Here is a 57,671-nt window from a genome sequence, read left to right as displayed (position 1 = left end):
AATTGGAAAAGGCTTTTGAGATAAAAGATCCAGGCTTGGCAAAGATGTTTGTCAGTCTGGTGGCTACTGATCCAAAACCAAAGAAACCAGTAAAAGAAGGTTGCTTGACATATCAATCTTTTTTACGAGAGCTCAATATGAGAAAGCGCAAAGTGGATCGCGACCATTTTCGCCAAGAAAATCTAAAAATATTAGAAGCCGAATCAGAATATTTTCCGGAGCGTCTAAAAGTCGATAAACTACTGATGCAACTCTGGCAAGAGAACAGTAGTTATAGTCGTATGTGTTTGTTTGAAATTATTGCCAAGGTACCTTTAGTATGGGGGCCGTGGCGCGCATTAAAACAAATCTTTAAAGAAGCAGAGTCAAAAAACGACACGGAAATATTTGGAGCACTGTGCGCGCGTTTTGATTGCGAATTTGCTTCTTTTTCCGGGCGCAGTGAAGTAAGTAAAGCGACTCTTCGCTACCTTGTAAGACGTGGCTGGCGCTATTTGCGTCAAACGGGACAGAGTTTGTCGTCATGCTACTTAGATTATGTTGCAGACGTGTTAAAGTTTTATCCACAGAGCACGAATTGGCGTGGTACATGGATTGCCAATCACATTTTTTTCCACAATAGTGGCAAGTACACGCGACGCAAATTCCATTCTTATTTCAAGCAAAATTTTCTTGGAGACCGCGCTTTTGCTGATTTATGGCGACGTTCGCCACGACCACTTTTTAATCTTCTAGAGGAAGCAAAATCTGACTATGTTTGTAAGCTGGTGATTTCGGCATTAAAGAAGGATTTTGTGACAGATCTGCGCGAAATAGAAGCTATTTGGATTATTCGACTTCTACAAGCAAAGCGCGAAATATTAGACGAGTTTGCGGTGTGGTTGCTTACGACAATTCCTAAATTTGAACAAAGCGCTTTTCGCGAGTTACATCTACACAAGCCGGTTTTGGATTTACTCCATTCCTCTTCGCTTGCAGCGAACCAATATGCATGTAAGTATGCTAGGACTTATGCACGTGATTTGCCTATTGATGATCTATTGTTGTTGGCCGACCACGACAATAAGGACGTTAACAAATTGGTGATCGACTTACTAAAAGACCGTCATCCGCGTAATGACATTGGTCTGGAGGCGTGGGGACGCATGCTCGAATTTGAAGCATGCAATGCGTTTGCTTCTAAAATGCTTCGCGAACATTTTGGAGCGAAAGAATTGACCACCGAGTGGTTTAAGGAACGCCTACTTGATGATAGTTACTATTCGTTGCAGTTTGTGGAAAAGAATTTATTAGAAGTTCACTCTTTGAAATCGCTTGGAGTTGACTTTTTTTGCGACATGTTTTTGGAAGAAAAATTGGGCTATGACGCTGTAGATTTTTGTCTGAAAATGCTTGGGAAATTTGACAAGAAGCACATTGATATTGAGTTTATAAAAGTACAGTTGTTAAATCCAGCAAGTAGGTTTGATATTTTACAGTGGTTAATAGAAGAAAAGGTCAAACCAGAATCTTTGGGAGTGGAGTATCTGAAAGCGTTGTCTTATCACGTGGAGTGGGAAAAATCTCCATGGGTGCAAAACCTCAAGGATAGTGAGCTGCAATGGCGTAAAGAGTTAGAGTTTGATGAAGGCCTTGTTTATAGTGCACAAGAATGGCTGAGTGATGTGCGCAAATTTTCCGCAAGCGATATTGGTTTTGAGTGGTTGTTTGAACTCGTGCAGCGAAAAGAGCAAAACTATCATGACTTTGCAAGTGAGTACTTAAGCAAAGCATTTGTTCCTGCTGACTTTGCGGCGAAAAAAGTCGAGAAAAAAGCTCCGAAAAAGACGAGTAAAAAGACTCAGACGAATCTCAAAGAACAAACATTCTTGTTTACAGGTAAACTCAAAACAATGACGCGTGGCGAGGCCACGAAAAAAGTTACCGGAGCAAATGGTAAAAACGCCTCAGGCGTGAGTGCCAAGTTAGACTATTTAGTAATAGGCGATGAGGGGTCATCTCTCTATGGCGAAGGACGCAAAGGAAGCAAGCAGGTAAAGGCCGAAAAACTTATTGAGGGCGGAGCCGAGACCAAAATTATTTCAGAAACCGCTTTTTTGCAGATGTTAGCGGGTAAAACAAGTGAACATTCTTCTGCGGACTCCTCTGCTGGCTGCGAGGTAATTTGGCAATATTTATTCTCCGGTAAAGATGAGGATTCTCCACTGGCGCGTTTCGCAAAATCATATATCGAAAGACATCATCCACATATTTCGCTAAAGTTAACAGACCGTCCCGTCGATCCTGGTGCGGAGATACCTGAGAGTTTCTTGACGTTTGAACGTTTGCAACAACTTGTGACCCATGAACGACAAAGTTTACGTTCGCTTGGTTTAGATCTCTTATATTGGGAATTAGCGCGATTACAGCCCGATATATACGAAATCGTAAAAATATGTGAGCAATCTGATGCAGATGTTACCGCGTTTTTCACCCGCGCTCTCACGGCAGAAGATACAAAAGAGCATCGAACATATCGTTTAGACCCGACAATACTCAAGGCCGATGCCGTTTATCAACTTTGTGAATCTCCACAAGAACAAGCGCGTGCTCTTGGTATGCGGCTTATTCATCTTAATCCACATCTGGCAATACCTGAAGAGCTTTTTCGTCTCACGGAAAGTACAGATCGCCGTGTATTGTCGTTTGTTGTCGAAATTATGTGGAAATTGTATTACGAAAAAGGAACTACGGTTACTTATGCACCAAGTACAGACAAGGAAGTTTCTATAAAACAAAGAACACTACGCGACAAATCGCAAAATTTGCCTGCGGCGGAGGATATGCTCAATGATTTCCTTAGACGTATGTTATTTCGCATCTCACCAGCTAAATTTGCCAAAGACGCCCCTGCGGATGACAATGTTAGTTATACCTCTTTTCGTAAAGTGAAGTTACGCATCATTGAAGTGATGAGAGACATTGCGTTAAAAAATAAAGAATTTGCACGACTTATTGTGCCGCTTTTTGAAGAGTTTGCTGCTTCTCATGGGCAAAGTGAAAAGTCCGCGTGCCTCGTTGCTCTTGCACGCATCGGTCATGTTTTTGATGAATTCCAAGTTTTAGTTAAAGGATAACAATGTCAAATAAAGTACAACGATACTATAAATACCGTGGGCTGGTAACATCTCTTTGCTATTACAATGAAAAACTGTTCTTTGTCACAAAGCATGATGAGGGACAATCGACAGCAGTGTATGTTATTGATCCCGACAGTGGTTCCTTCGATGCATATGACCTGCCATGTAGTGCCACCGATGCGATGATTCATGGTGACGATATGTTTGTTACTGGTACGGATGGTTATCTCCATCGATGGAGTACAAAAACACTTAAATCGAAGTCTTTGGAAACTCATTTTCCCACGGCTAGTAAAATAGTATATCTAAACAAAAAAGAATTTGCGGTACTGTGTGAGAAAACTATTTTTATTGTCAGTACCAAAAAAGCCGCCATTCTTTCGCAAATAAATTTAGAACAAAAAAGTAGCCATCTTGTGGCAAGCCCTGACGGCAAGTGGTTGGTTGTGGGAAACTCTGTCGGAGAGTTGACTGTTTTTACACGAGAAGATAGCACGGATTTTGAGTTTAGTAGTATAAAGAAAATACACAATGGGGCCATTAGCGCGCTGGTATTTGATCCCGACGAATTGCGTGTCATTTCTTCAGGAAATGACTACAAATTATTTATGACACATGTACGCGGTGAATTGGAGCCCGAAGACAAAAGTGAGTCGTCGGCAAAGGCCGCGTTAAACAATATTGTGGTGCGCGACGGTAAATGTTACGGCTCAGATACCCAGGGAAATATAAAAGTTTGGGAAAAAGGAAAAAAACGTTTTTCCACCATTCGCTGTGCTAAGTCGACTGCATTGGCCTTTTGCAACTGGAAAGACAAACCGCATTTTGTTGTGGCGAAAAAGAATGGCGATCTCGCTTTTCTACCGTTAGAAGAGAAAAAACATTTGGGTAACACAACTCTTGCCATTTCCGATGCCTACAATTGGGCGCAAAACGAAATAGAAAAAGAGCCGCGTCAGTGCGAGAGTGTACTAAAAGAACTCGCCGCTTTTAATGACAAAAAAGCAATTGATATACTACACAATGTCGTATCCGCGGGTGGAGATGTGCGTATTTGTGTACGTGCTACAGAGCTATTGGCCTCCACGAAGCATCTACGAGCATTTCGTTTGTTGGAAGAGTTGCTCGAATCTGATAGCGAAAAGGTACGCATTGCGGCATTTTCTGGTTTGGAGCAACATTACCCACAAAACATACTTTCCACGGTAAATATCACATTAGATACAGGATTTGATGATATTGGTGTATTGGCGATTGATGCTCTGAAAACCATTGCCGAAAAAGATGAAGAAGCCATGGAGGTTTTGGTCGAAGCCTTGGATTACCACTCCGATGCTGTGCGCCATCGTGCTCTTGACAGCCTTGGAGATATTTATGGCGAAGATTCTGCTGAAGCAGAAATCACTGCCTTTGAAAGTAGTAAAGAAGATATACGTCGTTTGGCTTTAATTCGCTTACTACAAAAAAAGTTACTTTCGCAACTCAATGTTCAGTCGATTTTACGTTCTTCTCTAGAAGATAAATCGGATACGGTACGTTTTACGGGTTTTGTGATCTGTTTGCTACAAGATCCGGTACTTGTTGAGGTTTTACGCAGTAAAAGCAGCGACTTGCACCGCCAAATTTACGAAATTGAAAATTGGGGGGCAGACTCTAAGAAAAAGAAGGTGCCTACCGCAAAAAAAACCACCAAAAAGCTCAAGGAAGACAATCTACGCGTATTGTTTCAGGCAATGGCGTGTAACCACATTGAGACGTCTTTAAAAGGAGCGTACTATCTTGCACTCTTAGGCGACACGCGTGCTTTGGGCACATTGTTACAATTGAGTCGTGCCTCTTCTTCTGACATTAGAGCTCAAGTTTGTGTGGCTTTCCGTGAGTTGCAAGATCCGCACGCAACCCAGCGTTTGAACATGATGTTGCAAGATAGCGATTTGCAAGTGCGCGATGTGGCTTTTTCCGCTTTGGAAAAAATTTATCATAAAGATCCGTTGGTTGTAGTGGAATCCGGTTTTGCCGCTGCTGATCCACAAATTGTACACGATCGCTCTTTGCATCTTTTAGTTGCGCATCTCAAGAAGACAAAAAATAAAAATGAAAAACAAAAATGTTTGTTGCTATTACAACAAGCTTTGAACAATGAGACCATCAGCAATGAAACCTTTAAGGTTATTCTAGCTCTAGATTTTTTAACGCTAGAAGAACGTTTACAGCTTATCTTGAAAAGTATTCATACTACCATTCGTGAAAAAGTACTTATTGAGTTAAAAGCACAGCTCAAGCACGATTGGGCATGGAATTTACTTCTCGATATGCAACAAGATCCTGATGCGGATATTCGCCGCCAAGCTTTTGAAATGGCCAAAAAGGAAAAGCGCGATGTTCTGAATGTTTTAGAAAAAGGAATTGGTTGTCCGTACGCGGACATTCGCGAGTTAGCCACCAAAACATTAACGCGTAAAATGATCAAAGAAGCCTGCCGTTTACTGTTGACAGTTTTGGCGGATGAAAAGGAAAATATTCGCAAGCTGGCGATTGATGCTTTTGTCGCAAATGGCGCAGAAGAACAGTTGTTAATAGCCCTTGAAAACAAACATACCAACGTGCGTAATTGTGCAGCACAAGCTCTTGCATGGCTGGGAAACGATAAAGCTCTTTCGCAACTACAGCAGCTTCTGCAGCAACCAAAGCCGAAAAAAGATGTGAACGATGAGTGGCAACGACAGATTATTACGGCTATTGACGGAGTGGCGAGTTTATTTTCTTCGTCCTCACTAGATTTAGTGGCACCCTTTTTGGAAAGTGAAGACAAGGTCATTCGTCAAAAGTGTGCGCAGGCATTGTTTTGGCTTACTTCGCAAAAATCACATGCTATTTTGCAAGAAAATTTAAATCATGCCGATGACAAAATACGGCGCGAAATTGCTTTTGCCCTAGCTTATTACCAGGACCATAGTGGTCTTGCCATCGTACAACAGTTTTCCACAGATGAAGATTACTTAGTCGCCTCCTTCGCGCTAAGACACAAAAGCGAAGAAATGCTTCTTTCACCAATGATCAATAAATCCAGCCATACGTTGCAAAATCTTGCATTGAGAACATTGATGTTGTATATGACAAAGCACCGCAATCCTAATTTGTGTATCTCTCTGTTTTCTTCTGTATATCCCCATATACGCTTAACGGCGATATCCGCGTTGGAAAATCTCGCAGATGACAAACAGTTCAATCAATTTGTCTTGGACTTTATTAACAAGCGTCAGGATGGCAAAACTTGGGCGGTGAAAGAACAACAGTTGCAGACAATCGCCAAAGTTCTCGTGAGCAATGATCCGCATTTAACTGTATGGGTAATGAAACATCTACTTGCGCGTCTTGATGATGAGAAGAGAACGCAGTTTGAGCAGAATTGGTCCTTATTTGAAAAACGCTTTGCCGATCGAGTGAAGAAACTAAAAGATTTGGATACTTGTGACTACGAACTCGATGCGCAACAAGCGCAACATATTATTTTTGGGGCATATGTAGGGCTTTCGCGTATACATCGCAACCAAACAAGGTTCGCGCATTATCGCCAGGTGGCATTGTCTAAGTTGTGCCAAATAGCGGAGAAGGATGACTCCCTGCGTCAGTCTGTTCAATCGGTGATGTTTTTAACACTCAACGATTGTAGCGATTTAGTGCGCAAAGAAGCCTTCGAAGGTTTACAACGTCTCGAAGTATCTACCGAAGATTTGACAACCGAAGTATTTGTTACTGGACACATCGATATATGCAAGTTGGCACTAGAACTACTGATAAGCAAACAGAAAAAGGGTGATGTTTGTAAAGTGCTTGGTGATATTCAAAAGAGTTTTAGTAATGGTTTAGAGATCGAAGTTTCCAATATTCTAGTGGATAAGCAGGGTGGAGTGAAGACGTGGAAGGCAGCACTAACGGCAAAATCTTCTTCTCTGCGCAATATGGCTGTCAACAAATTAGTGGAACTTTACGATGAAGATAAGAAATCTCACAAGGTTTTGCATGAAGCATTAACGTCACCTTTTAAAGAAATACGACACGCGACCGCCTTTGCTCTGGCGAGGAAAAAAGATTCAGAGGCTTTTGCCACTCTGAAGGAGTTACTGGCGAGTAGTGATCGCTATATACAACAACGGGCGATCAAAGCTTTGAGAGAACTGGAGCATCCACAAACAACAGCGGCATTTATTGAGCGCATGGAAAACGACCCCGCAGAAACAGCGTTGGTGAAAGAAATATTGATGGTGATCGGTTCCCTGCGTAATCCGGAAGACATAGACGTTCTACACAAGTTTGTCGAAGACAAAAAAACATTTGTTGCGGGAAGTGGTGCGTGGCTCTCGATTAGTGGCTTTGATCAAAAAATACGCGAAATTGAACACGATGGTGATTGGCTGGAGAAGCAACATCCACGCCATTTGTCCATATTTCAAAAGCTGTTGGAGAAGTGGTATCACCTTGGTCGATATGATAGTATTCGTTATCATCAAAGGTCGTTGTACTGGATTAAAGACAAAACCATTGACGGTGTTCTTGAAGATTGGTGTACTGTTACCGATGTACGCGTGCGTTATATGGTGATCGAATGTTTGGGGTGGCGCTTACGTAAACGCGATTCCGAAACATCTGTTTTGCAAAAGTGTTTACAAAGTCAAGACATTGTGGATCGTTTTCTCGCCGCAGAAGGACTGGCACTAAACGGCGATGATTCAGGACTCAATGTACTAAAGGTTTGTCTTGAAACGCTGCCAGATTTGAATTACCGACGCCGTGCAGTCACGGCCATTGGGGTGTTAGCAAATGACAATGCCTTTGATACGCTATACGATATTGCCTCGAATGAAGAACACGCTCTGTACGAGGAAGCAATTGAAGCTTTGGGACATTTGCGCAAATCGAAAAAAGCCAAAGTCATTTTTGAAAAGTTGCAAGGTATTGTTCAGAAAAGTACAAATATTTCTTTGGTAAACAAGGCTCTTCACGGTCTGCGATGGTTTGACGATCATGACAGTTGGAATTTGATTCGCAGTCGTTACAACCATGAAGATTGGGAAATACGCCTTAAAGTAGCCGAGCTATTGCAATTCCGCGATGACGAAGCCAATGTCGATGTATTGCAAAAAATCATTTGTAATGATGATGATTATGATGTATTGCAACAAGCACGTGATTCGTTACGTAAGATTAGTGATGTCGATAGTTTAGTTCTTGAGGAAACCCTATTGCAATGCAGCATGAATATGCTGGAAGATTCGCAATTGGATAAATTTGTCGCGCAATCTTCTCTTGCAGATATTTTTACCGTGGTGCCCAAGATCAAAGAGGCGAAAATTGCGAGCGCATTAGTTACTCGAGTTTTAGAAAAAGAGGATCTTGTCGCCAAAGAGGCGTTGGGCGCACTGAAAGGTCATGATTATAAAACCACCACTTTAGCAGCGCAAATTGTCGCCCGAACAAAACTGACCAAAGCACAATACAAAGTTGTTGCAGAGGCATTGACGAAGCTTTGGGATAAACTTGCCATAGATCTGGAAAATAAACGCAAAAATAATAGCAAGATTTTGCACATGCAAGACAAATTACAAGCTTGTGGTTATCTTGTGTGGGCTTGTGGGCGTATAAAAGCCGCTAAGGAAGTCATTTGTGCTATTTTACAAACCAAAGATGAGCTTTTGTTTCATATCCACTGTATTTGTCTATGTGCTTTAGAAAATTTTTCTAGCGATGAGCTTGTTGCGACGACGCTAAAAAATACTGCGCAGGAAAACATGAGTTTTGTACGCAACTTTGCTTCATTTACGCTTGCAAGTCAGCAAAAAGTAGATATGGCAGTGGCAACAGAGCTTATCGATCATCGCAATGCAGCGCAACACATATTACAAAGCAGCGGCAAAAAAGCACTGCAATTGACAGATTTTGTTTGCCAATCGCACTACCAGGGAATCTTGTTGCCTTTGTTTGTTGAGCACAAAGAGGTTAGTATACTTCTCGATGTGGCAAAAAATGTAGAAAACTCCGACCAAGCACGCTTAGGAGCCATCGAAGGGTTAGCTATTATCGCTGATGACAAAGCACAAAAAGCATTGGAGAAAATAGCAAAAGTGAAAAAGCAAGACAAAGACATTTGTAAAGCTGCGTGGCGCGCTCTAAGAAGAGCAAAACGTCGCCAAAAGGCATCGTAAAGGGTTAATTTCATGCAAGAAGAAAAAAACAATTCTAGTAAATCTGATCGTTTACAGGTGAACATGAGTTACTACCAAACTAGTGATGTCGTCCGCGATCAGCAGTCTCAAGATTTGCAATTGGCTTGTAACATAAAGAGAACTCCTTTGAGCTTTGAGGGAAAAATCAAAGAAACTCTGTTGGTGCGCGAAGCTCTGAGTGCGTTGTACCAAGTTGTGAGTAGTGATTTTCGCTATGTCCCCAAGGATCGCTCTAGCTATTTAGCTTACCAGCGCATGCGTAGCCAAAATAGCAATGCCACAATGTGGCAAGCGCAACAAGCATATTTTGATTGGTTATTGCGTAATGATCCTTTGGCTTTTTTGATATTAGATCCCATTATTTCCGTACATCCTGATGGATTGCTATTTGAAGTTTTTAGTAAAGATGAAGGTAGTTATGGAAATTTACTGTTGGATTGGTCGTTGTTCGAAAGTAAAGGTAAGCCTAAATACGGAACAACCAATATCGATTTTTCCGAAAATCTATATGAGGCCATTCAAAAGATGCGTAGTTATAATGAGGCCAAAATTTCGTTAGGCGCGCAGGAAGTAAAAGTAGAAGCGAAGAAAGATCAAACGGTTATTGAAAAGAAAATACAAGTTCCTTTGTCGTGGATTCGTGGATTCTTACAGGTGCAATCTGCAGCAACACTTGTCAAAGAAAAAGTGACCATGGATGCGATTGATCTGTATAATGTTTTACGTCAATTACGTTTTAATAAAGATCAGAAGAAAGGTGGACGTGCCATTCGTATTGAATTGGTCCCTGGAGAAAATATTCGTTTGGTCATGGAACCTTGGCAAAAGGTGATCCATTTACGACAAACTTACGAAGGTAAGGTGGCGCAAGTTGTCAAACTTTGGGGACGAAGACGTTTAAAGATGTTGCAACGCATTCTGCCGTTGGCCTCTTCTATTCATCTACATTTAATAGGCAGTGGTTTACCGTGTTTTATGGAATTGCAATCAGAATCCATGCGTTTTACCCTAGGACTTAGTGGTTTTACGGCAAGTGATTGGACAAAGTCCGTGCATTTCGATGCTCTACTACCGCGTCAAAACCAGGATGTAAAGTCGTTAAAAAAAGTCACTGACTTTTTACAAAAAAATATTGTGGCAAGTGCCGCTGACATTGCCAAAAAAACCAAATTGTCGCAGAAAGATACTTTGAAAGCGCTGCAAGTTTTATGTCAACAAGGCAAGGCAATGTATGACTTATACAAATATCGTTTGCGACCTCTGACAGAAGAAGATCTAGAACTAAGTCAGTTAGAGTATCGCAATGACAACGAAAAAGTTGCGCATGACTTTGTCAAACAACAACTCGTTACCATTGAAAAAGAAAATCATATTTTTGGCAAAGGTGTGGAAGTTGTTGGTATGGTCAAAGTGGCACATGAAAAGCGCGAGTATCGTCCGGTGTTGTTTTTAGATGTGAGCGGTCGTGCCGTAAAAGCGGAATGTACTTGTTCTTTTTACCGTAAGAACAAATTGAAGAAAGGACCTTGTAGCCACCTTGTCGCTACTTATATGCAGTACCTAATCGAAGAAGATAATCGCCAGAAAAACCAAGATAAAATAACCGTAGAGACGCGCGTATTTTCAAAGCGCATTAACGATCAACAACAAGTTTTTCAACTTTCGCTGGATCGTAAGCATGTACGTAAGCGTTGGGGATTGGATGGCGGTAAGTTACGTTTGCAAAACCAGGTTTTCAATTCTGTAGAAGAGGCAAGAGAAGTCTACAGACAACAAATCAAAATACTAGAATCGAAAAACTATTTGGATACGACGAGGTAAAAAATGACGGATCTTCTTAAACTATGGCAGGAAATCGAAGCGGCAGGAAATATCGATAACTACATAGAACAACAACTCGTAAAAAATGGCTACTTGGTTGAGCGTCGTGACACAGATGATATGAGCAAAAAAGAATTAGACCGCTACAAAAAGCAACTCAAGCAAGAAGCAAAAGCCAAAAAAGAACTAAAGAAAAAAACATGGTTGGCTTACAAGGCCAGCCATATCGTCCATGTGGGCGAAGGAATTTTCTGGAATGATGGTGCCAATTTCGATCAGTGGGACCATTTGCGCGCCGAGGAGCAAACAAGTGCCAATGAACTACCACCTTTAGATAGTCCTAAAGAGCTTGCGAAAACGATGGGCATTACCATTGAGGAATTGCGTTGGTTTACCTATCATCGCGATGATGCAAAAAAAATACATTATCGGAGGTTTACCATTCCCAAGCGTAGTGGTGGAGAACGTAATATTTGGGCTCCTTTGCCAAAGCTAAAAGAGCTGCAACGTTGGATTTTAAGAGAAATTGCCGAAAAGTTGCCGATTCATGGTGCGAGTCATGGATTTGTCGCAGGTCGCTCTATTTTATCGAATGCCGCTGTACACAATAATTCGCATATTGTGGTGCGCATGGACTTAAAGGACTTTTTTCCCACATTGACTTTTCCTAGGGTAAAAGGAATTTTTCGCCATGCAGGTTACCGCGAACAAATCGCCACACTGTTGGCTCTTATTTGTACCGAAGCGCCACGTGAGGTGATTCAGCATGAGGGAGAACTGCATTATCTGTCTCTTGGACCGCGTTGTTTACCTCAAGGAGCTCCCACAAGCCCGGCACTGAGTAATGTTGCGAGCCTGAAACTGGATCGCCGTTTAAGTGGGTTGGCAAAAAAATTGGGTTGGCGTTACACTCGCTACGCGGATGACTTAACCTTTAGCTTACCAGAGAAATATAAAAAAGGGAACTCTCAGTTAGGCGCATTGCTGAAATCAGTGCCCAATATCGTGAGTGATGAAGGGTTTGAGATTAACAGAAAAAAAACCTGGGTAGCGCGTAAAGGTGGACGACAATGTGTGACTGGTCTAGTGGTGAACGGAAAAGAAATGCCACGCGTACCACGTAAAAAACAACGTGAAATACGATCTGCCATTCACAATTTACAACAAGGCAAAGGTTTAAGAGAAGGCGAAACTATAGAGCAGATCTTAGGATATGTTGCTTTTATCTATATGAGCCAGCCCGACAAAGGAAAAAAATTGCTCGAAAAAATCGGCAATATAAAGTTGCAGTAATAAAAATAAAGTTTTTGTAAAAAAAAATGAAAAAGACATTGACTTACGAAAAATATGCGGTATAATTAGGGCAGTAAATAAAGCAATAATAAAACTTAAAAGTTTAGCTCGGTAGTTTACCAAGAGCGGCGTAGCGCCGTTCGAGAAAATTCTTCACATTGCAGCACAAGGAAGACTGTTTCAGAACGTCGTGATACTAGATATAGTGTCTAGTAAGCGGCTGTCTGATTCAACCGCGCCAATCGTAGTTCCGCGCGCTTACTAGACACTATATCTAGTCGAGTTCAGAGAGTCTTCCATGTCCCTAGATATGAAAGTAGACTTATAAGTTTTTGCAAAGGAAAAGGGCCATCTAAATTTATAGATGGCCCTTTTTCGTTGGTAGGTTGAATTTACTTTAAAAAATCTAGTGCGTTTTTTTCGAGTTCGTAAAGTTTCTTAGCTGTAGTTCCTTGTGGATTATTCAACATGCGTCCCACCCCCTGGCCTCTACCTTTGGGATCTAAGCTTTTTTTCATGATGCCTTGTTTTAAAGCTTGCTTCACTAAATTGACAATCTCATCGCGTTTTTTATCCGATATTTTCTTGGGACGTTTTTTGGTAGTGGTGTTGTGTTTTCGAGAGGTCTTTCTTTTGACAGTGGTTTTTGATGTGTCAAGTAGTGGGATGGCGCTTTCTAATGTCGATTTGTTTTGTTTTTGTGCAACGCATCCTAGGTGACGCAAACGCTCATTGATCAACTCTTCTAAACATAGCAAACGTTGTTGGTAAATTCGTAGCGTATGCGGAAGATTCTCCTCTTCTATCGACTCCAATTTGTGGTTGAAAACTACCTTTACCTTGCCTTTAAAATTTTCAGAATCGATTTTTCCCATCTCAATCCATCGGTAAACAGTAGCGCGAGAAACTTTTTTCATTTTCGCGACTTTTGTAATCGTGATGTACTCCATAGCCTGCTCCATAATAACCTATTCATCTACAGCCAAATTTATCATAACATACCTTGTAAAACAAGCCCCGCCTTTGCACTTTTTTATATTCACTTAATTGGGCATAGGTTGAATTAATAACTCACTTTCCAAAGTTCTCATGATAGGCTAATATATGAATGCTAAATTTTATGATAGGAGTTACATCATGATTGATTGTAAAAAAATAGGACGCAATTTGGCTTTTGTGTTGTACTTGGTTTGTCTTATCTATATTGCGATTCCTGTCGATGTTGTTAGTCTGGCGCAAAAAGGACGCCCCCTTTTACTCGGATTTTTTTCTTTTGAGCGACTAGGAGTGTGTATTTTTTTATTGGTATTGGCGATGGTATACACATACGTTGTCTTTGGCAAACAACCCGCCGGTAAAAAGTTGTTGCAAGTCACTGTAGGAGTATCGAGTTTACTGGTGTCTCTCTTTTTTCTGCACGTATTCTTGGCGTTGTCAAAAAAGCCACACTATATCATCGATGACGGTTTCGTACGCCATTTACCGAATAAAAAATTTTATGATAGATTTATTGACGTTCCCGACGCCAAGGGGATTTTTTCTCTCAAATACGCACAAACAGAATACCATTCTATATCGGTTTCTTTCACCACGGATCAATATGGTTTTCGCAATATTCAGGAACAGTCATCTTATGACATGATTGCTGTGGGAGATTCATTTACCGAAAACGCGTATGTTTCGGATAAAGAGGTGTGGACACATGTTTTGCAAGAGAAAACGCACTTACGTATTTTCAATATGTCAAGGGGTGGTGCTCACCCTGCAAATTATTACTACATGGCAAAAAAATACATTCCTATTATACGCCCAAAGTATCTTCTTTGTACGATATTTGAGGGGAATGATTTCCGCAAACGCTCGCTACGTCGGAAAAAAAAAGGATCTTCTACATTTACGTTGTCGTTAAAAAAATCGCCTTTAAAATCTTTCGCCAAAGAAATGGCGACGCACTATCTGGCAATTACCGACGAAAATTTAAAAAATCAATATCCCTCCATCTCATGGTTACCTCTTGAGGTATCTTATCAACAAAAAAAACACTACTATTGTTTTCGTAAAAAAGACATTAGTCGTTTGTGTTTAAAAAAAGCCGATTTTGCGCAGTCACCTGGGTGGCTTTTCGTACATCAATATTTGCAGAAATTACATGCGCTGTGCAAAGAACATCATGTCGAACTGATCGTTATGCTTGCTCCCTCAAAACCGCGTATTGTGGTGCCGCTTGTTATAAAATCAATGAATATGGAAAATTTGTATAACTTCATATTTGACGAAAAAGACATTTCTTTTTCCTATTTTAAAGAGCACTTGTTAGAATTGTTAAATACACCCGAGAATCAATTACGCGCATTTTGTGAAAAAAGCTCTATACCTTTTATTAATCTCTCTAAAGAATTACAACGAGAAACTGCGCGTGGGAAGAAGTTATACTTCACCTATGATACACACTGGACTCCAGAGGGAAATCGTGTTGTCGCTGGCATTGTTGCACAATATATGCAAGAGAAAGATTGATCTACATTCATTTTGTAGATATCCAAAAAATTTAGGTGAAAAAATGCTATACATGTGGAAAATGACAGCAGAATAAAACCCACTAAAAGAAGCTGTAAGCAAGTAAAAAACAGGATCAAAACAAACGTGCTATGCCTCTCATTCGAGATAAGAGAATAAAGGTTTTCAGCTTCGTTTGAAACCTATAATTCGATGGGACACCAATATCGTAGCACTAAACCTAGCCTAATGAGGGGAAAAAATGAGAATTTGGATGATTAGAGTTAGCTCGGTTCTATTACTTGTATATTGTTTTTTTTCTGGACCGATAGACATGGCCGTTGCGCAATTTTTTTACACAGAGAATGGATTTGCTCGGTACGAATTTGCACTTTTTTGCCGCAACAATTTTCACTATCCTGCACAAGTGCTAATGTTTTCTAGTATTGCCCTATTTGTTTTGAGTTACATATTCAAACAAATAAGTAAATATCGACGTGCAATGATTCTCGTTGTTGCTTGTGTCCTTTTGGCTCCGTATTTATCTAAATATTTGGTGAAAGAAATTTGGGATCGACCCAGGCCTGCAACAGTCAAAGAGTTTGGCGGAGAATATGATTTTCGTCCTTTTTATGTTGTGCCTATTTTTCAAGAAAAGATAGACGGCAGTAGTTTTCCTTCTGGCCATTGTGTTAGGGGTTTTTGCTTCGTGGTGCTGTGCGTGATTGGCTACAGTTATAAAAATTACCTTTTATTATACAGTGGTTTATTTTTGACTATTCTGATGGGAGGGGTGCAAGTATTTGCTGCGGTTTCTTTGGGGAGGCACTTTTTGTCAGATACTTTTGGAGCTTTCGTGCTTACGCTCCTTGTTACTGTTCTAAGTCACTATTTTTTTATTTACGTGGAAAGTAAACTAGTGCGTTTCTGTAGGAAAGAAACATGACAACGGTAATTCCCATTCTCAAAGAAAAGAATGTGTAGTGTTTACAAAGAATGAATCGAGAGAAAATGTATATGCCTCTCTGCCAGAGAGGCATGAAATCAGCTAAAATCCCCAGATGTTGTCAATGATTTGCTCTTCCATTTCTTTACTACTTTTGTCAAGATACTCTTTGGCCTTTTCGGCGAATACATCTTTTTCATCAGGGGTGTCATTTTTTTTATTCATATGTTTCTCCTAAAACCATTTTCTAAATTCTAACCGACAAAACAAGTTTTCGCAAATTATGTGAAGAAAATTATATTTTTGCGTTCAGATAATGTGATACACGACCTACTATTCCTTGTTCGTATAATTACGCAAAATGTTTTTAGGTGTTGGAGAGAAATTTACGTAAGGAGTGTGAGAGTGCAGGAGCTAAAACAAGAAGAACACGAAGGTTTTAACTTTGACTTCTGGACAAGAGTGAGCATGCCAGTGGTTGCTGCAACAGGTTATTTCCTTGGGTCATACATTGGGAACCAAATGTACCCAAAAGATGTTGTGAAAGAGGTGAGCGTTGCGTTCATTGTGTGTTGTGTGCTTTTGGTGATGAATTTTATGGGGTGGAAAATTGCCGAAAAGTGCGCGAAAGGTTGAAAATTTAAAATGGATTCCAGAGCTTCATGAGCATAAGAATGAAGCTCTTGGAATGAGAGTCGAATCTTGTCTAGATATTTTATCTAAGCGGTTGTACAAAGGGAAAATGAAACCACTTACTGGTCGCAATGATTTTTGACTGGTGAGTAATGGCAACATAAAATTTCAGGTTGTATCTTCCCGGAGAAAGATGGAGTTGAGCGTAGGGAAAAAACAGCCTAAAGTCTCCCCAGGTACTCACATCGTACAATGCGTAGTCCATTCCTGCCGCGGCAACATTTCCCGTCGCGTCATTAAAGCGTCCATCAAAATCTCTAAGAGGTCGTCCGTCCGCAGAAAAAAAGTAGGCCACAACACCTATCTGCTGTTTTTTTAAGTAACGCGCCTCAAATTTCGTGTGAATGGTCATTCCATATTGAAAATTATGATATACATTGACATCCGCCCATACATTATGAATAGCAGCAGAGGCTCCTGTTTGGGTATAACGAAAATTTACCCAGTAGCTATTTGTTAGGTTGCTATTTCCATGGAAAATCGAAATGTAAAATTTTAGATTGTGTACACCGGGAGAAAGGTGTAGTTGGCTGTAGGGCAAAAATAACGTAAAGTCGTTCCATAAGTTGTTGTCGCTTGTGCTTGTCTCTTTTTTACTAGCAGCGACATGTCCTGAACGAGCTTTATACAAACCATCGTAGTCTTTTAAAAATCTACCGTCTAAAAGAGCAAAGTATGCGGCAACTTGTATGGACTTTCCTTTTAAATTTTGCGTTTCGATTTTTGTATGTATTTTTATACCATTTTGTGATCCTTCGTAGACATTCTCCTCCGTCCACACCTTGTGAATTTTTGCTTGGGGATTTTTTGGGCGCAGCTTTTTCTTTTGTATTTTTAGCGCCAAAGGTTTCCAAAACTTTTCGGGTATGCTTCCCTTGGCAATTTGTCCCGAAAAAGTACCTAAATTTTCTCCATTTTTTATGTGGAGTAAGGTGGAATATATTTTTATTTGTTCACCATCTACCCAATATCGGACCTGCAAAATCCCGTCCACCACTTTCAGATTCCCGATGGGAGAGACGTTTGCTTCGAAGGCATCTGAGTCAGAATGTAATTGTTCGTCTAAAATTCTTTTTTGATACTCCCCTCGCGGAAATTCTTTAAAAAATTTGCGTTGACTAATCTCTTGAGATAATTCAAACTGCAAAAATTTAGACAATTGCGATGGTTTGTTGGTATCTTGATTTAAGATTTCATCCACCGTAACACAGTACACTTCTTTAGGAAGTCTATTTTGGTAAAAACCAATGAGTGGCGTCATTATTTTGTTTGTTGGAGATGACGGGGGCCGATTTGTATATTCCGCTTGGTGCGATTCGTTTGTACTTGTATACGTGCGGTTATTTTTTGTGACATTGTTCTGGCAAGACAAGATAATGACACAAAAAATAAATAAAAAGAATTCCAAACGCATATCTAATCTCCTTTACCATTGTTAGCTTTGACTTAACCTGGTTAAGAAATATTCCGATCACTGCTAAACTCAATCTTGCTCCCTTGTAAGTATTTTCTGAATAAACAGCAGGATAATCTGTTGTGGGAATAAGTGGGAATATTTCTATCATAGGAAATGCAAAATATATGCCGAAGTATCAGAAAACGATCCCGATCCCGATTCTGTTTCCGATTTCGATCCTGTTCTTTCCGGGCACAAGTTGTAAAATTTATATCGCAACTTATCGCGATATGTTGTAAAACAAACAAAATAATTTTATATTGTTGTGTCTAAGTGTAAGGAGTAAAAGTGAATAAGGACGTAAAGTTTGGTCAAATAGCTCTCAGTAATAAGATGATCGATACGAAAATACTGACACACTGCATGAGTTTGCTACAAAGTAATCCGCAGCGTACTCTAAGTGATATTTTACTTGAGGAAGGTTTTCTCAATAACGAACAAGTGGCACAAATTCAAACACAAATTACGCAAAATAATATTCCACAACAGATCGGTCGTTATAAAATTTTACATGAGATCGGTCGCGGTGGTATGGGGATTATTTATAAAGCAAAAGACCCTCTCGGAGATAGAGATGTTGCTATAAAAGTTCTACTTCGCAGCAGTCATGAAAACAATCTACGCTTTATTCGCGAAGCAAAAGCAACGGCGCGTTTGCAACATCCTAATATTGTTACTCTTCACGATATAGGCCAAGACGGAGACAAATATTTCTTCACAATGGATTTCGTGAACGGCGTACCACTGGACCACTTTGTCAAAACTGACTCTTCCATACCAACGCGCAAAATCGCTGCGCTAATGATCAAAATTTGCAATGCCATTCACTTTGCACACCAGCAAGGAATTATTCATCGCGATATCAAGCCCGCCAATATTATGATGGATGAAAATGAAGAACCAAAAGTAATGGATTTTGGACTAGCAAAACTGCAAGATGCCAGTCAAAAATTATCGGTGACAGGCTCGATGATCGGTACCATTTTCTATATGCCGCCAGAACAAGTGGAGGGTAAAATTGGTTCGATAGATCAACGCAGCGATGTTTATTCTTTGGGAGCTTTATTCTACACTCTTTTAGCGGGGCGTCCTCCTTTTAGTGGCAACACCATTACCCAAGTTTCGCAGCAAATTTTACACAAAGATCCTCTGCCACCTAGCTCTATAAAACAAATCGTACCAAAGCCACTCGATTTTATTTGCGCAAAAGCACTGGCAAAAGATAAAAATATGCGCTACCGAAGTGCGAAAGAACTCGGTGATGATATTGAAAAATTCCTGCGCGGTGAAAAAATCGCACGTGACAAACTACAACGCCAAAGGAAGTTCTACAAGTGGGTGGAAAAACATTTGGTGCTCATTTTGTTGTTTACGATTGTTTGTAGTGTAGGAATTACCATTTTTATTAGTTCATACCGCAATTTACGTTTCAAGTACAAAAACTTGGTTTACAATACGCGGGAGATGACCAATGACGAAAGACTTTTCATCCAGGCTTTTAATTTTTTTATTGATAATAAACGCGACAGCGGTTGGGAATTGATCAAAACAGTATGTGAAAGAAACTTCACCCCACGCTATCATTTGCTAAAAGCCTTATACATTCGCTTAATGACGCGGCACGACGAAGACGAACGCGTAGGCAAAATTCTCAAGGTTTATTTACCTAAGGCAAATGTGAATAACAAATATATGTCTTACATAAAAGGACGACTGTATATGTATGGTGCGATTGAACACCAAGATCGCGCAGCACAAGCCATTAAAAGTTATGAATATGGCGCCGCTCAGAAATTTGCCCCATGTATAGAATCGATAGCAAACATTTATTTGCGAACACCGCGTTTTAAAAAAGAAAAACAAGCGCTAAAAATGTTTCTTGAGGTTTCGGATCAATACCATTGGGCTTCTTATTTTGTCGCACGTATGTACGAAGAAGGTATTGGTACGGAAAAAAACATAAACAAAGCCTTGGTCTACCGGCGACAATCAGCCAAACAAGGAAATTCGGCAAGTATGGTGCTTTTAGGTGATATGTTTTTAGAAAAAAACAATACTGATGAAGCGATCAAGTGGTATCAAAAAGCGATTGATACCGACAAAAACGCCTTTGCAATGTTTGCGTTAGGTAAGATTTATTTAGCGCAAAAAGATAACTTACTACGCGGGCTAAAGTTGTTATGGAAGTCTTGTGAAAGTGACGTTCCCGGAGCACATGTTTATTTAGCAAAAAACTATATGTATGGGAAGTTGTTGGGACGTGATTATCGTATTGCGCGTATGTTACTGGTAAAAGAGAGAAAAAACGGAGAGGCTTACTATTTACTCGGTAAAATATTCGCAAATGGTTGGCGGGTAAAAAAAGACAAAAAGCGCGCGGAAAAACTCTATCAAAAAGCGGTGAGTTTGGGATACGACACCGCCAAAGAAAAGTTAAACAAGTAGAGGGAAGATATTGGCAAATTTTGAAGCCTCTCGCCAATGTTGTCACTTAGATAATAAGCGTTTTATCGCTTCAGGCAATTCGCGAATTGGATTTTGTTGTACGTGCAAATACTCTAATTTTGTCAATTGCGCCATACTATCCGGTAATTCTTGTATTTGATTGTGTTGTAATGCGCAAATGAGCAAATTTGATAAATTTCCTATGGAATTAGGCAGCCGTTGAAGATGGTTGTTGTTTAACTTCAATACGCGTAGTTTTTGTGCCCCTCCTATTTCCTCGGGGAGTTTTCGCAAATGGTTGTCACTTAAATTTAGTCGATCTAAATGGATTAAATTGCCAATACCTGGAGGTAACTCTTGTAGATTATTTCCTGTTAATTCGAATATGGTCAAACTTTGTAGCTGGCCAATTTCATTCGGTAGTCGGTTGAGTTGGTTTTTTTGTAGTTCTAATTCTTTCAGTTTGTGTAGCTGACCAATTTCGTTGGGTAGTTCACAAAGCTTGTTGTTTTGCAGTGCTAATTTTTCCAATTTTTTTAGTTGACCAATCTCTGTCGGTATTCTATGCAGTTGGTTATGAGTTAATCCTAAAACTTTCAATTGTGTCAAATTGCCTATTTCGCTACCGAGCTGTTTTATTTGATTTGTACCTAATTCGAGTTCTTCCAGATAAAGAAGCTGCTGCAGTATGATGGAAATATCTTGTAGTTGATTGCTATACATTTTAAGTGAGCGTAACTTAGGTAGTTCTATTTGTGAGGGAAGTTGCGAAATTTTATTCCAACTCAAGTCATATGTTTCAAGACTTGGCAACTGTAAAGTCGCGGAAGGAATAAGGCGTAGTTCACAGTCTCTTAGATATAGAGTGGTTAATTTTTTAAGTTGTTGCATTTCCTTTGGGAAGTGTGAAATGGGATTTTCACTGAGGTTGAGAATTTCGAGATTATGTAGCTTGCCAATTTCCTCAGGCAGCTCTTTGACTGCATTTTTAGAAAACGATAACTCTTTGAGGTTAGGTAGTTTTTGTAATTCTATGGGAAAATGTGTAAAGTTATTGAACTTTAAATCCAAATATTGTAGACGAGATAACCGTTCTATGTCTGATGGAATACTTCTAAGACGATTACAGCAAATAAACAACACTTCGAGATTTTTGAGTTGTAAAATTTCTAGGGGAAATTCATCTTGGCCGTTACCGCTGAAGCTAAATTTTTTTAGATGGATCATTTGCATTATTTGTGGTGGAAGATTTTCGATTTCGTTAAAACCTAACTCAAGGGTTGTTAATTTTGTTAGTTGGGAGATTTTTTGTGGTAACACTTTTAGGTTATTGCTCCCACAATTTAACTCTTGTAATTCTGTAAGATCAAAAACATAATCGGGAATTTTTTGTAAACTTTGGCCAGATAAATCTAGACGAAAGTTGTTTGAAAAGCTGCAATTCTCAAAGCGGCACCCTTCCAAATCTTCAAAGTTGACGCTCGAACGAAAACTACAGTTGTGAAAGGCAGAGTTGCGAATAGAATATGCATCTTGCTCCAAATAAAATGTGCAGGCATCGTAAAGTGTGTTACTCGAAATTTCTTCTAGGACTTTCGCTTTTATTGTTTGCATTGTCAGCTCACTTCATTGTAACGATGGACTAGTTTTATGTTTTTTTATAAAGTTTGACTCTTGCACGGTGGTTGAGAAACAAGCTTGGTGTACACTTGTCCCTCAAATGACCATCAGCGGTCGGAAAGATCATGTTGTACGATAATTAAATCGTCTACGTCAAAGTCAAGTTTTCTTGCCATTTCCATCAGTCGGTCGAGAAGATCAGGTTCCATCGTTTTTGTCCTGGACAATATCCAAAGATAAGAACGGTTAGGACCGCAAACCATTGCGTAAGAATAATTCTTACGATCTAGCTCCATTACATTATAACCGCCATAAAATGGCCAGAAAAAAGTGACCTTTAAACTCGCTACATTTTTTTCTTCGACAAAGTATGCTCTTCCTTTGGCTTCTTGCCATTTCTGACTTTCAAGGTTGTAACCTTTGTTCATAACATCTATACCACCGTCTTCTCTATTACTATATGTCGCTGTGACGTTACTAAGTCCGCGTTCAAAGCTATGATCTAACCTAGCAATTTCGTACCACTTTCCCAAATATTTATCTGCCTCGAAGTCACGAACAACTTGCACACCTTGGGGAATACTTGCGCAACTTGAGAGTAATGTGCAGAGGATGACGCCTGTAAATAATATGATTTTTTCCATAGTTTTCCTTTTCTTTAGATTTCTCTTATGCAGTAAAAGTATAATAGCATGAAAATATTTTAAGGCCTAATAATAACTAGGAGAACGGTGTTGGTTTTCGTGCTGTTCTGTGGTGAAAAGTAATAAAAGGAAAGAAAAATGACAAGCGATATTTTTATAACGGGTGCTACAGATGGCATTGGAAAATTGACCGCCACTCATCTAGCACAACAGGGTTTTTGTATACATTTACATGGACGAAGTGAGACGAAAATTGCACAAACGATAAAAGATATCAAGTCATCGACAAAAAATACAAATATTTATGGATACCAAGCAGATCTGTCCTCTTTTGCTGATATACGTAAAATGGTGGATGAAATGGCAGAAATTCCCATTGATGTTTTGATCAACAATGCGGGTATGGCCGGAGGAGAAGAGCGTAAAGTAAGCCATGATGGCTTAGAATTGTGTTTTCAAGTCAATTATCTATCGACATTCTTACTCACACATCTTCTTCTGCCTAAAATACAAGAATCACAAGGGCGCATTGTAAATGTCTCCTCTTTAGGGCAATATCATATTGACTTTAATAACTTGATGTTAGAAAAAGAATACGATGGAATTCGCGCATATCGTCAAAGTAAAATCGCAATGATCATGTTTACATTTGACCTAGCCGAAAAGTTAAAAAACACCAATGTCATTGTCACATGTTTGCATCCTGGCTCAATGCTGAACACAAAGATTGCCCAAGAAATGTTTGGAAAATCTCGCGGTTCGGTGAACCAAGGAGTGGAGCCTATCGTTCGTTTGGTAACAACGGATGATAAAAATATACACGGCAAGTTTTTTAACGGGTTACAGGAAAGCGAAGCTCTTCCTCAGGCGTATGACCGAGAAAGTCGCGATAAGCTGTGGGCAATAAGTGAAAAACTTACTGAATTTGCGAAGTAGATTTATCGTTACTGAAAAACAGACTTTAGCCTAATGGAAAGTAGCAAAATATGTCTAAAAATTTTTGGGTTCAAAAGCAAATAACGGTAAGTAACGAGAATATCATGTTGCTGCATATTACAACAAAAAATGTGCGGATTACGGGCACTGACTCTGATGGCTGTATTGTGTTAAAGGATTTAAGCGAATTATCGATTCAAGAGAATAGAAAACCCAAGAATGTAATTTTAAGTCTTGGCAATGTACAGGAAGTTTGCTCGGCATTTATAGGAACACTTATCGACATCATGGATAAATTTTCTCTTTACGGCGGTATTTTACTACTTGTAGATGTTCCAACTGTTGCAAAAGACGTGTTTGCTCGTTGCGGTGTGAGTAGTATACTTTCTACCTTCAGCTATTCTTGTGAACAAAAAGCCATCGAAGACTTACCGCGAGTGCGAGAATTAGACTTTGGATCGTGTTTGTAGATATTGTTTTCCGTTTGGTGGATTTTATGCGGAAGCGGTTTTGACAAACAAACATTTAAGTTTGTTTGCCCGATAATTTCTAGAATCCGTGGAGAATCTTACTAGTGGCCCATATCTATGTTCATCACATTGAGCCGGAAAATAAAAACATATACGAATTTATTTGTTGTTGATTGTGCTTTTAAGTTTATATCCCCAGCATTTGCATCAAAATCCATGATTACTTCACCACTCTTTTTGAAACCAGAAAATTGTTTTTGGTTCTTTTGTGCGTCCTGTGTTTGTACTTGGATATCTAGATCATCTAAAAGAAATATACCTAGTGGGTAATTATGAATTCTCTCGTCTTTAGAACTTTTTAGTACGATATCCATATTGAGTTTACCATTCACTATTCGAGAAGACCTCGTGGTTGTGGTAGATACAAATTTTGTCATCGGGATTTCTTTGGGATAAATCCACAGTAGGTCTTTTATTTGATCACTGTCAAATAAGGAAATTTTGAATGTGGAGAGATTTAACGCTAAGTGTCTAATTTGTGTATCACTTACCATGGAAAGATATAAGAATAGTTCTCGGGTATTCGTGTTTACAATCGCTGCGCCTTCTCTAAAGTCTTCCATACTATTCACAGATAATTTTTGCCATTCGATTTGCTCATTAGCAAACATATCGAATGTATAACTGTTGTGTAATTGCCACAAGTCGGACAGAGCATGTGCGGCATCATTAAATGGATTGTTTTGTGGATTTGTTGCGATTTCAAAGCCCATTGTGAATGTTTTTTCAAAGTCGGTTGTGGCGTTCACAAGGTTCAAGCAACAAACAAGTAAAATCGTAGCTATCTTTTTCATTGTAATTTTCCCTATCTAAAAAATGAGTTTCGTTGATGATGTACACCTATAGGTTTGGAGAAAAAATAATCGTGTATCCGAAAAAAAAATTTTTTTTCACAACTTTCATGTCCATGCAACGGCAAACCTTAGTTCTTCTAATAGATTCAATGAGTTTACTTAAATAAAAATAAATCCGTAGAAAAAACATTTGACAAAAGACGGGGCGTCTCTTAATATTAGGAGACGATGTGTCTTTTAAGAATATTAAGGAAAAAAAATGAATATCGATAAAAGTAAACCAGTTATGGTGACCGGTGCAACGGGCTATGTGGCAGGATGGATTGTCAAAAGACTACTAGAGGAAGGCCTTACCGTACACGCAGCAGTACGCCAACCACAAAACAAGGAAAAGCTCAAATATCTTGATGCCGTTGCTGAAGATACCCCTGGAACAATAAAGTACTTCAAAGCGGATTTAATGGACAACGGTTCGTATGCCGACGCTATGAAAGGTTGTCAGATTGTTTTTCATACAGCATCACCTTTTTTCTTAAACGTAAAAGATCCACAAAAAGAACTTGTGGAGCCTGCTGTTTTCGGTACACAAAATGTTTTAGAAGAGGCGAACAAAACGGCATCTGTCACTAGAGTTGTTCTTACTAGTAGTTGTGCGGCGATTTATGGAGATAACAAAGATCTCGAAAGTAAACCTTCCGGTAAGTTTACGGAAGAAGATTGGAACACTACCTCTTCGTTAAAGCATCAACCCTACTACTACTCCAAGACCTTGGCGGAAAAAGAAGCGTGGAAAATTTGTCAAGCCCAGGAACGATGGGATATGGTGGTTATAAATCCTTCTTTTGTGCTTGGACCAGGAGTGAATCCTTTTGGAACTTCAGAGAGTTTTACTGTCATCAAACAGATGGGAGATGGTACGGCAAAAGCGGGAGCGCCTAATTGGAACCTTGGAGTTATTGATGTTCGTGATCTTGCCGAAGCTCACCTCAAAGCAGCTTTTGTTCCTGAAGCACAAGGACGTTATATTATCTCCGCACGTGGATCGAGTTTTCCCGAAATTGCAGCGATCTTACGTGAACATTTCGGTAATAAGTATCCTTTCCCGAAGAAAGTGCTTCCCAAGGCCCTTGTGTGGATGTTTGGTCCGATTTTAAACCCAGCTCTGACACGCAAATCTATCAGTTGCAATATTAACTACCGATGGGATGCAGACAATAGTAAAGGAATTAAAGACCTTGGTATGAAATATCGTCCCTTTAAAGAGTCGGTTGTCGATTTCTTCCAGCAAATGATTGACAATGGGTATTTTGAAAAGGCGAAGTAGTCGAGCAAAAGAGTATTTTTACCATCGTAGTTTCGATATCCGTTGACTTATTATGAGTACTTCGCAACAACAGTGCAAAAAAATGTAGTTATGGTTACTTCTCTATTGGCAAATTTCATGCTAAAATAAATTCATTCATACATTACAACGATCTAAAGAATTGAGGAATAACATGTGGAAGAATATAGTTGTTTTTATATTTTTGATGTCTTTATCTATTGCTCAGATTCCCGATATTGTTGCACATCGCGGAGCATCTAAGGACGCCCCTGAAAACACGTTAGCGGCATTCGAACTCGCCTGGGAAAAAGGTGCAGATGCCATAGAAGGTGATTTTCGCCTGACAAAAGATAATAAAATCGTATGTATTCACGATAGCACCACAGAAAGAACTGCACAGCAAAACCTTGTTGTGGCCGATTCCACTCTTGCACAACTACGAAAATTAGATGTGGGAATTTGGAAAGACAAAAAGTGGCAAGGACAAAAAATACCAACATTTCAGGAAGTGGTGGCCACGATACCTGACGGGAAAAAAATCTATGTAGAAATCAAAAGCAGTGCCAAAATAGTTCCGTTTCTTGCCCAGGAAATAGTGGACTTAAAAATAGATATTAAACAAATTGTCATTATTGCCTTTGACAAGCAGGTCATTGTAGAAATAAAAAAATACTATCCGTTGATGAAAGTGTATTTACTTTCAAATTTTTTGAAGAAAAAGCAGCAACGGCGCATCCCTTCCACGAAAAAAATTCTCGAGACTTTGCGGCAGATAAATGCGGATGGAATTGATGGCATTGCCACTTTTTTGGTTGGAAAAAAGTTTGTAAACGCTATCCATGACGCTGGATTTGAATACCATACTTGGACAATCAATGATAAAGCAACAGCACTCTATTTTCAATCCCTTGGTGTTGAATCCATTACCACCGATCGTCCATATTGGTTACGACAAAAACTCGAAAATGAACGCGCGATTATTGAACAAAAGTAATACACGCTTCGAGCCCGAGCCCGCTTCCGAGCCCGAGCCCGCTTCCGAGCCCGGGTTCAAAGCGTATGCTATTTAATCGACTCCTACCCTATTCGAAAAAGCCCCCAAGCGCACCTGGCGATTTTGTCCAAGCCACTTAATGCGAGAAGTAATGGTTCCATGGTCGCTTGCGATAATACCTTTTTCAATCAGCATACCAAACATATCAATGACTTCATCGCGCTCATCTGTCATTCCGCCTGGGTTTGAATTGTTGTCTGTGTGATTGGCAAATATATAATTGTATTTTACAGGACTATGATCCAATAGATTGACTACTTTTGCGGCCTGTGCGGTTTGTTCATGTCCGTTCCACGCTAAAATAATATGATGGCAACTGATAAATTTCAAAAGAAGCGTAGATACGAAAGAGATATCTTCGCAAAAGCCCGATGTAAAAAATACACTCGCTGCTTTCTGGCCATCAACACGAGTAATGCGATACGCCAAGGTTCTTAGTCCCCCTCGCGACCCAGGACCGCCATCTGCGATATTTCCATGGTCCCAAATGTAAGACCGAATCATCACTTTGCCAAATCGATACGCGGTTCCCACCGAAAACCTCTGACCGTTAATCTGTGAAAAACGAGGATTGTAAGCATTTGTGTATCTATCATGAAAAGTGGGCATTGATATGTCGTTGCGCGTTGGCTTGAGATAATTGCTATCATAGCCAGACTTACCATAGTATGGGTCAAAAGAAGCATCATAACTCATGACAATAGAGACTTTCGCTTTTTGCGCTTTGCCGGTAAGAGCGATCCCTGTTCGCATAAAATCGCTATCCGTAGTCGCTTTTATGCCTCCCAATATATAAGGGATATCTCCCAGATGATCGCCATGTTTGTGAGAAGTCAAAATGCTTTCCACTTTGTAGCCACGGCCAATGAAATGGCGTAGTAAATTTACCAAGCGTGCGACACGTTTGCGCTCGACCTTGACATAGTCGAAATTTCGTACCCCACCAATAGTCGCTTTACTAACATAACCGTCGAACAAAAAAATTTGCTTATCAAGTGGATTGGCCATCACCCATGTTGCACAACCACCCCAGTACCAATATTGGTAAGGACCTGCTTTGAACCACGTTCGAAGATCCTGCAAATTTTTGCTATTGTACATACTAACCCCAGGCGAAGGATTATCCACACAGCGTATCCAATAGTAGCAAATTTTTCGTTTACCGCGTGACGAACGAATTCCCTTTACCGTAAGACGAAAATTCTCCCTTGACCGCAAATAAACTGTGCGCGAAAAACGTCGATGTTTACCACTGATTCTGGCTTTGCCACGCAACACCCATTTGTAGCCTCCTCGAACTTCTTCATGCCATTGTGCTTCTACAACTGTTTGATCATCGCCAACCCAGATGGTAAAAGCACGTAGCCCATTTTTTGATGTGTAGTGCCGATCAGTATTTCCTTCCCAGACACGGTACTTCTTCGTCTGCCCGGGACGAATCGCATACAAAGGTGTAATAGACACAATAAGCACCACTAGAGTAATTCGCATAAACATGTCTAACCTCCTATGACCTTCAAATATGAAGGACTTGGTTTTTATTTTTAACAGTACTTACAAATGTTTATCACATATTTGTAATGCAACTAATGTACCTCTTAACAACCTAAAAAATTAAAAATTTAAAATAAAAAATATTGTAGAAAATATTAAAATCATTATCATGGCTGAAGAGAAGTTACTGTGATTTTATCATTTGCCCAGATTTTCTGTTTTTATGTTTAGAGTATTGTCGCAATAGTTGTTTATCAAGGTTGAAGATTATGAGAATAAGTTATTTGTTTCTAGGAATTTTATGGGGGAGTATTGCCAATGTAATACTGGCAACCACACCTCTACACATTCACATCAATAAAATTAAAAGTCCTGTTGTTGTGGGCGAATCTATCCACTACACTGTTGAAATTAGCAACACTACTTCTGAAAAGGTTCGTGATGTACAACTTGTTGTAAGCCTTGCTTTTGGTTTAGATATGACTACGACAGGAGATATTGCCAGTGAAGAAGCTGATGAAGATGCAGAGTATGACCATATTGAAGAGGATGGAACTATATTTGAATTGCTTACGATGGAAGCAGGTTCTACCGTCTACTATGAATTAGAATGCGAAGTGTTCAATCAGTACTTCGATGAAGAAGAAGAAAATGCACCTGTTACGGCCACTGTGTACTATTTAGGGCGTTTTGGTGACTATCAAAAAATTTCGGCAGATGCAGAACATTTTAAGGTACATGATGCGGCGTATTTGGAAATGGATGTTGAAAACGAAGAAGAGGGTGAGTATGTGGTTTCTGTTAGCAACATTGGTCCCGTTGATCTAGAAAAAGTGGGGGCCGTTATCCGCTATTCTCCGTACAACGTAGATAAAATCAGTGTACATACAACGACTACAGTTGCCTATTTCTACAACGAAGGAACTATTTTTGTCTATCCTCGAAAAATGAACGCCGATCCAGACGGGGAAGAAGAAGGCTGGGTATTTACGGTAAAAGCCACTTCTGATGAGGAAGAACCTTTCTCTGTGGCACTGTTGCTAGGCGATTTCTCTTATCCTAGTCATGATGATGCTGATGGAATTACATCTCCCGTTGATTCTGTCGCTTCCTCTGATGAAGATGAACCTGAACCTGAACCTGAGCAAGACGTGTATTTTGGCGGAGAGGATACCGATAGCACCGAAGATTTTATTGCGAAGAATCCTGAAGAGGAAGAGCCTGTTGCCGCTGTTGAAGAGGAAGAGTCTGTTGCTGAGGTACAACCACAAAAAATAGTGCGTACTTTGTATTTGGAAAAGGCGACATATGCGAAACGCAAAAAGAACAAGAAGAAGTGGGATTTTGGTTTTGGAAAAACGACCAAACCAGATTCATTTGTTGTTGTTTATTCGTGGGTGAATGGCAATTGGAAAAAGCAGCATACGACAAAAGTGCAGAAGAATAACTTACAACCATCGTGGCAGCAAAGTACCTCTATCAAGGTAGAAGAAGGTAGTAAGATTAAATTTGAAGTTTTTGACAAAGATTTACGTAAGAATGATGTGCTAGGATCTAGTACGCAAACAATTACCACGGATCAATTTAAACAAGATAGTGTGACTATTTCTTTTGATAGTGTTGAGTCTTTTGAATATACCTTACGAGAAGAATAGTTATTTTGAAAACGGTTCTTGCATTGAAATGTTGATAAATACTACCCATTTTGTTTGGGAACAGTGCAATCGTTGTGTTTTGTGAAAACACAATATTTAAAGGATTACTTTATGAGATATATAATGTTTTTTTCTATGTTGCTTTTTGCAGGCTCTATGTGGGCCGAAGATCTAACAAAGCAACAAGCGTATAATCTGAAAGAGGCCAAATGGCATATCAAACGCGCCGAAGATGCAAAGCATCCTTATATGTTTAACTCTTCGCTAAAATCAGCCGAAAGATATATGAAAGCCCTTATGGCAGAAGTCTCTGATCATGAAGATGTTGTTGCTGTAAAACAGCGCTATGATAAGTTAGTTTTACAAAAAGAGTTGAAGGATGCTGAAAAGAAGTTGTATTCAGCGATTAGCAATGCCAAGACATATCTTCGCTCATTTGATCGTAGTGGTAAGTTACATAGCTGGGAAGTTCCTAAAGTGAAAAGATATCAGGACCAAATAACAAAATATTCCCAGGTATTGGAAAAAAATAAAAGCGACTATGCTAAAATTTTAGAAGATGCGAAAAACATTTTAGCAAAAACGTCCAAGGCTTTAGGCGGTTCTTCTAAAAAAACAACAACAGAACAAGCTCCGAAGTTAAACAGTTGGGTAATTTCGCGTTTGAAATCTTTAGAAAAGGTTTTGGAGCAAGGAGAAAAGGCAGCCAAAGAAGGACGTATGTCCTCTGTGAGGGGAAGGCTGCACTCTGTGAATATTCAGAGAAATGAATTCATACGTATGTATGGAAAAAAAGTCGATATGAATCATCCACGTATTGTATCGATGAATAAAAGATATAATGATCTGCAAGCAGTAGTGGATGGAGAAAAAGCAAAAGCGGAAGCGGAGCTAGCGGCGAAGAGAAAAGCGGAAGCCGAGGCAAAAGCGAAAGCAGAAGCGGAGTTGGCAGCGAAGCTAAAGGCAGAAACGGAGGCAAAAGCGAAAGCAGAAGCGGAGTTAGCAGCGAAGCTAAAAGCGGAAGCGGAGGCAAAAGCGAAAGCAGAGGCGGAGTTAGCAGCGAAGCTAAAAGCGGAAGCGGAGGCAAAAGCGAAAGCAGAGGCGGAGTTAGCAGCGAAGCTAAAAGCGGAAGCGGAGGCAAAAGCGAAAGCAGAGGCGGAGTTAGCAGCGAAGCTAAAAGCGGAAGCGGAGGCAAAAGCGAAAGCAAAAGCAGAAGCTGAATTGGCAGCGAAGGTAAAGGCCGAAGCTGAGGCTAAGGCTATAGCGGAAGCGGAATTGGCGGCTAAATTAAAGGCAGAAGCCGATGCAAAGGCGAAAGCGGAGGCAGAAGCGAAAGCACTAGCAGAAGCAGAATTGGCTGCGAAAGCACAGGCGGAAGCAGATGCAAAAGCAAAAGCGGAGGCAAAGGTAGAGGCGGAGTTAGCAGCGAAGCTAAAAGCGGAAGCGGAGGCAAAGGCAAAAGCAGAGGCGGAGTTGGCAGCGAAGCTAAAAGCGGAAGCTGAGGCAAAAGCGAAAGCAGAAGCGGAGTTGGCAGCGAAGCTAGAAGCGGAAGCCGAGGCAAAAGCGAAAGCAGAAGCGGAGTTGGCAGCGAAGTTAAAGGCCGAAGCCGAGGCAAAAGCGAAAGCTGAAGCGGAATTGGCAGCGAAGTTGAAAGCAGAGGCAGAAGCAAAAGCTAAGGCGGCAGCAGAAGCAGCAGCAAAACCGGAAATGGACCGTTGGGCTTTGTCGCGTTTGAAACAGCTAGAAAAAACGCTTGATGGAATTGATCAAGCGATTCAGAGAAAAAGTCTAGGCAGTGCCAAAGGACGTTTACGAGGTGCACAACGCCAAAAGGCTAGTTTTGTAAGAATGTATAGCAAAAAAATAAACATGAATGATCCGCGTATTGTCGCAGTAAATGAAAGGCTTTCCAAAATAGAAGCTACGATTGCCGAAATGGAAGGCCAAAAAACAGCGACAACACAACCTAAAAACACCAACAATTCAAATCAAAATAACACCAACAAACAAACCGGATCCAAATTATCATTTACAGCGAAAAGTTCTGTGAATCGTTTAAAAAAAGGTCTAAAAGCCATTAAGTATGCTCTTAGTAAAGATGATTTCCGTAGTATTCAGATGGCCTATATGTCCATGGAACGCGAAGCGAAAAAACTACAATCACAGCGTGTTCCTCTGACACATCCCGAAATTAAACCGATACTTGTTGAACTACGTACGGTGATGATGCAAGCAAAAGCACGTCGCGAAGTTCTTATGAAGGAAAAAGCACAAGCAGATGCTTTAGCCAAGAAGAAAAAAGAAGAACAAAGACGTTTGGCGGAAGAAGCCAAAAAACGCGAAAAAGTGGACAGAGCTTTACGTGATGGACGCCAAAGACTCAAGTATGCTAACAGTATTTTTGAAAGAGCTGCAAAGACCACTTCTCTATCATACAATAGTAATTATCGTTCGGCGATAGAGAGCTTAGATTATGCTGTGGGAGAGGTAGAAAAATACAAAAATGATGAAGAAGTGAAAAAGTTTCTTCAGGAGATTGCAACCCAAAAACAACAGTTTTTAGCGGAGTTAGTAAAAGATAACAGTGAACGCTTGGCAAAACTTGCGGAGACAGGAAAACATTTTGTCGCCCTCCCGATTTTTGTAAGTGAAATTTACAAAGATGTGAAAGATTATCCGGTACATTTGCAAACATATGAGAAGAGTTTGCAAACAATTATGGAGAAAGCCGCAAAACGCACAAACGATGTCATGTGGGAAGATGCTGGTCTACGCGTGGCGAAAAGGGAAAAGTTATTCAATAAGCATTTGCTAAGAATAGCGAAAAACCACCCTAAATGGAGTAAGTTGGTCGATGAAAATCGTCAAAAGCTCATCGCGAGAGTGTTGCAATATGGGTTGGATGTCAGTGCGAAATATCCCAATATGAGTGCTATGTCACGCGATCGCCATTTAAACAAACATTTGGACTGGGCAAAGGAATTAGCAGGAGACAATGCGAGTTACCAAAAAGTCATCACTGATGGTAGAGTGAAGTACGATGAAATTTTTACAGCTCTTGCCACACAATTGGCTAAAGAAAAAGCAGAGGAAGCCGAACGTCAACGCAAAGAAATGGAATTGGCGCGTAAAAGACACGAGGCTTTTCTGAAGAGTTTGAGTCCAAAACGTTTAGAGATTTACAAAGAGTGGGATCGTAAAAATAGACGCCCACGTAATCCAAATAGCAATACCTGGGTTTTCTATGATACCGACGGCTCAGGAAAACAAAAAGTAGGTATCGAACACACCTATGTATTTAATGATGCTGGCGATTTGATCAACCACGACAAAAAGACCGAAGATGTGTGGCTGACGCTAAAGTACAACGGTAAACTCCTTGCATACGTTTATATTGGCGATGCACATGGTTATGCGGGGACTGTATCACAAGATAAGAAGAGTGGTGTTTCTTTTCAGTATATCAAAATAAGCGGAAAGACCGTTCGTGCAAATGTGGGAGCATTGCATATTGAAATAGGAGATAAGTGGGAAGAAGTTGTCAACCATAACTATTACAATAGCGATGTCCAAGTAAAATACTGGGCGAGCGGACGTTATGCGAAGGGCGCTATTCACAATGAAAAAGGTTTTGTCATTAAAGCCGACATTGACGAATACAAAAAGCGCATTCATCGTATTTTAGGTCGTACACCGGGCCCCGAGGCCATTCACTATGCCATGTATTTTGCCGTTGCCCATCACTTAATTCGTTAATTGTTGATCGTCAAAATACAAATGTAAGATGGAACACCAATAAACTTTTATTGGTGTTCTTTTTTTGGTTGTAGATGAAAAGATTTGACAGGATTAACAGGGATAAATTTGACAGGATTAACAGGGTGGATAGGAGTAAAAAGTTATTTTCGTGTAAAGAACTTGGAAGAAATATTGGATATCATTTTAGTTATTTATTATAATTTTTTGATATGAGTCCTGTTGTTCGATTCGGGTAACTAACCTCTTTTATTTTAAATTTTGATTGACTACTCCTTGTCTTAGGAATTTGTATATGAATAAAAAGTTAATACTATTCACAGTGGTTTTTATGCTAGTACCATTTACGTATTCAGAAGTTTTTGGTTCAGATATTGGTACCGATACTTTGATCTCCATTAATACGGTAACGGGCGAAGGAACAGCAGCTCCGAATCCTTTTGGATTTGAGGTTGTCAATGGATTGGCGTTTGATTCAAATACAAATACTCTTTTTGGCTCTGACACAAATCTAGATGTATTGTTAACAATTGATCCTGTAACAGGGGAAGCAACTGCGGCTCCGAATCCTTTTGGATTTGGCATTGTAAAAGGACTAGCGTTTGATCCAAATACAAACACTCTTTTCGGTGCTGATAATGCAACCAACACCTTAGTAACAATTGATACGACAACAGGTATCGCAACGGCAGCACCTAATAATTTTGGATTTGGTAATGTTGCAGGCTTGGCGTTTGACCCAAATACCAACACGCTTTTTGGAACAGACGTTATTGCCGATCGTCTCATAACAATTGATACGACAACAGGTATAGGTACTGCTGCTCCTAATGCTTTAGGATTTAACCTTGTAGAAGGATTAACATTTGACCCAAATACAAACACTCTTTTTGGTTCTGATACAAATCTAGATGTTCTCATAACAATTGATACGACAACAGGTATAGGTACTGCTGCTCCGAATACTCTTGGATTTGGGAATGTGCGAGGTTTGGCTAATGCCGTACCAGAACCCTCCACTTATATTTTACTTATACTAATATTGGCTCTTTTTACGATAAGAAAAAGAGTAAGAGTTTTACACCAATAAATTTTGTTAGAGTTTACTGATGTGTAAAACTCGATCCCTCTTTGCTGCGAGAGTAAACTTGGGATCGAGTCTGGAGCCAATTGTGAAAGATTTGACAGGATTAACAGATGAACAAGAATAAAAAATCTATGTCCTGTTACACATTGTAAGAGAGTGCCATTTGTAAAATCCAATCGATTTTCTTCAACTCAACGGTAATGTTTCACAGGCTGTTTTTACTTTTGTTGCTTGTAGTGTATCCCCGCCAAACTCTTTGATCTTTACCGCAAAATCCTTAAAAAACGACTGTGATTGCAAGTAAGACAAGGTTTCTTGGTCTTTCCATCTGGCAATGTGTATTTTGGTATTCCCTTCGATAGCACTTGTCACGCGATACGAAAAATTTCCTTTTAATTTATCATCGTTATTGATGTTGTCGATGAAAACATTTATGGCTTCTAACCACGAATCATAATCACCTGAATATTCGTAACGTACAACGATACCTGACATAACTCTCTCCTTCTTATGGTTGAAGGCTTTCAATTTCTGCCTCGTTTAATAAATAATCTACATGAATATAATCTTTGATATGAACAACTTGCCCATTTTCTATCTTTAGCTCAATAGCAGTTCGCGTTACCCATTTTTCCTCCTCCAATCTCCAACAAATGAGAACTTCTTTGCCATCCACTTTACCAACCGTAACTTGCCAGGGAATTTCCAATTTTTGATAGTTGGTAAAATATCCGGAGGTGATTTGGTCGCGCTGAAATAACTCAGCAGCACCGACAACTTGTAGACGCGCATCCTGACGAATCAGTTCTCGTAGTCCTTCCCAATCGCGTTGATTAAATCTCTCTGCATATAAAGAAAGAAGAGAGTCTGGTGGCGTTACTTTTTTGTTGTCTTTAGACACGGTTTTTAATTTTCCTCTTCCTCTGTGTAAAGCAGATTTAACAGCTCCGTTGTTTGTTCCTACGATTTCCGCTATTTCTGTTAAGGAATAATCGAGAACGTCTTTTAAAATGACGCAAGCGCGCTCCATAGCCGGTAACTGAATGACAAGAACTCTCAGAGCTTTTTTTATCTCATCGCTCATTTCCACTGTATCTGGCTCATCACAGATGCTTTCCATATCCTCATGTAAATGCACAAAGTCTTTGCGGCGACGTAAAAAATCAATGCATTTATTGTGAGCGATGGTAAACAACCACGGTTCTATGGGTTTGTCTTGTTTTAGTTGCGACAGACGATAGTAAGCTTGTGCAAGAACTTCTTGGACGACATCTTCTCCATCAAGAGCAGAGCCCATCATACGACTACAATATCGGTGTAATTTTTGGCGATAAACCTCTACCCGTGAAAGAAACATTTGCCGGTTTTCCTCAAGCTTTTTCTTAAAATCGTCCATAGCTTTACTTCTCCGTAAGATAAAAATTATGCCTCTGCTTTTACTTTAAGAGCCTCTGCAAATTCTTGGAAGGAGGGAGTCAAATCTGGGATGGGAATCAATGGTGACATGACGCCACTAAACACTTCCTGCATGTCGAATTTTGTAATACCGTTTTCTTGAGGAACTAAAGTAAACGTTCTCTCCCCTTTAAACATAAACTTCAACGGTGCTCCTCCCGTCCAGATCATCTTTTTGCATGGCTCAAGTGTTGTTACTTTTGCAGGAAATGCTCGATTGGGACTTATTTTAGCAAAAATCTTAATTTTTTTCCCTGGTTTAAGGCTACCCTCTATTTTATTTACTCCAGGATTCCAGTTGGGGTAATCGTCAATGTTCGTTAAAATGCGCCAAATTTTTTCTGGTGAGGCTTGAATAATTTTCGATACACTATATCTCTTCATGCTTTGTCCTTTATTGTAATTTTTAAACAGGCTAGTTGTTGCTTGCTTATCCCTTACTACGATGACAAAAAACAAAAAGATACGTGTAAATTTGTTTTTTTGTAAAAATTTGAGAAAGGATTCTTTGCAGTTTTGTTTAGGAGGAAAATCTAATAACGTTGTTTACATTGTCATCCCGCCCCGAAACCTTTGGCTTAGGAAGACGTGGGATCCAGCGATACATAATTGTGGATTCCAAATCAAGTGCGGGATAACATAAGTTATTTTTTTGATTAGTGGTGCTTAAGTCACGGTTAAGGTTACTAGGCGCTTGGGTGATTCTGTAGCGTATCGATTAGTTCTATTAAAAACTTTCCTTTTGCAGAATATTCATGCGTTGGTTTTCCCGCTGGGATATCGTTGGGTGTCCAGTGAGAGGGAACGCTATGCATTTTCCCATACATTACTTTGAATCTTAGAACTAACGCTCCTTGTTGGTCATATATTCCGACAATTAATTCTCTTATTTTGCCGACGTTTATTTGTCCATATTTGTATTGGTGAATAGTAATAGGTGAAATACCTTCTATTTCTAAAATGATATCTGCGTCTTGTCGCACAACTTTGGCACCTATTTGTGACTTTTTCCAATAGACAATGGTCACTGCGATCACAACGACAGCAATGGAAAAGCCAATTAATAAAACAGTTGATTTGTGTTGACGGGGTACCTCTTTTTGGAAGTACAGGAGTATTGGTGTGAAAAATGTAACGAACGAAGCAATCAGCAAGAATGTATTTATATTTGCTGCGCGTAATTTTTGAACTTGTGATTGAAGTAAAACTGTCATGAATTTCCTTTTAATTTAAAGAAGAAAATAGTTGTGGTATTAATGTGAAAATAGCTGAAAAAAGCTATTCCTCAGTTAATAAATCTACTAGTTAGTTTAACAGTTTTTTCTAAAAAATCACTAGTATTCGTGTTGTAATTTTCATGACTAATCATCTCGGAAATGAAGACAAGAAAGTTGTGCAACCTCTTTTGGAAATTCCTTTATTTTCGTCGCTCTTAGATCAAGATAAGTAAGAGAAGAAAGTTGCGCAATTTCTTTTGGCAACTCTGTTATTGTCGAACCACCTAAATATGGATCTAAATTCTTGCAGGAATATAGTCTAGTTTGGGCACTTTACTATAAAAGATGTTTTTACCAAATAGATAAAGATATTGTCACCTACTTGTCCTACGGAATAAAAGAATTACAAAAATATAATCTTGAACATCGCTTAAATATGGCAAAGATAAATATATTGAGAGACAAGATAGTTGAAAAAATTTCTCCCAGTAAACATCGTTTAGAACATTTTATAAAAAAACATTGGAGATAAGCAAAAAAACAAAGTGAGTTTGGCAAAGAGATCTTAGGCACACATCGCTCAATCTTTAGGCACAGTTCTCAAAATAAAAACATATTCCATGATTATCCTGATATGTATTTATTTTCATCGCCAATAGATAAAAGCCACACAACAGTTAAAAATATAGCGAAAAGTAATAAAGATTATCCTTACTGGAAAAAACAGTCCGTTAAGGGTAACAAATTTGATTTTGGTAAAAAAACAGCCTTCGCTATCAAATTGGAATAGATAAAGATCCATATTCTCGTGACTACAAATTATCGCTAGAAAGATTTAAATGCTCAAAAGTAACTAATGCTGGAAAAGAAAAAATGATGTGGTTGCGTGACCAGACATATTTACTTATTGGCAACATACCAATAAAAGATAGATCAGTTGGTCTTTCATTGGTAAAAACGGTTGTAAAGTATTATTTGTGTCATGGTAAAACGGTGTAGCTATATTCGATTTAGAACCACTCAGAATCGAATTAAATAAAATCACTGGAAGGCAATAAAAATACAAAAAAAATATGCCCGATGATGAAATAATAGAACGTGCAGCATCGTTGTGGCTCAAAGGGATTAGTGTCGCGTTTGTTGCTGGCGATGTCGTTTGGTGACATAAAGGTATTCTACAATATAAACAACGTTGTTCAGGCAGTTGAAAATTCCAAAAAATATAATCCCACAGCCAATGGGAGTGTTCTTCTGTAAATTGAATAAATATAAAAAAATGGTATCTTGTAGGTCTTATGATAATTGAGACAAAGAGAAGACATGACCATGAGAGCTATTCATATGTAGATATGACGATGTCAAATGCATAAAAAATACGATTACGTTATGAGAAAATTTATCAGATAAGATGGCTTATGTAGTTTATGTGGTATTGGGATAAAAAAATTAACTATGACATTTAGAAGATAAATATACATTAGCTTAATTGTGTCATAGGTGTCGCATGTAAGTGAGCGGAATTTTCTTTTTATAGAAAATGTTTTTTCATTGCTTTGATAAAGTTATTTTTTTGTAATATAAAATATGATTTATCAATGACGCCTATAACATACATTGAGAAATGTCCTGTAAAATAAAAACTGTTACGATGTCATAGGTAAGACAAGCATCTATAACGCGCATACCTAACAGATATACATTAGCAAAATTATTTTCCTTGTAGCATGTGGAGTAGAACAAAACGCTCGTTCTCCCCATTATGATTTTGAGAAAAAATACCATATTCAGAAATAGCAATTTCTAAATGTTTTTGTAGTTCTTCAAGTACATCGATATAGTCTGTAACTTGAAAAATTTCTTCAGAAACAGTTTTTGGTTCTGGAAGTGGTAGAAATTGCTTGTCTACTACTAAAAACCAAATATCATTTTTTAGCTCTAAATTCCATTTATTGGGGAAAAGTTTTTGAAAATGTTGTTTACTTCCGGTCATCCATCCTTGCCAGTATAAATGTTGAGATATTTCATTTTGGTACAGATGTTTGTACACTAGACGCCTCAATAGATTTTCCCTTATAAAGTTATTACTGTTAAGTAACTTGAACAGCGCTTTTTTTCTTTGTTTATCTATTTGGACATTGTGTATGACGTCTTGAAAATCTTTTTCTAAAAAAGGCATAATACAATGACCTGATAAAAGATTTTGCTGAACTAAACTACTTCGAACTATTTCCAACATTTTTTCAAGAAGCCTTTGAGCACGCCGAGACCGTACTTGTCTAGTCATTTCATCTTCTGCTGACAATGCTAGTAAATTAGATGGTGTTCTTAAATAAAGACTATTGTCCTCAGATGTGAGTTCTAAATATGGCACCATTTGTAAAACATAATGACAATATTGTTCTATAACTGGTGGATACAAGAGATGTTGAAGAACTTCTTCTTTAATTAACTCTGACTCTTTACCAGAAAACCAATCATTCTTTTGTGAGGCGGCATAGATCCATTGATCGGACTGTTCCCTTTTTTTAGAGGGAGCAAGAAGATAATTTATTGCTAGTTTAAAATTAGAATCATGCTTCCCTAAACGCATCGTTGATTCGAAGTACTTCAAAGCAGGCAAGTAAGCTCCATTTACATATTTCATAAATTCTAAATTGTTTGCACTGTGGGAAGCCATATAAAAAATAGGATCATAAACAACATTTTGTCGATCTTTAATTAATATCTTCTCTAGAGCTTTAATTCCTGACCAACAATTAATTCTGTTTGAGTTGTCTGCCACATAATGTTTTTGCATATCTAGATAACTTACAAATCTTCCATTTTTAAAATTCCAAAATTTATACCCTTCTCTAGAATTTAGAAATAGATGACAACCGGCCGCACGATCTTTCGCTTCTTGCAACGCAATTCTTTGAATAGCAATGACATGATCTTGAATGAGTGCAATTTCGCTACTTAAAGTTACTAGGTTAGTCATTACTAAACGGTGTGTCTTAATAACCAGTTCACTAATTTTTTGTTGATTTATAATAATAGTTTGTTGATTTTTTAAAACTTGATCAAGTTTATAATTTAACCCAGAAATCGCTTGCATTATTGCTTCGAAACGTTTCTCTTTTGGTGATTTCGATTTTTTCCCAAATAACGAAGAGACGCTTAATACGGTCCCCAAATAATCTCCTTTTTGATAAGCAATATAAGCTTGGGAAGCAGCATTTGTATATTTTAATATTTTTGCGACTTTTTTTTGTGACTTTCCTTTAAACCCTAAATTTACAGCTATTTGATACGCCTTATTTAAAGAATTAGTTATATTTTCGACTTCTCTAATCGATTTATCACGTTCAATTTTAGCCTGCAGTCGAAGAATTTCTAAATGACGTTTTCTACCTTGAAGTTTATTTTTCAAAAACTCTCTATTTTTTAGAGCAGTTAATTTACTTTCATCATTGAGATTGCCATACAGCAATTCTTCAGTAAAACTCTGAGCATTGGTTAATTTTGCAATTTGCTTCTCAGAAAAACTAACACGTTCTCCAATAGAGACGATAAACTTTTTATTTTGCAAAATACTTGTTTTATGCCGTTTCAAAGATTTTTCGAAAAGATTAATTCTTCGATTATTCTTTTCTATCTTTTCGGAGTTAGCGTTGATAGATTTTTTCGTTTCAATATGAATTTTATCGATATTTAGTGACAGTCTCGTCGTTTGATCTGCAATTTTTGCAATCGAATTTTCCATATTCTGTCTGTGAATAAAAGCCATCGTTATTTTATCCACGACCTCTTTATTTTTTTTTACAACTTTTTCATCTAATTTTTTTTGCTCACTTCTAAGAAATTCGATTTCTTTAATTAATTGTCGCTTAATTTTCTCATTTTGAAACGTATTAGTTAAAGCTACACGAGTTGCAAACCTAGATATCGCTTGATTAGAAACAGCTAATTGTTTTTCAGGAATATTATCGCTATAAAAATTATTCAAAATTTCTTTTAGTACCTTGGCTTGAGCATACTCATCTTGCTTTAAGCTATTGGCTATCTTTTTCCAAGCTTCATCTGTCATTCTTGTTGTAGCGTCTTTCAGTAAAGTAGCTATTTGCGCTTCATTTAAGTCAACAACTTGGTTATACATATCGTCAAGCTGTTGACTTAACTCACCTGTAATTCCTCCAGTAAATGCTAAGCTAGAATATCCGGATATAGTGTTAATAAGAAATTGGTCCGCTCTTATGGCTACCTTAAGAAATTTCTCAGATGTTCTATATCTTTTTTGTGTTTTAATAATATTTGATAGTGCTTTTTTGTACTCACTAGAACTCAAATTAATATGAATATTTTGAAACTCTTTACTACTTCTAATTGCAAGTTTCTGAATGTACATATTTCCATTATGGATACTAACATTATTTTCTTGAGGTAATACATTTAACATAAACGTTATTAGAATACAACTTACTCTAAACATGCTTGTACTCCTAGTAAACCTTGACATATATATTGACTGTTATACACCTTGGACGTGTTTCGCGACCTCCTGAATTACACGAGGTATGATACCCAACTCCCTCAGAACCATCACCACCAGTTGCAGGTCTCCCATGACCATTATGAGAATTGGCGTTTGTAGTTTTGTGACCGTGACTTTTAAAATCATCTTTTTGGTATGTTCCGACAAGCAAATCTCCTTTTGGATTACCTTCATTTTTGCTTCGATTGTAGTTGCGCCCTCTTAAAAAAACACCTCTAGCATCTGGTAACTTTTTGATTCCTAGTACTAAAGCTAACGGGGTTTTTTCTATTTCTTGCCCCGCAAGTAGAACCCATCCAGATCCATTCTGTTTTTGAAACTCATCTAGAGGCAATAAAGAATATTTAATATCTCCAATAGCTCCTATTTGCTTTTCGTTGTTATCAGATTTTGTTATTCCCAAACGAGTGTACAAACTATCTACACTACTTTGAATAGCAGTAACTTGTTGGTTCAGACTTCTAATATCCTTATCTATATCATTAATGGATACAACATCAATATTATCAGCTTTCTCTTGCAAAATTTTTATTTCTTTTCCAAGTTGTTGGAGCTGTTTTTTCAAATTTTGTTGCTGAATACTTGTATCACTAGGCCAGAATATATGTAATTTCTCTCCGAATCCTAAGTTTGCTAATCTTTCTCTATTTTGTAACGTATTAATTATCTTATGCCCACGTTTTTTTACTTGTTCACAAATATCTTCAATAGACAAAATCTTAAGAAGATACTCCATATCATTAAAATCGAGTTTCTTGTTTTCTTGACCAGATATTGGACCAATAAAAAAGAGTAATAGCATAGGTATTATTAGATATTTCAAAATATAGTCTTTCTATATAAAGGTATATGTTTTCAATTTTATTATTCATTTTTTTCAATATATTTATAATCAATAACTTCATACAAAAAAAACAACGTATTCGCAATAAAAATTCTCGAGGCAATACCTAGGATAAAAAAGACAGCATATCGTCAATTATGGTCGGCAAATAGTCATTTGTTTTTCATAAACGCATAAAAATTCAATTCTAAAAGATTGTTCACTACAAAAAACATCTGTTTTACTTCATGTAAACAACTTAGAAGAAAGATTTTATGAACACAAAAGATACCCATATCTGTTTTTATGGCATACTATTTGATTATTAATGCGAAAAACCCCAAACTTTGAAATAAAAAATATCTTCAGACAAAGAAATGGAGTTCAATTATGAAATATATATTTTTGTTTTTTATTCTGTCAACTACAGTATTTTCTGATAGTGGAGAAGATTTTATAAGGTTTAAAATGAAATTAAAATCGTTTACAACAAAAAAGACAAATGCTGATGATGATAAAGTATTGGGTCTATTCTATTCCTACAAAAATGCGCACGATCCTTATTTTATAGTATATCGATCTAAAGAAAGAGATGGTAAGACGATAAAACAGAGTTGCAGGATTACCTCTTATCTCACTAATAAAGTTGGAGATACAGAGAAAGTTGATGAAATAATCTGTGAAGAGAATCTTACCTTCGGAGATGAAGTTAGAGTTGTAATTCATGCTTACGATGCCGATGGATCGCAGGATGTAAGCCCAGGAACATTAACAGGAGACGATGCGAAAAAATACGCTACCGAAAAGTCTGCTGCAAAACCACTTATTTTATACACAATTGCAGCAACATCGGCACATGCCATAAATTATTTTAGCAATACAGAGATAACCAAGATCGCAAATGACTTACTTTACAATCTTGTAATTAAGTACATGGAAGATAATGCATTAGAAGTTACAGCGGAAACTATAAAACTCGCTCTTACAAAAGTTATCTCAGGAACAACTATTACTGTAGCAATTAGCGCCATAACCGTTGTTGCAGGTGCATACACTTATAACATAAGTGATGACGACTATTTAGGATCAACTGAAATTATTATAAATGCTAACTATAATTTTAAACGCCTTCAGCGCCTGCAAAAGACAAATGCAAATACTTTTAAATTCACAGAAGAGAAAAGAAAAATAATAAAGAATAATTTATCAGAAATAGAAATAGAGATTGAAGAAGAAACAAGTTTTTTTATTGAAAAATAGAGATCGATATATACGAAACTATTATGCAAAAGTCAGAGATGCCCCTGGATAGGGGCAGCATCTTTTTGTTCTACTTTAGAGATAAGAAAATGAATAAATGAAGCTTTAATAAATTTTTTGGTAGTGTCCTTCTATAAGTTGAAAAATGTCGAGGGTGTGCCATAAACTGTGGACTTTACATTTTTGTGTTACTTCCGCTCGACCTACCAATCTCAGTCTCTCCTAATTTTAAGGAGGACTGAGATAGTTAAAATACGCCTTAGCAATTAAAAAAGTATGCAGCTTTGAAGCACTTCTAATTTTAGTTGAACATATACTGCAAAAGAAAATAACCAAAAGTTGTCATTACTTTGAGTAGCCATATATATTATATATATTGTGCCTCATTTTTTGTAGGTCTGCGCACTATTTTACCTTGATAATCCAATTTACATAAGCGTTTGTAGGTCGCGTTTCTTTAGTCTTATTACTTCTTATTGAAATATTACTTTTAGATTTTACGATTGAAATAGAGGTCTTTGTTCTAGACGTGTAGTTATTACGCCCAGTAAACCTTGTTATCTTACTACCATTACCAATATCTTTCCTCCATTCTTCAAGAGGACCATGTAGATGTTCATGACCTGGATCATTAACCCCATGTTCGTGTCCTAGATCATTAATTGTGTGCAAGTGAGGTCCAGGCTGGTCTCCCTGAATAGAACCAACTTTATTTCCTTTATTGCCACCTTTTTTAGCTTCTTTTCTACGGTCTGCATCCGGATCTACTTTGCTATTGTGAGAAACTCCCCGAAGAAAATATCCTTGGTAGTCTGGTAAAGCGAAAAACTCTTTTTTTGCAATAGCTTGGTATCCATGGGCTTTTCCGAGAACTTCATAAAGTTTATCGAATTCTTTACAGTCTAGCCACGATCCATCACAAAGCATCCAGTTAGATGGTAATGTGTCAGCTTCACCAGCAAACGCAGTAACAACACCTACTGGAATTATTTTGAGTTCAAATTTTAGGGAACTATTACTTTTTTGTTGTTCGACAATATTAGCTAGTTTCTGAATTGATTCTATCAGAGTTTTTATTTGTACTTCTTGTTTTTTCACTTTACTTTCTAAAACAGTAATTCTTTCTTTATGAGTTAATCTTTTTTCATCGTCACTATGCACATTTATCGAAAAGAAAAACAGTAATACTATTGATAAGATTATTTTCATTTTCCACTCCCCTCGAAATTTATAGGTTCACCAACAATAGCAGTTAATTCGATGATTAATTCACGAATATTAAGGTTATTAGGTATAGGTTCCCCTAAAATTTTAAATAGATCCTCTATTCCACTTCTAATATTTTGGATATCGTAATTTTCTCCTTCAACCTCCGCCCACAACGCTTCCAAATCAGCAACAATTTTATTAACAGCTTTTTTTAGCTTTTCAATAGCCTCTTTTGGATTTAGTTCCCCTGAAGGATTTTCACCTAAAACTTGCCATAGTCTATTTATTTCCTTCCAAAGATCCTTTACTTTGCGATTTTCTCCTTCAATTTCTAAACACAATTTTTCTATTTGATTTCTTTGATATTTCTCAGATGACTTGGCTCTAATGAAGTATGCCAAGCACACAAAACAAACAGCTAAAAATATTAAAAGTTTTCTGTACTGATATTTAGACTTTTCTTTCGAATACTCCGTATAGTGATATTTGTTAATCCCGATCTTGGAGGCTAAATCAGGTAAAGATTTTTTTCCAACACCAACTATTGCTGGTTCCTTAGTATTTCGACACAGTAAGCTCGAAAGTAAATCTATTTCTGTAATTTCTTTCCCTACAAGTTGTGTAAGTATCTTGGCATCTCTCATACACAGAACAAGAGCTACAGCCCCGACCATACAAGCAGCTTCGTACTTATGTATCAAACTGTCTTTTACATAGGCTTCAGTACAGTAAGAGTTAATAGTTGCACCAATAAATGGCTTTGCCCCAGCAGGAATATCAATAGCAGCACTAAAAAGAATAATTGGCAATCTGTCCGTAGAACCTTCATAAACTGCACAACAGGCTAAAACTATTGCCAACTGCGATGACTTACCTTCTCCACGAATTTCGCCATTCTTGGCGATACTTTGCCTCTCATCTTTTGATTCAATAAGTTTACCAACGACTCCCTTCTTGAAACCAACAAGAACATTAGGTCCTTCGTCAGTTGTTGGTATTTGATAACTAAATTTGTTTGAGGTGACAGTTGTAAATCCTCTATAATCGCTAGCTTTTAAAATAACAATAGAATCTTTTTTTATCTTCCGATCCGAAGATGCATAAGGGTACCCTATTCTACAATTAGCCATCATATACCTCGTAAAGCTCTAATTTTGTCCAACCAATAATTCTCTCACAAGGAACGATTTTATCAGGAATTTCATTGCTAATACTCACTTTCTCTAACATTTGACTACCTTTATAAAATTCCATAACCAAAGTAATTGGAACGGGACTTTCTACACGAATAGAATAACCGTCTCTTTTCAGAGTAGAGATGATACAGGTGCCTTGTGGAAACCCTTTTTTTTCTAGTACTCCAACATGAATATTTCCTAGTAAATCAGTTGTACCAGCAGCAGAGAATAAATCGCATGGAAACAGGGACACTACAAATTTTTTCTTTACTGTAAGATTTGGCATCCAACCGTTTTCTACTATCCGTTCCCAATAGCTACAACAGTGGCATTTTTTTATATGCTTTTGTAGCGAATTGATTTTACAAGGTTTCATTTTTTCAACCTCTAATTCTTGGTACTTCTTTGTAAGTAGAAAGGGTGTCTTACTAACAGAATAGACATATCGAGGTATCTCAAACAGAAATGGACAAAAATTTCGAGTTTGTTTTATAAAAGTTTTCGCTTGGTCAAAACAAATTGGACAAGACGCAATATGAAAACGTTTTTGAAGTAACACTTCAGTAGGATAGTTTTTAGTAACTCCAAAGTCTTGAAAAATAAATAAAGATAAGTATTCCGGTAATTTAGAACACTTAGTTTTTATCAGGATAGTCATAATTTTTGGGCTCGTACGAAAAGATAATTTTGAGAGACCGCAACAACTCCTTCCGAGTTGTTGTTACATCTTTATATTCATCTAGCACTTCTAAATATTTTACAACCTCCTCGCATGAATCATCTCGAGCAAGTAGGTGTAGTTGTCGTTTTAGCTCCTGAATAATAGTGTCTAATTCAGGACAAAGATGAAGTTCATCACCAAAAGCATCAGAAGCTGGCTGTTGTTTAATACCTAGAACATTATCAATATCGCTTGCGTATTGTATAACATTTGGAGTATTGTTCCCTAACAGATAGGTTTCTTTTCTATCTTTGCAAGCACCAAATTTTTCATAATATAAGTATTCAACGACACATGGAATCCTCATCTTTTCCTTTATTTTTTCAGGAAATATGTCCAATTGAATTTTGTTATCTTTAGAATCAAATTCAACCCAGGTAACAAAGTGGTATGTGTTTCTTCCAATAATACTGATAATTTTATCGACATCACACACTTTTTTATCCAAAACAACTGAACATTGAGAGATCGATGCATTCTCTTTTAAATTTTTGAAATAAATTCTTTCGTATAGACCTTTAAGTGAACTATCTGATGCAAAAATTAGTTGAGGTTTTTTAGTACCTCCTCTTTTAGCGTAAATATTTAATGCTTCACTAAAACGCGAAAATTCGTCTTTGCGATCGTGGCACGCTACTATCTTCAATTTTTTTGGTATACCACCATTTGATTCGATGTCAAACCGTACAACTTGATAACTATCATTCCGCTTTTTACGAAACAAATACAAATACAAATTACGCTTTAGGTTAAAGTTACGATCTACTTTTTCCAATTTATCACTAATAATCTTTATTTTTGCTTCCAATTCTTGGAGCTCTTCTAATTCTATTTCAGCTTGTATTCTCGATTGTTTTTGCGACATATTTTTTCTCAATACTGATACCGATACCTTTTCATGGTAGAAGAACTAATTATACAAAAAAACATTAAATCTTAGGAGAAAAAATGAGAGCGATACTTAGAACAATTTCAATAATCCTGTTGGCATCGCAAATTACAGCATTGCCACTTACAGTAAACGTACACAAGGATGAAGGAAATTCAACATTAGATGGGGGGAGGCACGCATGGTCGCAAATTAAAATATCTGAAAATGGTAAGGTCGAGATTTATGAGTTGGTTATTAATAAGGTTCTACTCGCAGGCTATTGTTTTAAATCAGCGTATATTTTTGTTGATGAAAAAGGAAACACTCTTGCTCGATACAAAGAAAGCCAAATCTGTGTAGATGGTAAATGGACACCTCTTCCACACAAAAGAACAAGAGTTATCTTCCATGATTTGCCAGTAGAAATCGCAAAGAAAGTAAGAGGCGTAAAGGTTAATTGGAGTCCTGGATCAAAAGATCCGCTAAAGTTACTTGAAGAAAATATCAAAAAGTTAATAAATATCTCTGAGGCATCACTACCATCAAGTGAAGCCTTGGAGAAAATTAAAGGGATTGCAAAACTTTATTTGCTTTTTAAGAAAGCTTAGACTCGTCTAATTACAAAATCCTAGATGACTGAATACATAAAGCCAAGTATGGACATCGTTTATACTTGGCTTTTTTATATAAACATTTGACCATATTCACTCCCTATTAGCGCCAGTGTGATCTCATAGCAGATCTCTGATTGTGCCCTTCCCAGCTTCGCTCTGATGAATTCCGAGTCATCTCGGCGTGGGCAGACAGGAGTCACCTCTGAACTGAGGGAAGGGACTTCCACCCTTATCGTTCAAACAGTTATCATTTATTTGTTCATAAATGACCTTAGGCTATGTATTTACCTAAGGACGAATCGCACCAACCATGGTATGAATTACTACTTTCTATGGTTGTTAGCGATTTAGACTTTACAATCATTTTGAATTTGCCGTCCATTTTTAGAGTAACTACTATCGCAATATTACGAATAAGAGCTTTGGAAAATAAATTCACTTTTTTCTATCCCTTTTGGTGAAATTTTTATGTTAGTACTCAGATATAATGTTTAGTTTTGAAAGTTGTTTTATTTCGATGGGTAACTTCGTTATTTTTGTGTTCATTAAATTTAGCGTAGATAGAGAAGACAGTTGCCCAATCTCTTGTGGTAGTTTGGTGATTTGTGTACCGCCCAAATCTAAATAAGTAATAGAAGAGAGTTGGGCGATCTCTGGTGGGATTTCGGTGATTTGTGTACCACGCAAATTAAGATACTTAATAGAGGAAAGTTGTGCAATCTCTTTTGGTAGTTCGGTGATCTGTGTATTACTCAAGTCAAGATGAGTAAGCGAAGAAAGTTGAAATAATTCTTTTGGTAGTTTTACTATTTTTGTATTGCTCACACTAAAGCAGACAAGAGAAGGAAGTTGCATCTTTTTTGGTAGTTCGGTGATCTGTGTATTACTCAAATCAAGATGAGTAAGCGAAGAAAGTTGAAATAATTCTTTTGGCAGTTTTGCTAACTTTGTATTGCTTAAAGTAAGATAAGTAAGAGGAGAGTTTTGGAATAATTCTTTGGGTAATTCTGTGATGTCTGTATGACTCAAATGTAGTTCTGTGAGGGAAGAAAGTTGTGCAAAGCTCTTTGGGATTTGGGTTACTCGTGTGTGACTCAATGCAACAAAGGTAAGGGAAGATAGCTTGTGTATGTCTATTAGTTCTGTTATTTTTGTGCCACTCAATCTAAGGTTAGTAAGAGAAGAAATCTCGAATAATTCTTTTGGCAATTTTGCTATGTTTGTACCACTTAAATACAGCTCCGCGAGGGCCGAAAGTTGCCCAATTTCTTGTGGAAGTTTTGTTATTGGTGTATCACTCAGATCAAGAAAAGTAAGGGACGAAAGCTGGCTGATTTCTTTTGGTAACTTTGTTATTTTTGTATTGATTAAATTTAATGTGGATAGAGAAGAAAGTTGCCCGATCTCTTTTGGGAGACTTGTCATTTTTGAATCCCATATATCTAGCTGAGTAAGAGAAGAAAGTTGCCCAATCTCTTGTGGAAGACGTGTTATTTTTGTCGACTTTAAACGTAAGTGAGTAAGAGAGGAAAGTTGTGCGATCTCTTTTGGTAACTCTGCTAATTTGGGGTTATCCAAGGTCAAACAAAACTTATTGTCGAAGTTGCAATTGATGAATCGACAATCTTCTATTTCGCAAAAGGTGACATCGGTACGAAAACTACAATTTTCGAAAATACACTCTTTTACCTCGTAATACTTATCTTCTTTTAAGAAAAAAGCACAACCGTGGTATGAAGTATTATTTTCTATGGTTTTTAGCGATTCTGATTTAATTTTCACGTCTAATTTTCCTGCCATTTTACTTTTGCGATTCTCTGCTCCAGCAAAGCCATAAAAGTGCACTAGAAATTATCGTGGCCGTTGTTAACAAACTCGCCATAAAATAATTGCCATACAACCAGTATCCCGTGGCAAACAAGGCGCTATACGTTGAAAAACATCCCAGAACCATACACAAAATAGCGGTGGGAATCGAGCCAATCTTATCTTGTTTTTTTACCTTGTCCGCAATCGGTTTCCACCCAGCTCCTCCCGGTTGCACTAACTGATAAAACGACATCAACACTTTTTCATCTGTCGCCGGTGTTAAAAATGTTACTAAAATCCAAGAAATGGTGGTAATGGCGACTCCTATACACAATTCAACGTGAGGTGAAAGACCGGAAGAAAAAAGACTGAAATACAAAGCCACAATAAACGAAACAATCATCGCGGTGATTTCACTGTATGCATTGATACGCCACCAAAACCAGCGTAAAATAAAGAGTAAGCCTGTGCCAGCTCCTATTTGCAACAAAATCTGAAATGCCTGAAGTGCGTTGCTCAAAAACAAAGCAATACAGCCAGACGCTATCATCAAAATAACCGTGGTGATGCGTCCAATAGAAACCAGCTGTTTTTCGCTCGCGTTGGAGTTGATAAATCGTAGATAAAAATCATTGACGACATATGAAGCTCCCCAATTTAAGTGTGTGGAGATGGTCGACATGAAGGCGGCGATCAGGGAGGCTACCATTAGCCCCATTAATCCACTTGGTAATAATGTGATCATCGCCGGATAAGCGGTATCGTGTTTGACAATACCAGGATCGAGATGAGGAAAGGCTTTTTGTATGGAGATGAGATCGGGAAATACTTTGATGGAACATAGTGCAATAATGATCCATGGCCATGGTCGTAAAGCATAGTGTGCCACATTGAAAAATAAAGTAGCTGTTAGCGCATGATTTTCTGATTTTGCGGCAAGCATTCTCTGTGCGACATATCCCCCACCACCAGGTTCTGATCCGGGATACCACACACTCCACCACTGAACCGCAAGAGGTAAAATGAATAAGGGAATGAGAAGCTCCATGTTGGAAAAATCAGGAAAAAAGTCGAGCTTCCCTTGTATCTCCGGTGACTGCAATAAATTTGTCAAACCGCCGACCTGTGGCAAGTCGAGAATAACAACGGTTGCCCAGATAGAGCCTATCATCGCAATGATAAATTGAAAAAAATCGGTGAGTAATATTCCGCGTAAGCCACCTAACGAACTATAAAGAACAGTTACACTCAAAGCAATAGTTAAGGAAGCGATGGGAGATAAATTGAGTACGATTCCACCAATTTTAATTGCGGCTAGGCACACGGTTGCCATGATAACCACATTAAAAAAAATACCGAGGTAAACAGCGCGAAACCCTCGTAAAAAAGCGGCGGCTTTACCGCTATAGCGCAATTCGTAAAATTCCAGATCGGTCATTACTCCTAAACGTCGCCACAAACGAGCATAGACAAAAACGGTAAGCATACCTGTTAGTAGAAATGCCCACCACGTCCAGTTACCACTGACACCATTTTGACGAACAATGTCTGTAACTAGGTTGGGAGTATCGGCAGAAAAGGTTGTTGCCACCATCGAGACACCCAACAACCACCACGGCATATTTCTTCCCGATAAAAAGAATTCTTTGGCACTAGAGCCCGCTTTTCTAGATGTTATGAGTCCAATAAATAAAGATATGATAAAAAATACGGCGATACATAACCAATCAATTGTTTCTAGAATCATTTCATTTCCCTTACTACAGCCACTTATTGTGATAAAAATTTTTGGTGGGTTATCACTTATTTTCAAAACATTTATTGTAATGGATCACTTATTTCATAAGAAGCAAAATCTAAGATAACTTAGGGGTTGTCATCAATTAAAGAAATATTTCCTTTACTGTGTTCTCGGGAACTACAAAACTACCATCGGAGTGTCATCCCTGACTTGATCAGGGATCCAGGCGCTTTGAAATTTACTTCATATTGTGGATTCCTGATCGAGCCAGGAATGACACCAGGTGTATATTTCCTTTACATTTGGTGCATTTAGCCTAGTTATTTAGAATTTTAAAATGTAGTAAATCTAAATTTTTGTTTATTGATTTTTATATTCGTCCTTACAACTCTATAATTTTATTTGTACTACTTCGCTTTTGAATCGATACATTTTCATATACAGCAAGGAATAACCATGAAAACATACTTTAAGTTGCATGCCTCCCTTCTAAAATATTGTAAAGAACGTTACGCTGTTTTACAGCAAAATAAGGATTCCACAAAAAATTCTATACAAAGTAATTTTCTTGGTTTGATGATGGAAGAAATTAAAAATTTAGAATGTGACTATGATCGTTTCTCAGATGCAATTGAAGTGATCAAATTGGCCGCTGAGATGATCAATTTAGAACAAAACTCTGAAGATATTGTGGCACAAGAGCGGGACCGATTTGTAAAAACGCTTTTGAGTTACTCTTCAGATACTTTAGATACACTTTCGCAAGATTTCTGCCAACGTTTATCTAAAAATGAATCGCAAATAATACGCAAAAAAGCGCAGGAAGCTTGGAGAGCAGGTTTTGGGTACTACTTTCCTTTGGAACCACATCCTAATCCTAAATTTAATCTTAAAGCCTTTTTTAGTACAGATTTCGAAAAGAAGTTTTCTAACGAAAGTTTGCATGCGATGATGAAATCATGGAATGTGGAGTGTGTATATGAATTGAACGAAGGCGGAGATGACTACATTGTGGCTACTGATAATTGGGAACCTTTAGATAGTTCACCGGAAACGTTTTGGTTTTGTGATGAATGCGATTGGATATTGTATGTGTCTCATGAGAATTCTACAACCGTAGGGGGAAAGTTGGCGGAGTGGGTTTTGTCGCAATGGAAGGATGCGGAAAATCATATTTGGAGAATACCTGAATTTGGATAAATCAGGATCGTACTCTAATGAATTTTAATGGATGATATTATAAAACTTAATTGTACATCAGCAAAAATTTATGCTAGCGTATATATAAATACAAATACAAATATAAATACTTGAGCTGGTTAAAAATACATTCTTTAGTTATGAAAAGAGGAGGATATGGAAGAAAAGAAAAATCTATCACAAAAAGAAATATCGCGTCGCTCTTTTTTGAAAGGTGCGGGAATCGCTTCTGTGGGAGCTGTTATCGCCACCACTGCATCTGTTGACATAAAAGCGGATACAAAAAATGACAGTGATGTCATTGGTAAAAATGGAATTTCTTGTGAATTTGACGTAAATGGAAAAAAGTATGCACAAAAAGTTCCACCGCGAACTACTTTGGCGGAATTGCTGCGCGAAGATTTGAATTTAACAGGCACAAAAGTGGTTTGCGACCGTGGAGCTTGCGGAGCATGTACTGTCATTGTGGACGGCAAGTCCGTTTGTTCTTGCATGACGCTTGCCATTGATTCTGCTGGAAAAAAGATTGAAACCATCGAAGGTTTGGCAAATGGTGATGAGCTTCATCCGTTGCAAGAGGCTTTTGTGAATCATGATGCCCTACAATGCGGATTTTGCACTCCAGGAATGGTCATGAGTTGTAAGAATTTACTTGATCACAATGCGCAACCGACATTGCCAGAAGTTCGTAAAGCGGTTAGTGGTAACTTATGCCGTTGTGGAACTTATCCACATGTTTTTAAAGCGGTGATGGATGTCAGCGGGAAGAAAGGAGAATAGGAATGGCCAAAGAAGTAAAACTTCACATTGGTGTGGAGAACGATCTCGAAGAAATTAAGGTGACCATACCCGATGATTCTCCAAAGCCCTGGGACGGCAAAGATAAACTAAAGTTTGTCGGAGGCAAAACGCCGAGGTTGGATGGAAAAGAGAAGGTTACCGGAAATGCAAAGTACACCTTTGACATGAAACTCTCTGGTACACTTCACGCAAAATTCTTTCGTTTGCCTTGTCCATCAGCGGTTGTCACAAAAATTGACACCTCTGCTGCGGAAAAAGCACCGGGAGTAAAAGGTATTGTTTTGGTGCAAGAAACTTTACCGCTGACAGTGCGTTATGCCGACCAAGAACTTCTCGCAATTGCCGCAGAAACAGCTCACCAAGTAGATGAAGCTCTGAAGTTAGTAAAAGTAGAATACGAAAAACGTCCTTTTGTTGTTGACTTAGCGGGAGCGCAAAAATCAGATGCCCCAGAAGTCTTTCAAGGAAAGTTTGAAAGAGACAAGGAAGTTGGTCAAATCGAAGTGGACGAAGACAACGCCGGACAACGTAGAGGAAATGTTCGTGCTCCACAAGATTATACAAAAGGTGGCACCAAGGAAGAAATCGAGCAGTTTATTGAAAAATCTGAGTTCAGTGTCAGTGCGACATATCAAACGCAGGTCCAAACTCACTCTGCTCTAGAAACACACGGTGTTGTGGCAAATTGGGAAGGAGACCATTTAACCGTTTGGGCCTCTACCCAAGGAACGTTCAGTGTTCTCGGAGAACTCGCACAAGTATTAAAAATTCCGCAAACTAATGTACGTGTCATTACCGATTATATGGGCGGTGGATTTGGCGCAAAATTCGGTGCAGGTCCTTTTGGAATCGCCGCAGCAAAGCTAGCGAAAAAAACCGGGCGTCCTGTAAAATTGATGTTTTCGCGCCGCGAGGAACACGTTAGCGGTGGAAATCGACCAAGTTCTATGCAAACTCTGAAGATCGCGACGAATAAAAGTGGTAAGTTAGAAGCTCTTTCGCTGGTCTCTAGAGGTTCTGCTGGAATTTCTACAGGAGCGGGAACTTCGGCTCCGGCAAAAGGAATTTACGAGTGTCCGAAAATATACACGCAAGATGCCGATGTTTTCACCAATGCGGGACCGTCTAAGGCCTTTCGCGCGCCGGGACACCCCCAAGGAATTTTTGCTTTAGAACAAAGCATTGATGATCTGGCCTACAAAATTGGAATGGACCCTCTGGAATTTCGCAAAATCAACACCATGAATCACGATGTGCGCCAAAAAGAATATCAAATTGGTGCCGAAAAATTTGCGTGGCATAAACGAAATCCTAAGGTGAACGCCGACAAAGGCCCTATCAAAACCGGTATGGGTATGGCAAATTCTGTGTGGTACTACTTTTATGGTGTGGGATATCAGGCGACCATTAAAGTAAACGGCGATGGTTCTGTGGAGCTACTAAATGGAACCCAGGACATTGGTACCGGAAGTCGCACTGCAATGGCGGTTGTGGCTGCCGAAGAACTAGGCCTAAAGCCTCATGATATCGTTGTGCGTATAGGAGATACGAAGCTAGGGTTTGGTCCGCCAAGTGGTGGTAGCCAGACAACAGCGGGTATTACTCCCGCAGTACGTGATGCGGCGTATCTTGCGAAGAACAAAATGCTAGAAATAGCGGCAACACACTTAAATGCCACAGCACAAGAACTGGACATTCGCGACGGAGTTATCTTCGTAACAAGCGATCCTACGCGTAAACTAAGTTGGAAAAAAGTGGCCTCGAAGATACCAGGCGGAACTTTCAGTGTCATGGGTGAGAGAAAGAAAGATCACATCGACATAAAAGGTGCCCCTGCAGTACATTTCCTTGGGCGTAATTTCTATACCATTGGTGGTATGCAATTTGCCGAAGTGGAAGTGGATACCGAAACAGGTGTCATTAAAGTAAAGCGTATTTTGGCGATACATGACTGTGGTCGTCCTATCAATCGTCTGACATTGCAAAGTCAGTTAAATGGTGGAATTATCCAAGGCGTTAGCTACGCTTTATTTGAACAGCGCGTAATAGATCGCAATCATGGTTTACAAGTCAATCCGAACTTGGAACAGTATAAAATTGCAGGTTCTATGGACATTCCCGAAATTGAAACCATTGTTTTAGATACCAACCGCGGAAATAGTAGCACCGGAGCACAAGGAATTGGAGAGCCGGCCACGGCACCAGTTGCCGCTGCGATTGCGAACGCTGTTTACCATGCGATAGGTGTGCGTATTCGCGATTTACCTATGACCCCTGCAAAAGTTCTAGAAGCTTTACATTCCTAGAAAGGAGAGAACAAGTGAATTCATTTGAATATGCTATGCCAAAACGTACCGCCGATGTGTTTCGTGCGTTAGAGTCTTCTGATTCAATCATCAAGGCCGGAGGAATTGATGTTTTAGACCTCATCAAAGAAGGAATCGCCCACCCACAACGTCTCGTCAATATCAATTCTATTGATGAACTAAAGTACATTGAGGGAAATCAGACAACAGGAGTAAAGATAGGGCCAGGTACTACTCTAGCTGAATTGGCGTCGAGCGAAGTTCTTTCTGGGAGCTATCGAGCACTAGCACAAGCTGCCGGTTCCACAGCAACCCCACAAATTCGCAACAGCGCCACTTTAGGCGGAAGTTTGTGTCAACGTCCTAGATGTTGGTACTTTCGCAATAAAGATTACCATTGTACGCGCAAAGGTGGTTTTACCTGTTTTGCCGTAAACGGAGAAAATGAAAACCACGCGATTTTCGAGAATGACTTTGGCTGCGTAATGGTCCACCCGTCGACGACAGCAGTGGCTTTGATTGCCCTAGGAGCAAAACTGACCATT

The 57,671-nt window shown here is 38.6% G+C and carries 42 protein-coding genes (2 of these 42 running past the window's edge); 22 read left to right on the top strand and 20 right to left on the bottom strand.

Annotation, left to right across the window (positions count from 1 at the left end):
* The 4 genes in view from UABAM_RS14530 to UABAM_RS14515 are tightly spaced (at most 12 nt apart) and all read left to right on the top strand, a layout consistent with a single transcriptional unit that may run on beyond the window.
* Window positions 1-3,116, top strand: partial view of a BRCT domain-containing protein gene (locus UABAM_RS14530; protein WP_151968730.1) — the 3' portion only. It extends 22 nt beyond the left edge of the window; only the last 3,116 of its 3,138 coding nucleotides appear in the window; the start codon falls outside the window, past its left edge; its stop codon occupies window positions 3,114-3,116.
* Between the two features lie 2 nt (window positions 3,117-3,118).
* Window positions 3,119-9,322 (top strand): HEAT repeat domain-containing protein, encoded by a 6,204-nt coding sequence (locus tag UABAM_RS14525; protein WP_151968729.1) that lies wholly within the window; start codon window positions 3,119-3,121, stop codon window positions 9,320-9,322.
* A 12-nt stretch (window positions 9,323-9,334) separates the two neighbouring features.
* Window positions 9,335-11,164 carry an SWIM zinc finger family protein gene (locus UABAM_RS14520; protein ID WP_151968728.1) on the top strand — a complete coding sequence of 610 codons (1,830 nt, stop codon included), beginning with the start codon at window positions 9,335-9,337 and terminating at the stop codon, window positions 11,162-11,164.
* A gap of 3 nt (window positions 11,165-11,167) precedes the next feature.
* Entirely contained in the window at window positions 11,168-12,457 is a 1,290-nt protein-coding gene (locus UABAM_RS14515; RefSeq protein ID WP_151968727.1) for a retron St85 family RNA-directed DNA polymerase, read from the top strand.
* A gap of 392 nt (window positions 12,458-12,849) precedes the next feature.
* Here UABAM_RS14515 and UABAM_RS14510 read toward each other — a convergent pair whose 3' ends face one another.
* Window positions 12,850-13,407 carry a helix-turn-helix transcriptional regulator gene (locus UABAM_RS14510; RefSeq protein ID WP_151968726.1) on the bottom strand — a complete coding sequence of 186 codons (558 nt, stop codon included), beginning with the start codon at window positions 13,405-13,407 and terminating at the stop codon, window positions 12,850-12,852.
* A gap of 187 nt (window positions 13,408-13,594) precedes the next feature.
* On the opposite strand from UABAM_RS14510, the gene UABAM_RS14505 reads away from it, so the two are divergent.
* Both UABAM_RS14505 and UABAM_RS14500 read left to right on the top strand, forming a co-directional pair.
* On the top strand, window positions 13,595-14,974 hold the full coding sequence (locus UABAM_RS14505) for an alginate O-acetyltransferase AlgX-related protein (RefSeq protein ID WP_173013326.1): 1,380 nt from the start codon (window positions 13,595-13,597) through the stop codon (window positions 14,972-14,974).
* A gap of 241 nt (window positions 14,975-15,215) precedes the next feature.
* Window positions 15,216-15,899 carry a phosphatase PAP2 family protein gene (locus tag UABAM_RS14500; RefSeq protein WP_151968724.1) on the top strand — a complete coding sequence of 228 codons (684 nt, stop codon included), beginning with the start codon at window positions 15,216-15,218 and terminating at the stop codon, window positions 15,897-15,899.
* 102 nt (window positions 15,900-16,001) lie between these two features.
* Here the strand turns inward: UABAM_RS14500 and UABAM_RS33960 are convergent, their stop codons facing one another.
* A complete protein-coding gene (locus UABAM_RS33960) occupies window positions 16,002-16,124 on the bottom strand; it encodes a hypothetical protein (RefSeq protein WP_261343992.1) in 123 nt (40 codons plus the stop codon).
* Between the two features lie 180 nt (window positions 16,125-16,304).
* On the opposite strand from UABAM_RS33960, the gene UABAM_RS14495 reads away from it, so the two are divergent.
* Complete coding sequence (locus UABAM_RS14495) at window positions 16,305-16,535, top strand: hypothetical protein (protein WP_151968723.1); 231 nt, start codon at window positions 16,305-16,307, stop codon at window positions 16,533-16,535.
* A gap of 79 nt (window positions 16,536-16,614) precedes the next feature.
* Here the strand turns inward: UABAM_RS14495 and UABAM_RS14490 are convergent, their stop codons facing one another.
* Window positions 16,615-18,006: a hypothetical protein gene (locus UABAM_RS14490; RefSeq protein ID WP_151968722.1), complete on the bottom strand. Its 1,392-nt coding sequence runs from the start codon at window positions 18,004-18,006 to the stop codon at window positions 16,615-16,617.
* A gap of 330 nt (window positions 18,007-18,336) precedes the next feature.
* On the opposite strand from UABAM_RS14490, the gene UABAM_RS14485 reads away from it, so the two are divergent.
* Window positions 18,337-20,493, top strand: a complete 2,157-nt coding sequence (locus UABAM_RS14485) for a serine/threonine-protein kinase (RefSeq protein ID WP_151968721.1) — start codon at window positions 18,337-18,339, stop codon at window positions 20,491-20,493.
* A gap of 42 nt (window positions 20,494-20,535) precedes the next feature.
* Here UABAM_RS14485 and UABAM_RS14480 read toward each other — a convergent pair whose 3' ends face one another.
* Window positions 20,536-22,107: a leucine-rich repeat protein gene (locus tag UABAM_RS14480; protein ID WP_151968720.1), complete on the bottom strand. Its 1,572-nt coding sequence runs from the start codon at window positions 22,105-22,107 to the stop codon at window positions 20,536-20,538.
* Window positions 22,108-22,220: 113 nt separating this feature from the next.
* Window positions 22,221-22,757: a lipocalin family protein gene (locus tag UABAM_RS14475; protein ID WP_151968719.1), complete on the bottom strand. Its 537-nt coding sequence runs from the start codon at window positions 22,755-22,757 to the stop codon at window positions 22,221-22,223.
* Window positions 22,758-22,895: 138 nt separating this feature from the next.
* Between UABAM_RS14475 and UABAM_RS14470 the strand changes: the two genes are divergently transcribed.
* Together UABAM_RS14470 and UABAM_RS14465 are read left to right on the top strand one after the other, a co-directional pair.
* Entirely contained in the window at window positions 22,896-23,693 is a 798-nt protein-coding gene (locus UABAM_RS14470; protein WP_151968718.1) for an SDR family NAD(P)-dependent oxidoreductase, read from the top strand.
* 50 nt (window positions 23,694-23,743) lie between these two features.
* On the top strand, window positions 23,744-24,163 hold the full coding sequence (locus UABAM_RS14465; RefSeq protein ID WP_151968717.1) for an STAS domain-containing protein: 420 nt from the start codon (window positions 23,744-23,746) through the stop codon (window positions 24,161-24,163).
* A gap of 101 nt (window positions 24,164-24,264) precedes the next feature.
* Here UABAM_RS14465 and UABAM_RS14460 read toward each other — a convergent pair whose 3' ends face one another.
* A complete protein-coding gene (locus UABAM_RS14460) occupies window positions 24,265-25,017 on the bottom strand; it encodes a hypothetical protein (RefSeq protein ID WP_229759401.1) in 753 nt (250 codons plus the stop codon).
* 259 nt (window positions 25,018-25,276) lie between these two features.
* Between UABAM_RS14460 and UABAM_RS14450 the strand changes: the two genes are divergently transcribed.
* Both UABAM_RS14450 and UABAM_RS14445 read left to right on the top strand, forming a co-directional pair.
* Window positions 25,277-26,341, top strand: a complete 1,065-nt coding sequence (locus UABAM_RS14450) for an NAD-dependent epimerase/dehydratase family protein (RefSeq protein ID WP_151968714.1) — start codon at window positions 25,277-25,279, stop codon at window positions 26,339-26,341.
* 172 nt (window positions 26,342-26,513) lie between these two features.
* Entirely contained in the window at window positions 26,514-27,335 is an 822-nt protein-coding gene (locus UABAM_RS14445) for a glycerophosphodiester phosphodiesterase (protein ID WP_151968713.1), read from the top strand.
* A gap of 72 nt (window positions 27,336-27,407) precedes the next feature.
* Here UABAM_RS14445 and UABAM_RS14440 read toward each other — a convergent pair whose 3' ends face one another.
* Entirely contained in the window at window positions 27,408-28,892 is a 1,485-nt protein-coding gene (locus UABAM_RS14440) for a hypothetical protein (RefSeq protein ID WP_151968712.1), read from the bottom strand.
* Between the two features lie 266 nt (window positions 28,893-29,158).
* On the opposite strand from UABAM_RS14440, the gene UABAM_RS14435 reads away from it, so the two are divergent.
* The 3 genes from UABAM_RS14435 (at window position 29,159) to UABAM_RS14425 (ending at window position 35,390) form a co-directional block, all read left to right on the top strand.
* Window positions 29,159-30,544: a C2 domain-containing protein gene (locus UABAM_RS14435; protein WP_151968711.1), complete on the top strand. Its 1,386-nt coding sequence runs from the start codon at window positions 29,159-29,161 to the stop codon at window positions 30,542-30,544.
* A gap of 111 nt (window positions 30,545-30,655) precedes the next feature.
* A complete protein-coding gene (locus UABAM_RS14430; protein ID WP_151968710.1) occupies window positions 30,656-34,300 on the top strand; it encodes a hypothetical protein in 3,645 nt (1,214 codons plus the stop codon).
* A gap of 295 nt (window positions 34,301-34,595) precedes the next feature.
* Window positions 34,596-35,390, top strand: a complete 795-nt coding sequence (locus tag UABAM_RS14425; RefSeq protein ID WP_151968709.1) for a PEP-CTERM sorting domain-containing protein — start codon at window positions 34,596-34,598, stop codon at window positions 35,388-35,390.
* 183 nt (window positions 35,391-35,573) lie between these two features.
* Here UABAM_RS14425 and UABAM_RS14420 read toward each other — a convergent pair whose 3' ends face one another.
* The 4 genes from UABAM_RS14420 to UABAM_RS14405 form a co-directional block, all read right to left on the bottom strand.
* Window positions 35,574-35,882, bottom strand: a complete 309-nt coding sequence (locus UABAM_RS14420; protein ID WP_151968708.1) for a hypothetical protein — start codon at window positions 35,880-35,882, stop codon at window positions 35,574-35,576.
* 13 nt (window positions 35,883-35,895) lie between these two features.
* Window positions 35,896-36,783 (bottom strand): RNA polymerase sigma factor, encoded by an 888-nt coding sequence (locus UABAM_RS14415; RefSeq protein WP_151968707.1) that lies wholly within the window; start codon window positions 36,781-36,783, stop codon window positions 35,896-35,898.
* A 26-nt stretch (window positions 36,784-36,809) separates the two neighbouring features.
* Window positions 36,810-37,226, bottom strand: a complete 417-nt coding sequence (locus UABAM_RS14410) for an SRPBCC domain-containing protein (protein WP_151968706.1) — start codon at window positions 37,224-37,226, stop codon at window positions 36,810-36,812.
* 302 nt (window positions 37,227-37,528) lie between these two features.
* Window positions 37,529-38,056, bottom strand: coding sequence for a hypothetical protein (locus UABAM_RS14405; protein ID WP_151968705.1), 528 nt, complete (start codon window positions 38,054-38,056; stop codon window positions 37,529-37,531).
* Window positions 38,057-38,932: 876 nt separating this feature from the next.
* On the opposite strand from UABAM_RS14405, the gene UABAM_RS33955 reads away from it, so the two are divergent.
* Window positions 38,933-39,058: a hypothetical protein gene (locus UABAM_RS33955; protein ID WP_261343991.1), complete on the top strand. Its 126-nt coding sequence runs from the start codon at window positions 38,933-38,935 to the stop codon at window positions 39,056-39,058.
* A 709-nt stretch (window positions 39,059-39,767) separates the two neighbouring features.
* Here the strand turns inward: UABAM_RS33955 and UABAM_RS14400 are convergent.
* A complete protein-coding gene (locus tag UABAM_RS14400; RefSeq protein WP_151968704.1) occupies window positions 39,768-42,530 on the bottom strand; it encodes a hypothetical protein in 2,763 nt (920 codons plus the stop codon).
* A 10-nt stretch (window positions 42,531-42,540) separates the two neighbouring features.
* Window positions 42,541-43,416, bottom strand: a complete 876-nt coding sequence (locus UABAM_RS14395; RefSeq protein ID WP_151968703.1) for a hypothetical protein — start codon at window positions 43,414-43,416, stop codon at window positions 42,541-42,543.
* Between the two features lie 390 nt (window positions 43,417-43,806).
* Between UABAM_RS14395 and UABAM_RS14390 the strand changes: the two genes are divergently transcribed.
* Window positions 43,807-44,676: a hypothetical protein gene (locus tag UABAM_RS14390; RefSeq protein ID WP_151968702.1), complete on the top strand. Its 870-nt coding sequence runs from the start codon at window positions 43,807-43,809 to the stop codon at window positions 44,674-44,676.
* Window positions 44,677-45,081: 405 nt separating this feature from the next.
* Here the strand turns inward: UABAM_RS14390 and UABAM_RS14385 are convergent, their stop codons facing one another.
* Genes UABAM_RS14385 through UABAM_RS14370 form a run of 4 tightly spaced genes read right to left on the bottom strand, consistent with a single transcriptional unit; the run spans window position 45,082 to window position 48,649 of the window.
* On the bottom strand, window positions 45,082-45,885 hold the full coding sequence (locus UABAM_RS14385) for a phage tail protein (RefSeq protein ID WP_151968701.1): 804 nt from the start codon (window positions 45,883-45,885) through the stop codon (window positions 45,082-45,084).
* Window positions 45,882-47,018, bottom strand: coding sequence for a hypothetical protein (locus tag UABAM_RS14380; protein ID WP_151968700.1), 1,137 nt, complete (start codon window positions 47,016-47,018; stop codon window positions 45,882-45,884). Before UABAM_RS14380 ends, UABAM_RS14385 begins: the two co-directional genes overlap by 4 nt.
* On the bottom strand, window positions 47,008-47,721 hold the full coding sequence (locus tag UABAM_RS14375; protein WP_151968699.1) for a hypothetical protein: 714 nt from the start codon (window positions 47,719-47,721) through the stop codon (window positions 47,008-47,010). Before UABAM_RS14375 ends, UABAM_RS14380 begins: the two co-directional genes overlap by 11 nt.
* Window positions 47,699-48,649: a hypothetical protein gene (locus UABAM_RS14370; RefSeq protein WP_151968698.1), complete on the bottom strand. Its 951-nt coding sequence runs from the start codon at window positions 48,647-48,649 to the stop codon at window positions 47,699-47,701. The genes UABAM_RS14375 and UABAM_RS14370 overlap by 23 nt, the downstream gene beginning before the upstream one ends.
* A gap of 83 nt (window positions 48,650-48,732) precedes the next feature.
* Here UABAM_RS14370 and UABAM_RS14365 point away from each other — a divergent pair, with 83 nt between their 5' ends.
* Window positions 48,733-49,263, top strand: coding sequence for a hypothetical protein (locus UABAM_RS14365; protein WP_151968697.1), 531 nt, complete (start codon window positions 48,733-48,735; stop codon window positions 49,261-49,263).
* A 277-nt stretch (window positions 49,264-49,540) separates the two neighbouring features.
* Here the strand turns inward: UABAM_RS14365 and UABAM_RS33445 are convergent, their stop codons facing one another.
* Genes UABAM_RS33445 through UABAM_RS14355 form a run of 3 tightly spaced genes read right to left on the bottom strand, consistent with a single transcriptional unit; the run spans window position 49,541 to window position 52,825 of the window.
* Window positions 49,541-49,708: a hypothetical protein gene (locus UABAM_RS33445; RefSeq protein ID WP_173013324.1), complete on the bottom strand. Its 168-nt coding sequence runs from the start codon at window positions 49,706-49,708 to the stop codon at window positions 49,541-49,543.
* Between the two features lie 32 nt (window positions 49,709-49,740).
* Complete coding sequence (locus UABAM_RS14360) at window positions 49,741-51,051, bottom strand: leucine-rich repeat domain-containing protein (protein ID WP_173013323.1); 1,311 nt, start codon at window positions 51,049-51,051, stop codon at window positions 49,741-49,743.
* Between the two features lie 19 nt (window positions 51,052-51,070).
* On the bottom strand, window positions 51,071-52,825 hold the full coding sequence (locus UABAM_RS14355) for a sodium:solute symporter family protein (RefSeq protein WP_151968695.1): 1,755 nt from the start codon (window positions 52,823-52,825) through the stop codon (window positions 51,071-51,073).
* A gap of 450 nt (window positions 52,826-53,275) precedes the next feature.
* Between UABAM_RS14355 and UABAM_RS14350 the strand changes: the two genes are divergently transcribed.
* From UABAM_RS14350 to UABAM_RS14335, 4 genes are all read left to right on the top strand, one after another.
* The gene (locus UABAM_RS14350; RefSeq protein WP_151968694.1) at window positions 53,276-54,019 is read left to right on the top strand and encodes a hypothetical protein; all 744 of its coding nucleotides are present in this window, start codon (window positions 53,276-53,278) and stop codon (window positions 54,017-54,019) included.
* 156 nt (window positions 54,020-54,175) lie between these two features.
* A complete protein-coding gene (locus UABAM_RS14345; protein WP_151968693.1) occupies window positions 54,176-54,799 on the top strand; it encodes a (2Fe-2S)-binding protein in 624 nt (207 codons plus the stop codon).
* Window positions 54,800-54,801: 2 nt separating this feature from the next.
* Window positions 54,802-57,126 (top strand): xanthine dehydrogenase family protein molybdopterin-binding subunit, encoded by a 2,325-nt coding sequence (locus UABAM_RS14340; protein WP_151968692.1) that lies wholly within the window; start codon window positions 54,802-54,804, stop codon window positions 57,124-57,126.
* A 14-nt stretch (window positions 57,127-57,140) separates the two neighbouring features.
* Window positions 57,141-57,671 carry the 5' portion of an FAD binding domain-containing protein gene (locus UABAM_RS14335; RefSeq protein ID WP_151968691.1) on the top strand. Its footprint extends 462 nt past the window's final position, so 531 of the gene's 993 nt are visible here — the first part of the coding sequence; it begins with the start codon at window positions 57,141-57,143; its stop codon lies off the right edge, out of view.

The organism is Candidatus Uabimicrobium amorphum (assembly GCF_009002475.1).
Lineage (GTDB): Bacteria > Planctomycetota > Uabimicrobiia > Uabimicrobiales > Uabimicrobiaceae > Uabimicrobium > Uabimicrobium amorphum.
This window is presented reverse-complemented; position numbering and strand designations above follow the sequence as displayed.

What these genes read in the sequence shown, in the direction of transcription:
- UABAM_RS14525 (WP_151968729.1), top strand. Translation starts at nt 3,119, where the DNA reads ATGTCAAATAAAGTACAACGATACTATAAATACCGTGGGCTGGTAACA.
- UABAM_RS14520 (WP_151968728.1), top strand. Translation starts at nt 9,335, where the DNA reads ATGCAAGAAGAAAAAAACAATTCTAGTAAATCTGATCGTTTACAGGTG.
- UABAM_RS14515 (WP_151968727.1), top strand. Translation starts at nt 11,168, where the DNA reads ATGACGGATCTTCTTAAACTATGGCAGGAAATCGAAGCGGCAGGAAAT.
- UABAM_RS14510 (WP_151968726.1), bottom strand. Translation starts at nt 13,407, where the DNA reads ATGGAGTACATCACGATTACAAAAGTCGCGAAAATGAAAAAAGTTTCT.
- UABAM_RS14505 (WP_173013326.1), top strand. Translation starts at nt 13,595, where the DNA reads ATGATTGATTGTAAAAAAATAGGACGCAATTTGGCTTTTGTGTTGTAC.
- UABAM_RS14500 (WP_151968724.1), top strand. Translation starts at nt 15,216, where the DNA reads ATGAGAATTTGGATGATTAGAGTTAGCTCGGTTCTATTACTTGTATAT.
- UABAM_RS33960 (WP_261343992.1), bottom strand. Translation starts at nt 16,124, where the DNA reads ATGAATAAAAAAAATGACACCCCTGATGAAAAAGATGTATTCGCCGAA.
- UABAM_RS14490 (WP_151968722.1), bottom strand. Translation starts at nt 18,006, where the DNA reads ATGCGTTTGGAATTCTTTTTATTTATTTTTTGTGTCATTATCTTGTCT.
- UABAM_RS14480 (WP_151968720.1), bottom strand. Translation starts at nt 22,107, where the DNA reads ATGCAAACAATAAAAGCGAAAGTCCTAGAAGAAATTTCGAGTAACACA.
- UABAM_RS14475 (WP_151968719.1), bottom strand. Translation starts at nt 22,757, where the DNA reads ATGGAAAAAATCATATTATTTACAGGCGTCATCCTCTGCACATTACTC.
- UABAM_RS14470 (WP_151968718.1), top strand. Translation starts at nt 22,896, where the DNA reads ATGACAAGCGATATTTTTATAACGGGTGCTACAGATGGCATTGGAAAA.
- UABAM_RS14465 (WP_151968717.1), top strand. Translation starts at nt 23,744, where the DNA reads ATGTCTAAAAATTTTTGGGTTCAAAAGCAAATAACGGTAAGTAACGAG.
- UABAM_RS14460 (WP_229759401.1), bottom strand. Translation starts at nt 25,017, where the DNA reads ATGAAAAAGATAGCTACGATTTTACTTGTTTGTTGCTTGAACCTTGTG.
- UABAM_RS14450 (WP_151968714.1), top strand. Translation starts at nt 25,277, where the DNA reads ATGAATATCGATAAAAGTAAACCAGTTATGGTGACCGGTGCAACGGGC.
- UABAM_RS14445 (WP_151968713.1), top strand. Translation starts at nt 26,514, where the DNA reads ATGTGGAAGAATATAGTTGTTTTTATATTTTTGATGTCTTTATCTATT.
- UABAM_RS14440 (WP_151968712.1), bottom strand. Translation starts at nt 28,892, where the DNA reads ATGTTTATGCGAATTACTCTAGTGGTGCTTATTGTGTCTATTACACCT.
- UABAM_RS14435 (WP_151968711.1), top strand. Translation starts at nt 29,159, where the DNA reads ATGAGAATAAGTTATTTGTTTCTAGGAATTTTATGGGGGAGTATTGCC.
- UABAM_RS14430 (WP_151968710.1), top strand. Translation starts at nt 30,656, where the DNA reads ATGAGATATATAATGTTTTTTTCTATGTTGCTTTTTGCAGGCTCTATG.
- UABAM_RS14425 (WP_151968709.1), top strand. Translation starts at nt 34,596, where the DNA reads ATGAATAAAAAGTTAATACTATTCACAGTGGTTTTTATGCTAGTACCA.
- UABAM_RS14420 (WP_151968708.1), bottom strand. Translation starts at nt 35,882, where the DNA reads ATGTCAGGTATCGTTGTACGTTACGAATATTCAGGTGATTATGATTCG.
- UABAM_RS14415 (WP_151968707.1), bottom strand. Translation starts at nt 36,783, where the DNA reads ATGGACGATTTTAAGAAAAAGCTTGAGGAAAACCGGCAAATGTTTCTT.
- UABAM_RS14410 (WP_151968706.1), bottom strand. Translation starts at nt 37,226, where the DNA reads ATGAAGAGATATAGTGTATCGAAAATTATTCAAGCCTCACCAGAAAAA.
- UABAM_RS14405 (WP_151968705.1), bottom strand. Translation starts at nt 38,056, where the DNA reads ATGACAGTTTTACTTCAATCACAAGTTCAAAAATTACGCGCAGCAAAT.
- UABAM_RS33955 (WP_261343991.1), top strand. Translation starts at nt 38,933, where the DNA reads ATGATGTGGTTGCGTGACCAGACATATTTACTTATTGGCAACATACCA.
- UABAM_RS14400 (WP_151968704.1), bottom strand. Translation starts at nt 42,530, where the DNA reads ATGTTTAGAGTAAGTTGTATTCTAATAACGTTTATGTTAAATGTATTA.
- UABAM_RS14390 (WP_151968702.1), top strand. Translation starts at nt 43,807, where the DNA reads ATGAAATATATATTTTTGTTTTTTATTCTGTCAACTACAGTATTTTCT.
- UABAM_RS14385 (WP_151968701.1), bottom strand. Translation starts at nt 45,885, where the DNA reads ATGAAAATAATCTTATCAATAGTATTACTGTTTTTCTTTTCGATAAAT.
- UABAM_RS14380 (WP_151968700.1), bottom strand. Translation starts at nt 47,018, where the DNA reads ATGATGGCTAATTGTAGAATAGGGTACCCTTATGCATCTTCGGATCGG.
- UABAM_RS14375 (WP_151968699.1), bottom strand. Translation starts at nt 47,721, where the DNA reads ATGACTATCCTGATAAAAACTAAGTGTTCTAAATTACCGGAATACTTA.
- UABAM_RS14370 (WP_151968698.1), bottom strand. Translation starts at nt 48,649, where the DNA reads ATGTCGCAAAAACAATCGAGAATACAAGCTGAAATAGAATTAGAAGAG.
- UABAM_RS14365 (WP_151968697.1), top strand. Translation starts at nt 48,733, where the DNA reads ATGAGAGCGATACTTAGAACAATTTCAATAATCCTGTTGGCATCGCAA.
- UABAM_RS14355 (WP_151968695.1), bottom strand. Translation starts at nt 52,825, where the DNA reads ATGATTCTAGAAACAATTGATTGGTTATGTATCGCCGTATTTTTTATC.
- UABAM_RS14350 (WP_151968694.1), top strand. Translation starts at nt 53,276, where the DNA reads ATGAAAACATACTTTAAGTTGCATGCCTCCCTTCTAAAATATTGTAAA.
- UABAM_RS14345 (WP_151968693.1), top strand. Translation starts at nt 54,176, where the DNA reads ATGGAAGAAAAGAAAAATCTATCACAAAAAGAAATATCGCGTCGCTCT.
- UABAM_RS14340 (WP_151968692.1), top strand. Translation starts at nt 54,802, where the DNA reads ATGGCCAAAGAAGTAAAACTTCACATTGGTGTGGAGAACGATCTCGAA.